This is a genomic window from Streptomyces sp. NPDC001848, from assembly GCF_042891915.1.
Taxonomy (GTDB): domain Bacteria; phylum Actinomycetota; class Actinomycetes; order Streptomycetales; family Streptomycetaceae; genus Streptomyces.
The window spans coordinates 361,558-416,677 of record NZ_JBIATP010000006.1 but is presented as its reverse complement, the minus strand read 5'-3'; the positions used below and the strand labels follow the sequence as shown (position 1 = coordinate 416,677).

The window sequence follows — 55,120 nt, the reverse complement described above, 5'->3', positions numbered from 1 at the left end:
TCCAGCAGGCCGTCGAGAACGCGGCGAACGACCCGACCCGCACGGACGACGCCCTGAACTCCATCGAGAAGAACCTCGACCAGATCGGCGACAGGACGGACAACGTCGACCTCAACAAGGCGGTCGACGACCTGCGCAAGGCGGTCACCAACCTCCGGGGCGCGATCAAGAACGGCGACAAGACCCCCGACGTCGCCCCGGTGACGAACGCGGCGGGCGAACTGACGAAGGTCTGCACGTCGTCCTAGGGCGCCAGGCGGGCGCCGCGGCCACGCACCGCCCACGGATACTGGTCCCATGACCCGCCTGATCCTCGCCACACGCAACGCCGGAAAGATCACCGAACTCCGGGCGATCCTCGCCGAAGCGGGCCTCCCGCACGACCTGGTCGGCGCCGACGCCTACCCCGACATCCCCGACGTCAAGGAAACGGGCGTGACCTTCGCCGAGAACGCCCTGCTCAAGGCCCACGCGCTGGCTCGTGCCACGGGCCTGCCGGCGGTGGCGGACGACTCCGGCCTGTGCGTCGACGTCCTGAACGGCGCACCGGGCATCTTCTCCGCCCGCTGGGTGGGCCGCCACGGCGACGACAAGGCCAACCTCGACCTGCTCCTGGCCCAGCTCGCGGACATCAACGACCCCCACCGCGGCGCCCACTTCGCCTGCGCGGCGGCCCTGGCCCTCCCCGACGGCACGGAACGGGTGGTCGAGGGCCAACTCCGCGGCACCCTGCGCCACGAGCCCACCGGCACGAACGGCTTCGGCTACGACCCGATCCTCCAGCCGGAGGGCGAGACCCGAACCTGCGCGGAACTCACCCCCGAGGAGAAGAACGCGATCAGCCACCGCGGCAAGGCGTTCCGGGCGCTGGTACCGGTGGTTCGGGAACTGCTGGGCTGAGGCCGACTGCACGGAAGGCCCGGTCCCTGGAAAGTGCCGCTCGGACCGGGCCTTCCGTCATGCCATGTCTGTGTGCGGTCGGTGGGACTCGAACCCACACGGGATTTCTCCCACGGGCACCTAAAACCCGCGCGTCTGCCATTTCGCCACGACCGCGACAAAACGGACACTTCGCCTTCCTGTGTCGTTTCGCGTTGCTCAGTGTACGGGTGGGGCCGGATGCTCTGTGCGGCGCCCGACTTTCCGGCGGCACCATGTGGCCGTCAGAGCATGGCAGTTCGGGCACAGACACCTCAGGTTCTCGACACGATTGTCCAGCCAGTCGCCGTTGACGTGGTCGATTTGGAGTGTGATCGGTTGCCCTAGCCACTGGCCTGCATTTCCGCAGGTGGCGCACTGATGGGGAACCCCTAGATCCTGTAAGGCCGCATGCAATCGTGCCCGGTTGGGACGCGCGGATCCGGGTGGGAGGGCCACCAATACCTTTTCCCTCGTAGCCTTGCGCGGGCTTGTCTGCACTGCGCCCCAGGGGCGCCGAGTGAAGTGGCTTGTGTCCAGGCCGAGCTCGGCGACCCTACGGCGGATACGCCTGTGGTTCGTGTCGTTCACCTCTAGTTTCAGGGCGCGTATGAGGTCGGCGTAGCTCGTGGCTTCAGGGACCGCCGCCCGCAGTTCCTGCTCAGGGATCGCGAAGCGAGCGTTGCGGAAATGGGACGTGTCGATGGCCCGCTCTCGGAACATTCGCCCCAGCACGTTGCGTGACCGGCTGTCGTCGGGGACTCCCAGAACCGCGGCAGCGCTGCGCAGGTTGTGGGCGGAGGCGGCCGCGGCCCGCAGTTCCTCGTCGGTGAACGGCAGGTCCAGGTGCGCGCGGTCGATGCCTGGGAAGTGGCTGATGTCGATCCCCGCAGCGGCGATACGGCGTCGGATGTGCGCGAGGGTTCCGGTCGCCGGTGTGGCCCCAAGTTTCAGTGCGACCTCACGCAACGTGGTGGATGACGCCGCCGCTGCGGCGATCGCGGCGTCCGGATACCTGCGCCAGGGGCTGCGCTGCCGGAAGTGGCCGGTGTCGATCCCATGGGCGGCGACTTGCTGCTGCAGTACGCGCCGCTGCCCACCGCTCGGCTTGAGCCCCAGACGGCGCATGAGGTCATTCCAGGTAGGGGACTCGGCGACTGCATTCGCAAGCGTGTTCCGTTGGTACTTGCCCGTCGCGGCCATGCCCCCTCCGTTCTCGACCGCGCGTTCGCGGTCTCGTACGGAGTAACGAATCGTTGATCGGACAGTCACGCGCAGGAACGGCAAAAGGGGCTGGTGACGATCGTCACCAGCCCTCTTCCGGGGTGAACCGCGTTGATCTACAGGTACAGCCCCGTGGAGTCCTGCGTCCCCTCGAAGCGGTCCGCCGCCACCGCGTGCAGGTCGCGTTCGCGCATCAGGACGTACGCGATCCCGCGTACCTCCACCTCGGCCCGGTCCTCCGGGTCGAACAGGACCCGGTCGCCCGGTTCCACGGTCCGTACGTTCTGCCCGACCGCGACGACCTCCGCCCAGGCGAGGCGCCGGCCCACGGCCGCGGTCGCGGGGATGAGGATGCCGCCGCCGGAGCGGCGCTCGCCCTCGCCGGTCTCCTGCCGCACCAGCACGCGGTCGTGCAGCATCCGGATGGGCAACTTGTCGTGGTGGGTCTTCTCGCTCACGCCCTGAACCTACCTGCCTTCGACGGCCTCGCGCGCGCCCGGGTCAGACCCGGCGCCGCCGGGAGCCCAGCGCGAACAGTCCCACGACGCCGACCACGACCAGCGCCACCGGCACGATGCGCTCCAGCCGCGGCGCGCCCTCCTCCGTGACCAGCTGGCCCTTGACCTCGCTGACGACCCGGTTGACGCCCACATAGGCCCGCCCGAGCGTGTGGTCGATGTTGGAGACGACCTTGGCCCTGGCGTCCCCGACGATCGTCTTCGGGTGCACCCGGACGCCGATCTCGTCGAGCGTCTCGGCCAGCGTCTCGCGGCGGCGCCTGATGTCCGCCTCGATCTCGGCCGGAGTCCTGGTGTCCGGTGTGCTCGACGTGTCCGTCACCGCGCTTCCTCCGTGGTCGTGTGCGACGTGTTCCGCGCATTTTCCTGATTCTGTGCTGGACAGTCTGTCAGCTTCGTGCCGAACGCACTCCTCGGCACCCCCGTGGGAGGGTCCGGAAGCAGATTAGGCTCGTCGGGCAGACCCGTGTGTGATCCATGTGATCCGCGTAACCCGCCCCTTGCCCCGTGAGGTACCGATGAGCGAGCGACTCCAGCCCGGCGACACCGCCCCCGCCTTCACCCTGCCGGACGCCGACGGCAACGAGGTCTCCCTGGCCGACCACAAGGGCCGCAAGGTCATCGTGTACTTCTACCCGGCGGCACTCACCCCTGGCTGCACCAAGCAGGCGTGCGACTTCACGGACAACCTCCAGCTGCTGGCGGGCGCCGGCTACGACGTCATCGGCATCTCCCCGGACAAGCCGGAGAAGCTCGTGAAGTTCCGCGAGAAGGAGTCCTTGAAGGTCACCCTCCTCGCCGACCCCGACAAGAAGGTGCTGGAGGCGTACGGCGCCTTCGGTGAGAAGAAGCTGTACGGCAAGACGGTCGTCGGCGTCATCCGCTCCACGGTGATCGTGGACGAGGACGGCAAGGTCGAGCGCGCGCTGTACAACGTGAAGGCGACGGGACACGTGGCGAAGATCATCAAGGATCTGGGTATCTGACGGTCTCCACAGGAACGGCCCGCACCGGTGCGATCCGGTGCGGGCCGTTCGATGCGCCGAGGGTCGGGCGCTAAGGCCTCCGGCCCTGCGGGCCCAGCGCCCCACTGGTCGTCCCGCCGTTCCCGGCGGTGCCTCCGGTTGTCGTCCCGCCGTCGCCGGTGGTGCCACCCGTGCCGGTCGGGCCGCCGGTCGTCGTGCCGCCGTTCCCGGTGGTGCCTCCGGTTGTCGTCCCGCCGTCGCCGGTGGTGCCGCCCGTGCCGGTGGTGCCTCCGGTTGTCGTCCCGCCGTCGCCGGTGGTGCCGCCCGTGCCGGTCGGGCCGCCGGTCGTCGTGCCGCCGTTGCCGGGGGTGCCGCCCGTCTGGCCCTGGGTCTGGCCCTGGTTCTGGCCCGGGGTGCTGGACTGGCCGCCGGTCGCGCCGCCGTTGGACTGGTCGCCCGTGGTGCCGGGCTGCTGGTCCGTCGGGCCGGCGCTCGGGGGCTCCAGCGTCTGGTCCGCGCCCGCCTGGAGCTGCAGGTCGAAGTCCTTCACCGGCTGCCCCTGCAGCGCGTCCTTCGTGAACTGCGCCCAGATCTGCGCGGGCGCGCCGCCGCCGTTGATGCGGGGCAGGCCCATCGCGCCGTAGAGCGACTGGTGCCTGCCGGTGTCCGGGTCCTGGCCCATGACCGCGACCACGGTGGCCAGCTGCGGGGTGTAGCCCGCGAACCAGGCCGCCTGGTCCTCCTCGGCGGTGCCGGTCTTGCCGGCGGCGGGTCGGCCGGCGCCCTGAGCGGCGGTCGCGGTGCCGTTGTCGACGACGCTCTGCAGGACGGACGTGGTGGTGTCCGCCGCCTCGCGGCTGACCGCCTGCTTCGTGGACTGCTGCGGCAGCGGGATGCTCTGCGTGCCGTCGGTGATCTTCTCGACCAGCGTGTACGCGCCGTGCTCGCCATGGTTGGCGAGCGTGGCGTACGCCTGCGTCATGTCGAGGACGCTCGCGGTGGCGGTGCCGAGCGCGATCGACGGGTACGGCTGCAGGTCGGGCGTGTTCGCGGGCACACCCAGGTCGATCGCGGTCTGCTTCACCTTGGACGGGCCGACGTCCACCGCCATCTGCGCGTACACGGCGTTCACGGACTTGTCCGTGGCCTTGCGGACGGTGATCGGGCCGTAGGAGACGTTGTCCTCGTTCTCCGGCGCGTAGGCACCGCCGGACCAGCCCTGTACGGGCCGCTTGTCGGTGCCGTCGTACACCGTGTTCGGGGTGATGGTGACGCCGTCCTGGGTGCGGGAGCCGTTCCCCACCGCCGAGGTGAACACGAACGGCTTGAACGTGGAGCCGACCTGGTAGTCGCGGCGGGTGGCGTTGTTGACGTACTGCTTGGTGTAGTCGATGCCGCCGTACATCGCGAGGACCTTGCCGGTGGCCGGGTCGATGGCGGCGCCGCCCGCGCGGACGTACCGGTCGACCTTGTTGTTCTTCTTGTCGAGCTTGCTCATCACCTGGTCGTCGACGGCCTTGACGAAGGCGTCCTGCTTGGACTTCTCCAGCGTGGTGGTGATGCGGTAGCCGCCGCGGGCCAGGGTGTCCTCGTCGATGATCTTGTTGCTGGTGAGGTAGTCCTTGACCGCCTGGATCAGGTAGCCGCGCTGCCCGGACATGCCGGAGGCGTAGACCTGCTGGCGGGGCGTGGGGAAGGTGACCTTCTTCCGCTCGGCGGCGCTCAGCCAGCCCTTCTTGACCATGCCGTCGAGGACGTAGTTCCAGCGGGCCACGGCCGCGCCCTTGTTCTCGGGATGCGCGATCACGTCGTACTCGCTGGGCGCGTTCAGCAGGGCCGCGATGTAGGCGGCCTGGCCGACGGTGAGGTCCTTGGCGTCCACGCCGTAGTAGGCCTGGGCGGCGGCCTGGATGCCGTAGGCGTTGCGGCCGAAGTAGCTGGTGTTGAGGTAGCCCTCGAGGATGTCGTCCTTGCTCTTCTCGCGGTCCAGCTTGATCGCGATGAAGAACTCCTTCACCTTGCGGGTGACGGTCTGCTCCTGCTCCAGGTAGTAGTTCTTCACGTACTGCTGGGTGATCGTCGAGCCGGACTGCTTGCCCTTGCCGGTGGCGGTGTTCCAGGCCGCGCGGACCATCGCCTTGGGGTCGACGGCGGACTCGGTGTAGAAGTCGCGGTCCTCGGCGGCGAGGGCGGCGTGCTGGGCGGCCTTGGAGATCTGCGCGAGCCTGACGTTCTCCCGGTTGACGGTGCCGTCGCGGCCCAGCTGGCTGCCGTCCGCGTACAGGTAGACGTTGCTCTGCTTGGTGGCCGCCGCGTTCGCCGCCGGGATCTTGACCATGTAGTAGCCGAGGGCGAACAGTCCGACCAGGAGCAGCAGGCCGGCCACGAAGGTGCCGAGCACCGTCTTCCAGGTGGGGATCAGCCGGCGCCATCCCGTGCGCCTCGGCCGCTTCGGGCCGTCGCCGGGGACCGCCGCGACGGGTGCCGTCTGCGGTTCTCTGGACGCCACGACCTGGCTGCTCTTCTGCGGCTGTGGCTCGTCGCTCATCGTGGTGCCGGACTCCCGTTTCGCGTCGTACGTTCCCGTACGTCCTCGTACGCCATCTGCATCCCCTGATGAAGACTGTCGCACCTTGCGTTCCAGTTCCCGGCACGAGGGACGTTCGTACGGGAAAAACGTGTGGTACGCCACTTCGTCCGCGCGCTAGGCTCCGGCGCTTCGCCCGGCACGCGTCGAAGGGAGGACTCCCGTGGGGGCAGGGCGGTTGTACGCCGCTGTCGCCGCCGGTGGTTTCCGGCGGTACGCCACCTACCGGACCGCGACCGCGGCGGGGGTGTTCACCAACACAGTCTTCGGATTGATCTTGGCATACACCTACCTGGCCCTGTGGCACGAACGGCCGCATCTGGGGGGTTACGACGAGGGCCAGGCGCTGACGTACGTGTGGACGGGCCAGGCGTTGCTGATGACCGTCTCGGTGATGGGTGGCGGCTTCGAGGACGAGTTGATCGAACGCATCCGCACCGGAGACATCGCGATCGACCTGTACCGCCCCGCCGACCTGCAGCTGTGGTGGCTGGCCGCGGACCTGGGGCGGGCGCTGTTCCATCTGCTGGGGCGGGGTGTGGTGCCGCTGGCGGTGGGCGCCCTGCTGTTCCCGTTGGCGCTGCCCACCAGCCCGCTGACCTGGCTGGCCTTCCTGGTCGCGGTCGGGTTCGGGGTGGTGGTGAGCTTCGCGATCCGGTTCGTCGTGGCGCTGACCGCGTTCTGGCTGCTGGACGGGGCGGGGGTGGCCAGCGTCTCCTGGCTGACGGCGGTCTTCTGCTCGGGCATGTTGCTGCCGCTGAACGTCTTCCCCGGGGCCCTCGGCGACGTCGTCCGCGTGCTGCCCTGGTCGGCGCTGCTCCAGGCGCCCCTGGACGTGCTGCTCGGCACGGCCGATCCGCTGCCCACGTACGCCTTCCAGGGGGCCTGGGCGGTGGTGCTGCTCGCCGTGGGGCGGCTGGTGCAGTCGGCGGCGACGCGGCGGGTGGTGGTCCAGGGTGGCTGACACCGTGCTCGGAGGCGCGGAGCCGCGCGGCCCGGTGCGCACGCGGGCCCACGGCCCGGTGCGCGAGGGGGTGCGTGCCTACTTCCTGATCACCGCCATGTGGATCCGCTCCACCGTGGCCTACCGCGCCTCCTTCCTGATGACGACGTTCGGCAACTTCGCCGGCACCGCGCTGGACTTCGTCGCGATCATGCTGATGTTCTCGCGGGTCGACCGACTCGGCGGCTACGGCCTGCCCGAGGTGGCCTTCCTGTACGGCCTGTCCACGACCGCCTTCGGCCTCGCCGACCTCGCGATCGGATCCATGGACCGACTGGGGCGGCGGGTGCGTGACGGCACCCTGGACACCCTGCTGGTGCGGCCGGCACCGGTGCTCGCGCAGGTCGCCGCGGACCGCTTCGCCCTGCGCCGCCTCGGCCGGGTCACCCAGGGCGCGCTGGTCCTCGGGTACGCCCTCGCGGTGCTGGACGTCTCATGGACCCCGCTGAGGGTGCTGATGGTGCCGCTGACGCTGCTGAGCGGTGGCGTGATCTTCTGCGCGGTGTTCGTGGCGGGCGGGGCCTTCCAGTTCGTCGCGCAGGACGCCTCCGAGGCACAGAACGCGTTCACCTACGGCGGCACCACACTGCTGCAGTACCCGCCCACCGTGTTCGCGAAGGAACTGGTGCGCGGGGTGACGTTCGTGCTGCCGCTCGCCTTCGTCAACTGGCTGCCCGCGCTGTACGTGCTGGGCCGGCCCTATCCGCTCGACCTGCCGTCCTGGGCCGCCTTCACGCCACCGCTGGTCGCGGTGGGCTGCTGTGCGCTCGCGGGACTGGCGTGGCGGGCGGGACTGCGTTCGTACCGGAGTACGGGGAGCTGAGAGGGGATCATGAGCAGCGGCTTCATCGAACTCGACCGCGTCGAGAAGGTCTTCGACGTGCGCAAGAGGACCGGGTTCCTCAAGAGCGAGCGGCGGCAGGTGCGGGCCGTGGACTCGATCTCCTTCACGGTGGCACGCGGCGAGATGGTCGGTTACATCGGGCCGAACGGCGCCGGGAAGTCCACCACGATCAAGATGCTGACCGGGATCCTGACCCCGAGCGGCGGCCGGCTGCGGGTCGCCGGCATCGACCCCTCCCGGGAGCGGAGCCGGCTCGCGCAGCGCATCGGCGTGGTCTTCGGGCAGCGTACGACCCTGTGGTGGGACCTGCCGCTGGTCGACTCCTACCGGCTGATGCACCGCATGTACCGCATTCCGGACGCCCGTTACCGCGAGAACCTCGACCGCCTGGTCGAACTGCTGGAGCTCGGTGCCCTGTTGGACGTGCCGGTTCGGCAGCTGTCGCTGGGGCAGCGGATGCGCGGCGACATCGCGGCGGCGCTGCTGCACGACCCCGAGGTGCTGTACCTGGACGAGCCGACGATCGGGCTGGACGTCGTCTCCAAGGCGAAGGTGCGGGAGTTCCTGCGGGAGGTGAACGCCGAGCGGGGTACGACGGTGCTGCTGACCACGCACGACCTGCAGGACATCGAGCAGTTGTGCTCCCGGGTGATGGTCATCGACCACGGGCGCCTGATGTACGACGGCCCGCTCACCGGACTGCACGAGGTCGGCGACAGCGAACGCACCTTGGTGGTCGACCTGGAGCGGGAGCTGCCGCCTGTCCAGGCGCCGCCCGCGCGCGTGGTGCGGGTGGAGGGGCCGCGGCAGTGGCTCGCGTTCCCGGCGTCGCAGTCGGCGGCGCCGCTGGTGGCGCGGATCGCGGCGGAGTATCCGCTGGTGGACCTGTCGGTGCGGGAGCCGGACATCGAGGCGGTGATCGCGAAGATGTACGCGGAGAAGTCCGGCGAGAGCGTGGGCGTGGTCCGGGACGCCGCGAACTCATAGGCCTCGTCGTCACATTCCCGTCGTCCGCCCGGAGGTCGGGCCGCGCGGCGTCGATGGGGGTGCCCCCGCGCGAGCTCGTTCGACGTGCGGGAGTCGATGACCGACGACAACGCGGCAGATGTGCGTGCCGGGCGTCGCGCGGCAGGCGGGAAGGTGACGACAGGGCCTAGTCTGACGCCCATGACCGACGCTGTGTCTCACGGGGGAAGCGACGAGCAGCGGCCAGCGCCGCACACCCCCCTCCCGGATCCGGATCTGCGCGCCGCCGACGCCGATCGTGAACGAGTCGCCGAGGTCCTCAGGGACGCCCTCGCGGAGGGCCGTCTCGACATGGAGGAGTTCGAGGAGCGGCTGGAGGCGACGTACAAGGCGCGGACGTACCGTGAACTGGCCCCGATCACCCGGGACCTGCCGGCCGCGGGTGCCACGCCCCCGGCTGTGTCCCTGACCAAGGAACCGGCGCCGAGCGGTGGTTGGGCCGGGCGGATCACCGGTGGCGAGGGGTCGTCCACGTGGGCGGTCGCCGTGATGTCCGGGTTCCAGCGCAAGGGGCGCTGGCGGGTGCCCAAGCGTTTCAACTGCTTCGCCTTCTGGGGCGGCGGTGAGATCGACCTCAGGGAGGCGGACTTCGCGGACCGCGAGGTAGAGATCAACTGCGTCGCGATCATGGGCGGGATGAACGTGATCGTGCCGCCCGGCGTCGAGGTGGTCGTGCGCGGCATCGGCATCATGGGCGGCTTCGACCACCGCGAGGAGGGCGTGCCGGGGGAGCCCGGCGCGCCGCGTGTGGTCGTCACCGGGTTCGCGTTCTGGGGCGGGGTCGGTGTCGAGCGCAAGCTGACCAGGGCCGAGCGGCAGCGGCTGAAGGAGCAGCGGCGCCAGGAGAAGCTGGAGCGCAAGGCCGGTCGCCGGGAACTGGAGAACTCCCCCCGCGAGGGCGTGGAGGGCCTGCTCGACGTCCACAGGGCGATCGAGGAGCACCGCGACTGGATGCGCGAACGCCGCGAGGAGCGGCGGGAGGAGCACCGCGAGCGCCGTGAGGCACGGCGCGAGGAACGCGACCGGCGCCGTCACGGCGGCTGGTGAGCGGGGGCGGCCCCTACAGCTCGGCGGGCGCGGCGCCCTTGAGCGAGGCCAGGTCGAAGACCTCCGCCATCCTCCGGAAGCCCATGTCGCTGGGGTGGAGGTGGTCGCCCGAGTCGTAGCCGGGGCGCAGTCGGCGCGGGTCGTAGGGGTCGCGCAGCGCCCTGTCGAAGTCGACGACCGCGTCGAACACGGTGCCCGAGCGGATCCGTGCGTTGACGGCCTGGCGCACCTGCTCGCGGTCGGCCCGGTAGCCGCGGTGTCCCTCGAACGGCATCAGCGTCGCGCCGACGACCTTCAGGCCGCGGGCGTGGGCGTCGCGGACGAGGGTGCGCAGCCCCGCGGTGATCCGGTCCGGGTCGGCCTGGCCGGGGTTGTGCAGGATGTCGTTGACACCGAGGTCGATGACGACGACCTTGACGTTCGTGCGCTCCAGCACGTCGCGGCCGAAGCGGCTCAGACCGCTCGGGTTGTCGGCCGGGTGGCCCCCACCGCTCACCAGGACCTCGTTGCCGCTGATGCCCTCGTTGACCACGGTGTAGCGGGGCACGTCACCCGATCCGGCCGCCTGGCGCAGCCGCTCGGACAGCACGTCCGTCCAGCGGCGGTCGGCGCCCACGGTGGAGGTGATGCCGTCGGTGATCGAGTCGCCGAGCGCGACGACGGTGCCCGTCGCCTCGTTGCTGAGCAGGTCGAGCGCGGTCAGATAGCGCCAGGAGAGGGTCGGGGTGGTGAAGGGGAGGCCGCTGGTGTCCTCGGTGCGGTCGCCCTGGGCCAGGTAGGAGATCTGGCGCGCGTGCCGGTGGTAGGTGACCGGGCCGGACGGGGTGGGGGAGTAGGTGGTCACCAGCACGTCGGCGTCGCGCGGGACGACGATCTGTACGGCGTCGCTGACCACCTGTCCGCCGGGGGCGATGACGACCGAGAAGGAGCCGTCGAAGGTGAGCCGGCGCATGCTGTCGTCGGCCGCCCGCGCGAGGCTGTCCGCGGCGGCGAGGGCGATCGAGGCGTGCGTGATGCTCAGCGGCTGTGCGCCGTAGAGATTGGACAGTGTGATGCGGGCGCTCGTGCCGCCGACACCGACGTGGACGATGTTGCGTACGGACCTGCCCGCCATTCCGACCGCGCGGGTGCCGGGCTCGGCCCCGGACGGGGAGGCCGCCCAGGCGCCCACCCAGACGCCGGTGGAGGCGGGGGCGGCGTTCGGCGGTGTCGGCCGGCCGGTGGTGAGGGTGCTGTGGTGGCTGCCGTCACCGGCCGCGACGCCGATGTATATGGCGGCCGAGACGGTCAGAACGATCGTCAGGACAGCCGCCAGCAGGGCACAACCGTGTTTCCTGGTCATGCAGTGCGTTGTCTCCTCGGGCGAGCGGAGCCCGAAGCTCCGTTTTGATCATTCCCATGATGCGTCATGGGGCGCGGGAAACCGACGCGACCCTGGGCCGGCCCCTGGGTGAAACCCCTGACGTAACCCTGGAAAGCCCCAGAATCTTCCCCCATCGGACAAGACGTCGGGAACTCCTGGTCCGTCCCAGGAGTCGGTCGGGAAGGGACAATGTCTACGGGGGACGCGGACGGGTGGAGTGGATGGAACGGACGAAGACGGACGACGAGGTGACGGTGCGGCAGCCGGCCCGCCCCGGCGTGGGCGTCGCCGCCGGCCGGGCGATGACCTCCTTCAGCCCTGCCGACGAGGAGAAGCGCCGGGGCGTACGCCGGATGAAGGGCACGGCGACCGGGCTGCTGCTGCTCGTCGCGGTCATCTACGCGCTGGCCCGATGGGCGCAGAACACGGGCGCGGGGCCCTGGGCCGGCTATGTGGCGGCGGCCGCCGAGGCGGGCATGGTCGGCGCGCTCGCCGACTGGTTCGCGGTCACGGCCCTCTTCCGCCACCCGCTGGGCCTGCCGATCCCGCACACGGCGATCATCCCCAACAAGAAGGACCAGCTCGGCGTCTCCCTCGGCGAGTTCGTCGGGGAGAACTTCCTGTCCGAGGAGGTCGTACGGCAGCGGCTGCGCGCCGTCGGCATAGCGAGCCGGCTGGGTGCCTGGCTCGCCGATCCGGAGCACGCCGACCGGGTGACGGCGGAGCTGGCGACGGCGCTGCGCGGTGCCCTGACGGTGCTGCGCGACTCCGACGTCCAGGCGGTGGTCGGCGAGGCCATCACCCGCCGCGCCGACGCCCAGGAGATCGCGCCCGGCCTCGGCAAGCTGCTGGAACGCGTCGTGGCGGACGGCGGCCACAGAAGGATCGTCGACCTGATCTGCGCCCGCGCCCACGACTGGCTCGTCCTGCACGACGACCAGGTGATGGCCGCCGTCCAGGGCGGCGCCCCCGGCTGGACGCCCCGTTTCGTGGACAAGAAGGTCGGCGAGCGGGTCTACAAGGAGCTGCTCCGCTTCGTCACCGAGATGCGGGACTCGCCCACGCACCCGGCGCGCGGCGCCCTCGACCGGTTCCTCGCCGACTTCGCCTCCGACCTGCAGTCCGACACCGACACCCGGGCCCGGGTGGAGCGCCTGAAGGGCGAGGTGCTGGGCCGCGGCGAGGTGCAGGACCTGATCGCCTCCGCCTGGACGGCCGTACGATCCATGATCGTCTCGGCGGCGGAGGACGAGCGCAGCGAGCTGCGGCTCCGGGTCCGGGCGTCGCTGCTGTCGCTGGGCGCCCGCATGGCGACCGAGCCGAAGACACAGGGCAAGGTGAACTCCTGGGTGGAGGGCGCCGCGGTGCACGTCGTGACCACCTACCGCAAGGAGATCACCTCCCTGATCACGGACACGGTCGCGAGCTGGGACGCCGGCCACACCACCCGCAAGATCGAGGCACACATCGGCCGCGACCTGCAGTTCATCCGGATCAACGGCACGGTGGTGGGCTCGCTGGCCGGACTGCTGATCTACACGGTGTCGCGGGCGCTCGGGGCGTAACCCGCACCGGTGCGGGAACCCGGGGCGGGTGCGGCGCCACCCGGCGCCCGTGAGGAGGGAGCCATGTCGACCACCGCGCCACGCCCCGGCACGGTCACCACCGCCATACCCGCCCGTCTGGACCGCCTGCCCTGGTCACGCTGGCACTGGACGATCGTGATCGGCCTCGGCACGGTGTGGATCCTCGACGGCCTGGAGGTCACGGTCGTCGGCAACATCGCCAGCCGTCTGTCGGAGCCCGGCAGCGGTCTCGCCGTCAGCTCGAGCCAGGTCACCGGCGTAGCGGCGGCCTTGTACGTGGCGGGCGCCTGTACCGGCGCCCTGTTCTGGGGCCGGCTGACCGACCGTTTCGGCCGCAAGAAACTGTTCATGATCACTCTCGCGGTCTATCTCGGCGCCACCGCCCTGACCGCGGTGTCCTTCCACGCCTGGTGGTTCTTCCTCTTCCGCTTCCTCACCGGCTTCGGCATCGGCGGTGAGTACGCGGCCATCAACTCCGCGATCGACGAGTTGATCCCGGCGAAGTACCGCGGGCGGGTCGACCTGATCATCAACGGCAGCTTCTGGGTGGGCGCGGTCGGTGGCGCGCTGCTGTCGATCCTCGCCCTGAACACGAGTTTGCTGGCCGCGAACGTCGGCTGGCGCCTGACCTTCGCCCTCGGCGCCGTCCTGGCGCTCGTCATCCTCCTGGTACGGCGGCACGTCCCGGAGAGCCCGCGCTGGCTGCTGATCCACGGCAGGGACCGGGAGGCGGAGGAGATCGTCTCCGCCATCGAGCGGCAGGTGGAGGAGCAGAAGGGCGAGCGGCTGCCCGAGCCGGTGGGCGGCGAGCTGGAGATCCACCAGCGCAGGAGCGTGACCTTCATGGAGATCGCCCGCACGGTCTTCGGCCGGTACCGCAGGCGGGCCGTCCTCGGCTTCTCCCTCTTCATCGGCCAGGCGTTCCTCTACAACGCGATCACCTTCGGTTTCGGCGCGATCCTGACCAAGTTCTTCAACGTGCCGGCCGACCACACCGGCTACTACTTCGCCGTCATCGCCGTCGGCAACTTCTGCGGCCCCCTGCTGCTCGGCCACCTGTTCGACACGGTCGGCCGCCGAGTGATGATCTCCTCGACGTACCTGCTCTCGGGCCTGCTGCTGTTCGGCACGGCCTGGCTGTTCGACCAGGGCTCGCTGGGCGCGGGCACGTTGACGGCCTGCTGGTGCGCGGTGTTGTTCTTCGCCTCCGCGGGCGCCTCCAGCGCCTACCTCACGGTCTCCGAGATCTTCCCGATGGAGACCCGGGCGATGTCCATCGCCTTCTTCTACGCCCTCGGCACCGCGGCCGGCGGCATCAGCGGTCCGCTGCTGTTCGCCGACCTCACCGGCACGGGCAAGGCCGGCGACACGGTCCTGGCCTTCTCGATCGGCGCGGCCCTGATGTGCATGGCCGGCCTGGTCGCGGCGGCGCTGGCGGTACGGGCCGAACGCCGCTCGCTGGAGGACATCGCCCGCCCGCTGACGGCGGTGGCGGTACGGGCCAGGGCGGCCACCAAGGGCGCCCGGCCGTCCCGCCGGACACCCGGCACCGAGGGCCCCACGGCACCCCCGGCGGCGAGCACGCCGTAACGGCACGCGTCAGGCACCGTCCTGTCCCAGGGGGGCTCTGACAATTCCCGCCAGGCGTCGCGGGCCCGGCGGGAATTGTCTGTCGGACATCCCTAGCCGCGGCGGTCGGCCACGGCCCAGGACGCCAGCGCCCCGGCCGCCGCACCCCCGGCCTGCCGCCGCCACTGCTGCGCGGCCGCGGCGCCCGCGACGGCCAGTACGGCCCCGCCCAGCTGCCGCTTCCTGGTCCAGCGGGCGACCCCGTACCCACCGACGAGCCCGCTCGCGGCCACCAGAGCCGTGGGAACCTTCGCCATCGCAGTCTTCCTCCTGGTCATCGTTCCGGCCGTCGTTCCTGGCCGTCGTCCCGGCGAGACGAGGCTAACTCCGTGCGGGGACGCGCCCGGGTGCGGGGTGCGGCCGGGCGCGCCGCGGTCGCACCCGCACCAACTTGAGTCGAAGCTTGTCAACTTTCTGCCTTCGCGCTATATAAGAAGGCGTAAAGGGCATCGCACAGCAGCGCCTCACGAAGGGAGTGACCTGTGATGCTCATGCGCACCGACCCGTTCCGCGAGCTCGACCGGCTCACGCAGCAGGTCTTCGGCTCCACCGCACGCCCCGCCGCGATGCAGATGGACGCCTACCGCTCCGGTGACGAACTCGTCGTCCACTTCGACCTCCCCGGCGTCGACCCCGAGTCGATCGACCTGGACGTCGAACGCCATGTCCTCAACGTCCGCGCCGAGCGCCGCTCCCCGGCCCCCGAAGGCGCCGACATGGTCGTGGTCGAGCGCCCCACCGGAACCTTCACCCGCCAGCTGTTCCTGGGCGACACCCTGGACACGGAGCGCATCGAAGCCTCGTACGACGCCGGTGTCCTCACCCTCCGCATCCCCGTCGCAGAGGAGGCCAAGCCGCGCCGCATCCAGATCACGGGTGGCGACAAGCCCAAGCAGCTCAGCAGCTGACGTCCGCCGACAAGCGCCCGTCCCGTGTCCGGAAACGTCCGCGGGACGGGCGGTGGTAACCGGGTACCCGGGAGGGGACCGGGTGGGGAAGTGAAACGGAGGAGTACCCGCAGGATGAGTACGACCACGACGAGCGCGGCGGCGGCAGGTACGGCGATGACCGGCATGCTCGGCAAGGCGATGACGCGTGCCATCGACACGACGATCACGGTGGACGCACCGGTTCCGGTGGAGGCGACGGCCCGGCCCGACTGGTCCCGGCTGGTCGACGCGGTGCAGGAATCCGGCCAGTACACGACCACCAAGGAGGCGGAACGCATCACCCGTATCGTGCTCTCCGCCCTCGGCGGCCATGTGATCGGCGACGAGCGCGTGGATCTGGCCCACCGCCTCCCCGAGGAAGCGGCGCGCCTGATCGCCTCCCAGATCCCGGTGACCCGGCCGCTGACGGCGCCCGAGTTCGTGGACTCGGTGGCGACCCGGATCGAGGGCGCCACACCGGCGACGGCACGCTGGGACGTCAGTGCGGTCCTCAGCACGCTGCCCGCCCTGGTGGGCGACGAGCTGACGGCTCGTCTGCTCCGCCAACTCCCCTCCGGCTACGCGCTGTTGTTCGGAAAGGCGGAACTGACGCCTGCGGCGTGACACCGCCGCCGCCGCGCGTACGATCGACCCCATGACCGCGGAGCGAGGACCGGCGACCCCCGAGCGACCCGGCTCCTCGCCCCGCGACGGGGGCGGCACCCTCACGACACGGGACGGCACCCGGCTGGCCCACCGCATCCATGACAGCCGCACCCCCTCCGCCGCGCGGAGCACCCCCCTGCTGTTCCTCCACGGCCTGGCAGGCCACCAGGGCGAATGGGACGACGTCCTGCCCCGGTTCCTCGCCGACGGCCACAAGGTGGTGACCTACGACGCCAGGGGCCACGGCGACAGCACGCGCAGCCCCCGGGACATGACGCGGGCGGCGTGCGCAGGGGACGCGGTGGCTCTGATCGACCACCTCTCTCTGGCCCCGGTCACCCTGATCGGTCAGTCCCTGGGCGGCCACACGGCCCTGCTCACGGCGGCGGCGCACCCGGACCTGATCCGCTCCCTCGTCCTGATCGAGGCGGGCCCGGCGCAAGCGGACCCCGGTCTGCCCCAGGGCGTAGGCGCCTGGATGGACAGCCGGCCCGAGCGCTTCGACTCCCGTGCCCACGCCGTGGACTTCTTCGGCCACGAGGCATGGGCGAGGGGCCTGGAGGAGCGGGAGGACGGCTGGTACCCGAAGGTGGAGCGGGACAGGATGATCGCCGCCGTCACGGAGCTCTCCGAGCGGTCGTACTGGCAGGAGTGGGCGCAGGTCCGCTGCCCGACGCTGGTCGTCCGCGGCGAGCGCGGCACGATGCCGGAGTCCGAGCAGACGGGGATGCGCGCCCGCCGCCCCGAAGGGACGACCCTAGAGGTGATCCCGGATGCGGGCCATGACGTACACCTGGACCAGCCGGAACGTCTGCACGCGGCCATCAGCGCGTTCCTGAAGGCTGAGGAGTGAGGCGCGTCACACGCGTTCGACCCGCTCTCATGTCACATCCGCGCCCGTTCCGTCCGTCCTTGCTGCGTAACCGTCACACGGCAGCAACGTATGGGGAGATCACCATGGAAGCGCGTCTCAACCTCTTCGGCAGCTCCGTCGCCACCAAGTTCGGGCGCTACATCAACTCGGCCGGCAAGGTCCTGTCGGACTCGCCCCTCCCGGCCGCGACCCAGGAGCTGGTGAAGATCCGCGCCAGCCAGATCAACGGCTGCGGCTTCTGCACCGACATGCACACCAAGGACGCCGCCCACGCCGGGGAGACCCAGCAGCGCCTCAACCTGATCGCCGCCTGGCGCGAGGCCAAGGTCTTCACCGACGCGGAGCGCGCCGCCCTGGAACTGACCGAGCAGGGCACCCGCATCGCGGACGCGGCCGGCGGCGTCACCGACGAGGCCTGGGCGAACGCGGCCAAGCACTACGACGAGGAGCAGCTCGCGGCCCTGGTGTCCCTGATCGCCCTGATCAACGCCTACAACCGCCTGAACGTCATCGTCCAGCAGCCGGCGGGCGACTACCAGCCGGGCATGTTCGACTGACGCTTGGACGCGGCCCCACGGGAGGGGTGCCTGACGCGAGCCCCCAAGAGGCGGGTGTCACTCGTGTACGACGAGCGGCGCCCGCCCCTCCATGTACGCGGCGATGTGCGCGAAGGTGGCGTCCGGCTGCTCGATGTGCGGCAGATGGCCCGCCTCGGGGACGACTTCGAGCCGGCCGTCGCCGAAGGCCTCGGCGTACGCGGCGCCGTAGGCGGGGCTGACGATGCGGTCGCTCTCGCCCCACAGCAGGAGGGCGGGAACCCGGACACGACCCAACCGGCGCAGCAGCTTGGGATCGTGCATGTAGGGCTCACCGGCCAGGGTGCGCAGGGTGGCCATGTTGGCCTGGCGGACGGCGAGTTGGTCGGACGGGATGCCGGCCGGGTCGACGTGGTGGCGGTCCGGGTCGTGCCAGGAGTGCTCGGCCACGCCGCGGGCGTCGAGGGCGAAGAAGTCGGTGATCGGTTCCGACTCGATGTGCACGCCGACAGCGTCGATCAGGACCAGGCCGCTGATGATCCCGGCGGTGTCCCGCACGGCCATCTCGGCGGCGATCCAGCCCCCGAGCGAGGAGCCGACGACGAGGACGTCGGCCGGCGCGCGGTCGCGCAGAAGGTCCAGGTAGGCCAGGGCCAGGTCGTCGACACCGGTGAGCCACGCGGGCCGGTGGGTGCCGTCCCATCCGGGGTGCACGGGCGTGAGGGTGTGCGCGCCCTCGGAGAGGCGCGCGGCCAGAGCGGCCACCGTGGCCGGGCCTCCGCCGCCGTGCAGGACCAGGACCGGCCTGCCGTGGCCGGCTTCCGACAAGGTGAGGGGCAGGTCGTCGTGGACGATCGTTGTGGTGTTCTTCTGCATGCGACCACAGTAACTAAGCATCTTTATTTAAGCTAGCTTAGTCGCCGACATAGACTTGTTCCATGCACTCCACGCGCGGCGACTTCGGCGACCTTCAAGCCCTCGGCAGGGCGGTCAAGCAAACCCAGTACCGGCAGCACCGGGCGCTCGACAGCGCCCTCGCGGCCGTCGGCACGACGCTCGCCCAGTGGGACGCCCTTCGGGCGATCAGCCGCTCTCCCGGGGCGTCGGCCCGCGAACTCGCCGCGGCGACCTTCCAGACCGAACAGGCCTTCGGCACGCTCGCGACCCGCCTGACCACCCAGGGCCTGATCGAGCGCCGCCCGGGCCGCGGCCGCCGCATCGAGCACCACCTGACCTCCGCCGGCGAACAGGTCCTGGCAAGGGGAGGCAAGGTCGCCGACGAAGTACTCGCCGAATGCTTCGCCGCCCTGCCGGACGCGGACCGGGAGACGCTGCTCGGCCTGCTCCGTCGCCTCAACGGCGAAGAGAACCCGTAGCCACCCAGTGAGGTGTGACCACGCCGAAACCGCTGGGAAAAGCCGTGCCGCCACAGCTGGAATCGCCCCCTTGGGCGCCCTTGACGGGGCCATGGCCGCTGCGCCGCCCCTGTGGCGGAGGCAGCCCCTTCCCACCCCCGCCACAGCCCTTCACACGACCGATCACACCCTCCGCCCACACCGCCTGACCTGGGCATTCGGAGAATGAACCCCTAGGATCGCGGCACAGCGAAGGGGGGCCGGATGGACCGCGACATCCGCACGGTCGACGACGTACTCAAGCTCCTGGACGCCTTGTTCACGCCCGCGGCCGACCGCTGGACGGCCGATGCGGCCTCCTGGTGGGACGGCTTCTACGCCGACCGCTCCAGACCGGTGCCGTTTTTCGTGGCCAAGCCGGACGAAAACCTCGTCTCCTACCTCGAACGCGGCCTGATCACCCCGGGTCGCGCCCTCGACCTGGGCTGCGGCCCCGGCCGCAACGCCCTCCACCTCGCCACCGCCGGTTTCGAGGTGGACGCCGTCGACCTGTCCCCGACGGCCGTCGCCTGGGCCCAGGAGCGCGCCCGGAAGGAGGGGGTGGAGGTCAGGTTCCTCTGCGGCGACGCCTTCGCCCTCGCCGACGCCGAACTCCGGGGCCCGTACGACCTGATCTACGACTCCGGCTGCTTCCACCACCTGCCGCCGCACCGCCGCATCAGCTACCTCGCCCTCCTCCAGCGGGCCCTGGCCCCCGGCGGCCACTTCGCCCTCACCTGCTTCGCGGTCGGCGCGATGGGCTCGGAGCTCGACGACATCGACTTCTACCGTGAGAAGGGCCTCAAGGGCGGCCTGGCCTACACGCCCGACTCCCTACGCCGGATCTTCTCCGACCTGGAACCCGACCTGGAATCCGACCTGGAACCCGACCTCGAATCCGACCTGGAACCCGACCTGGAGGACGACCTGGAACCCGACCTCGAATCCGACCTGGAGGACGACCTGGAACCCGACCTGGAGGACGACCTGGAACCCGACCTGGCATCCGACCTGGAGGAGATCGAACTGCGTCGCATGCACGACGAGCCGCCGGCTTCCCCGCACTTCGGGGAACCCTTCCTCTGGACGGCCCTGTTCCGTCGCAACGGCCGGTCGCGACCGTCACACGACGCCTGAGGCGGCCGGGCGCACCTCGGACATGCTCACCACGGCACCGGCGTCCCGTCCCACGAGAAGAACGCACCCGTGGGACCGTCGTCCGGCAGGAGCGCCAGTCGGACGGCGCCCTCGGCGGCCTCGGCCGGGTCCCCGCCGGAGGCGGCCGCCCGGGGGTTCAGGTCGGTGGCCCGCAGGCCGGGGGCGAGCGCGTTGACCTTGAATCCCTCCTCGGCCAGCGTCTGGGCGTAGAGCACGGTCAGGGCGTTGAGGGCCGCCTTGGACGACCGGTAGGCGCCACCACCACCGTTTCCGGGGGCGAACTGAGGATTCGGACGCGTGCTCCACGTCAACGAGCCGGTGCCGCTGGAGATGTTGACCACACGGGGGTGCGGCGAGCGGCGCAGGGCGGGCAGGAAGGCGTTGGTGACCTGGACGACACCGAACACGTTGGTCTCGTAGATCCGCCGGAACTCCTCGGCGTCGGCTTCCGTGGGCGGGGCGAGCGACGAGCCGATGCCCGCGTTGTTGACCAGGACGTCGAGGCGGTCCACGCGTGCCGCGGCCTCGGCGATGCTGTCGGCGTCCGTCACGTCGAGAACCAGCAGGCCGGCCCCGTCCCCGATCTCCTCGACGGCCCGCTGCCCGCGACCCGTGTCACGCGAGCCCACGTACACGCTGAAGCCCGCCGCGACGAGCAGGCGGGCGATCTGCTTGCCGATCCCCTTGTTGGCACCGGTCACCAGTGCTGTGCGATCGTTCATGACAGCCACGGTCCCCCTGGCCGCCACCGCCGTGCCAGGGACAACCTGTACCAGGCAACAGGAAGGAGCCGGCCATGGCGAGGCAGGAACTGGCCCGCTTCCTCCGGGACAGCCGTACGCGCCTGCGCCCCGACGACATCGGCCTGCCCATGGACACCCCGCGCCGCACCCCGGGCCTGCGCCGCGAAGAAGTGGCTGACCTGGCCCACATGTCGGTCGACTACTACACCCGCCTGGAACAGGCCCGCGGCCCCCGCCCGTCGCCGCGCATCCTGGACGCGCTCGCGCACGCCCTGCGCCTCACACCGGCCGAGCGCAGCCACCTGTTCCGCCTGGCCGGCACCAGCGCACCACCCGGCATCAGCGCCCTGCGGCAGGTACGCCCGCACATCGCCCGGATGCTGCGGCGACTGCCGGAGACCGCCGCGATCGTCACCGACGCGTCGTACGGCGTCATCGCCTGCAACCCGCTCGCACACGCCCTGCTGGGCGACGACCTCGGCGCCGGCACGACGAACCTGGCCCGCCGCCGCTTCCTCGGCCAGGGTCGCATGTACGAGAGCACCAGCGCCGAGCAGTTCGGGCACATCGTGGTGGCACGACTGCGCCGCGCCATGGACCGCTACCCGCACGACGTCGAGCTGGCCGCCCTGCTGACCGAACTGCGCACCGGCAGCGAGGAGTTCCGCCAGATCTGGGAAACCCGCCCGATCCACGCCCCCGGCCACCGCACCAAGGTCATCGACCACCCGGCCGCGGGCAGACTGCGCCTGAACTGCGACGTCCTCCTGGTACCGGAGGACGACCAGGAGGTCGTCCTGATCACGGCGGACCCGGGCTCACCCTCCGCTCGGGGCTTGCGCGCTCTTGCCGCAACGGCGGCCTGACCCGCCGGGGAGCAGTTGCCCGGCGAGGTCGGCGCGTCAACGGCACTTCCGATGGCGGCAGACGGGGCTGCTCGTCGGGGCGTGCTTGGTGGTGGTGGACGTCTTCTTGCCGGTGCTGCCGCCCCGCTTGGCAGGGGGCGCCGTGCGGGAGGGGGAGGGGGACGGAGCGCCGAGTTCGTCAGCGCCGTGGCCGAGCGGGGCCGGCCCGGGGAAGGCGGCGTCGGGCAGGCCGGCCAGGGCGTCGCGCATGTACTGGGTCCAGATCTCGGTGGGGATGTCGCCGCCGAACACCTTCTGCAGGCCGCCCACACCCACCAGTGACTGCAGCTGCGGGTGGTCCGGGTCCTCGCGGAAGAGGACGACGGAGGTGGCGAGTTGCGGGGTGTAGCCGATGAACCAGGCCGAGCGGTAGTCGTCGGTGGTGCCGGTCTTGCCTGCCGCGGTCCTGCCGAGCGCCTGGGCCTTGGTGCCGGTGCCCCGGGTGATGACGCCCCGGAGCACGTCGGTCACGTTGTCGGCGACCGCCGTCGGCAGCGCCCGTACGGGCGTGGGCGCGGTGAAGCCGGCCAGTGCCGAGCCGTCGTGGGTCACCTTCGTCACCGAGTACGGGGTGGCTCGCATCCCTTCGGCCGCGAAGGTGGCGTAGACACCCGCCATCCGGATGGCGCTCGGTGTCGAGGTGCCGATGTAGAAGCCGGCGCTCGGCGCGGCGAGGCTGCCGGAGCGCAGGCCGAGGGATTCCGCCGTCCGCGCCACGTTCCCGTAGCCGACGTCCTCCCCGAGCTGCACGTACGGCGTGTTGACCGACTGCTCCATCGCCTTGCGCAAGGAGATGTAGCCCCAGCGCTGGTCGGTGTCGTTGTGCTGGTGGAGGAGCCCGGTGGGGTCCTTGTCGTCGGCGACGTAGTGGCCCTGCTGGTCCTTGATCTGGATGCCGTCGTCACCGTCGAACTTGCTGGCCGGGGTGATCGGCTCCGCGGGCTTGCCGGGCTGCAGCACGGCTCCGTTCTGCAGTGCGGCGGCGAGGACGATCGGTTTGAAGGTGGAGCCCACCGGGACGCCGGAGGTGTCGGCGTTGTCCGAGTAGTGGGCCCGGTCGAAGCCGTCGCCGCCGTAGACGGCCAGGATCCTGCCGGTCGCGGGATCCACCGAGGCGGCTCCGACCTGGACGTCCCGGTCGACCGACCGGTGGGCGGGGTCGAGACGTTGCTTGCGTACCCTTGCCACGGCCCGGGCCAGTTCCGCCGTCTTCTTCCTGTCGAAGGTGGTGCGGATCTGGTAACCGCCCCGGCTCAGGCTGCTGTCGGTGATGGCCGGGTCATGTGCCTGGACGTACGACCTGGCCAGCTGGACCAGGTACCCGGCCTGCCCCGTGAGCCCCGAACCGGGGGCCCACTTCCTGGGTGCGGGGAAGCCGGCGGCCGCGTACCGGGCCCGCTGCTGCGGTGTCAGCTTGCCGATCGCGACCATCCGGTCGAGCACCCAGGACCAGCGTGACTGCGCCCGCGCCCTGGCCGTGGGGTCGGAGTCGGCGTACTGGAAGAGGCTCGGCTCGTTGACCGCAGCGGCGAGGAACGCCCCCTGGCTCACATCGAGCTTCTCCACCGGGAGGCCGTAGTACGTGCGGGCGGCGGCCTGGATGCCGTTGGCCTGACGGCCGAAGAAGCAGGTGTTCAGATACCCCTGGAGGATCTGCTGCTTGCTCATCACGGCGCCGATCTTGGCGGAGATCAGCAGCTCCCTGAACTTACGCGAGATCGTCTGCGACTGGTCGAGATAGGTGTTCTTGACGAACTGCTGCGTGATCGTCGATCCGGACTGCGTCGAGCCGCCCTCGGCCATGTGGACGACGGCACGGAGGATGCCCTGAGGGTCGATGCCCGGGTCGGTGTAGAAGGACGCGTTCTCCGCGGCGATGAAGTCCCACTGCACGTCCGCGGGGACCTGCGGGAGGGTCACGTTCTGCCGGTTGACGCTGCCGTCGGTTGCCAGGACGGTGCCGTCGGACCAGTAGTAGACGTTGCTCTGCAGCTGCGTCGACGGGTTGGGGTCGGGGATGGTGACCGTGGCGTAGGCGTAACCGACGGCCGCCGCCGTGGCGCCGAAGCAGAGCAGGACGAGCGCCAGCAGTTGGCGCACCGAAGGCAGCCAGCGGCGCGGGCCCGTCCTGCCCCCGCGCGGATAGTCGATCCACCGTTTCCGCTCGGGCGCCGGCTTCCGGGGGCGGCGTGACCCGCCCGTTCCGGGGGTCTGGTGCGGTGCGGCGCGACGGTCCGTGGCGCGGTCACCCGCGGCACGGCTGCCGGCGATGGTGCGCTGCGGCGGTCGGCGTCGGTGTCCGCTCATGTGCTCGGGTCCCTGTCTCTCAGTACCACTGCTCAGTACGACTGCGTTGCTTCATGCGGCGCGGGCTGCCGGAGACCGTCGCAGCCGACACCGCCGTACCGACCCTCGCCGCACGTTCTGCCGTCTTTGTCCGTCATCTGCACGAGGTGTGTCGCCTGTCCTGGCCGGTCCGGCAACTCCGTCGACCGTCTTGAAAGAGCCAACTCTGCCGGAAGTGTTACACCTGGGCCCTCTGGTGCGGCAGTGATGCGGACAAGAGGTGAGCAATCGGACCGGTGGCGGGCCCGGGCAGGCCGCTCCTGGATGGGGGCGGCCGTGGCCGAGTGGGCGTTGCCGGCGTGCGCGACGACGGCGAGCACGACATCGAGGTACCGGCACCCGGGGCGCGCCGGACGCCGGTACCCGTCCACGTCAGGCCGGTGAGGTGACGGCCCGGCCGAGGTGCCGGGCGAAGAACCGCACCGCGCTGTCGGCCTCGAACCTGGGCAGCTCCTTGTGCCTGCCCGTGTTGGCGTGCAGTGTCTTCTCCTTCGAGGCGAAGGCGTCGAACAACGCCAGACCGGACTCGCGCGGGATGTGCTCGTCGTCCCACTGGAGCGCGTACTCGATGGGAACGGTGATCCGCTTCGCCGTCTCGGCCAGGGCATCGGGCCAGTGGAGACCGAAGACCGCCGCGCTGATCCTGGGTTCGACCGCGGTCAACGGCACCCCGATCGCGGTGCCCATGTTCAGGCCGTAGTAACCAACAGGCCCGTCAACGCCGATCTCCGGCAGCTCCTGGAGGGCGTCCAGGGTCGCCTGCCACTCGGGTACGGCGCGCTCCGCCAGGTGTGCGTTGTAGCGGACGACGATCGGGCCTTCCGGCTCGCCCGCCGCCCTCGCCCGATACAACTCGGCGATCTCCTGCTCGTCGTGCGCCGTACGCGGCCGCTCGCCGTGACCGGGCGCGTCGATGCAGGCGACGTGGAAACCACAGCCGTTCACGAGGAGGCGCGCACGGCCCGTCATCGCCGGCCACTTCTTGTGCGTGCCGCCACCGTGCCCCATCAGCACCAGGGGCGCACGATCGGCGCCGGAAGCCGGCGACCAGAGCACGCCGGGGATCTCGCCCATGGTGAAGTCGCGTTCCACGACGCCGTCCGACGACGACTCGGCGGTGAACTGCAGGGAATACATGGGGTGTTGCCTTTCGGGAGTGCCTTGTTGTCGAGGCGCTCCCGGCGACACCTACGTCAGTCGCCGGCCGTGAAGACGAGGGGGAGCACCCACACGGATACAGCCTTCATGGGTCTCACCTCCTCGGTCGGTGTCACGGCTGCACGCAAGCTACCAACTCGAGTGCCATCGCGGCCAACCTATTTCCCGGCGATGTGATCGGAGCCGTCGTCGGGCCTCGAAACAGCGTGCCGAGTCAGCTGGTTGCTCAAAGTCCCCGGGTCAGGCGTGTGAGCGGCTCAGGAATTCTGCGCACGGTCATGCTCTGTCGCACACTGGTGGGTGCTGGTGATTTGCTGCCACCTGCCGGGCCACTGCCGCCGGCCGTCAGCGCCCGATCTGCGCGGCTCACGGCCGCCGCCTGGGGTGCGCGTCCTTGTGTTCGCGGATCTCGACGTTGCAGTCGGAGACCTTTGAGTGGTCCCCAGCTGCCAGGGCTTCGTCTCGCTGCTTGGCCAGCGCAGCGCAAACACCGCAGCCCGGCCCGGGCTTCGGCCACTCGGGCGGCGGCAACAGGTGAACGGCCTTACTCATCGTCGTGTTGCTCATGACCAGCGCACCGCCACCCACGCTCGCCGCAGTTGCCGGCCCTCGGCGCACGGGGCGGTGGCGTACGCGCAACCGAGACACTGGTCGTAGTGGATCACGAGCGCCTTGTACGCCGCGTACGACGGCTTCGCGGCCAAGGCTTCAGCAGCCCGAGCGAGCGCAACGCGCTCCGTCTGTGATCGTTGTTCTGCCGCGGTGGGTGGATGGGCTCTGGAGTGCACGATGTCGACGCTCCTGCAGCGCTGGCCGCACCCCGGGAGGTTTCACCGCCTCGCCGGGGTTCTTGACGACCTCTGACGGTATGAGCGCGGCGTGCACCGACTCCAGCAATGTGCAGAGATGTGCACGCGTCTGTATGCCGTCTTGACCTGCGGTCTCCTTGCCAAGACGGTGGTGCACGAAGATGAACACCAAGCCCGCGGGAGGCGGTCATGCCTTTACAGTTCATCGGGATCGACCCGAACACCGGTGACGGCGAAAGCCCCACGATCTGGGTCGACCAGGAGAGGAACGAACTCGTGCTTCAGGGCTGGAAGCCGAGCCCGGAGCTGGAAGCGGAGTGCGCGGCGTTCGAGGTTCCCGGACACGCCGTAGGCATCCCGGACAACGAAGCGGTGATCAGGATTCCGGCCAGGATGGCCCAGCTGATCAGGGAGGCGTGCGATGCCCTCGAGCGTCCCCACCTGGCCTGAACTGCTCGGCGCTGCGAAGCGGTCAGCCGTCCACCTGGAGATGCGCGACTCCTACGCCGTCGACTACGAGAAGGGCCCCTTCGCCCAGTGGCGCGCGGGCTTCCGCCACGACCCGGCCGACCGTGCGTCGTGGTGGCGACCATGGCTTGACCTGATCCAGGAAACGGTCGGCCGCGGGGTCGTAGTGCGCCGGGCCCGGATCGTCTCGGAGCCGGTCACCGAGTACACCCGCTTCCTGTACGACGGCACGTTCACGAACGTCGCCGCAGGTGAACGGGTGCGCTGGCTGCCACGCCGACGAGCATCGGACATCGCCCTACCAGGCAACGACTTCTGGCTGATCGACGGCCAGTTGATCCGGTGGAACCACTTCACCGGCGAGGGTGCCTCCGCGGGCGGCGAGATCAGCGAGGACCCCGCCGCGGCGAAGCTGTGCGCCGACGCCTTCGAGGCGGTGTGGGCGCGAGCCATACCGCACGAGAACTACAAGATCAGCTAGCGCGAAAGTGACCAGGCCGGTTCATGCCCATCTCCCCGTCCTCCTCGGCGCAGGCCGCCCGCGAAGCAGTCGCTCAGCGCCTGCGGGAACTCCGCGCCGACGCCGGGATCACCGGGCCTGAGCTGGCGGCGCGCTGCGGCTGGAGCCATCCGAAGACCTACCGGATCGAAGGGGCCCGCACGCCGCCCTCCGCGGACGACATCAGGCGCTGGTGCGAGGCGTGCGGCGCCTCTGGCCAGGCGGACGACATCATCGCCCAGTCCCGCAACGCCGAGTCCCTGTACGTGGAATGGCGGCGCAAGGTCCGCACGGGCCTCAAGCAGCTCCAGAACAGCTACGTCCCGTTCTTCAAGTCCACGAAGCTGTTCCGCGTCTACTCACCCACCCTGGTCCCCGGCCTCCTTCAAACCGAGGGCTACGCGATGGGCCTGATGTCCTCGATCACGAGGTTCCGTGACATCCCCAACGACGCGGCGGAAGCCGTCGCCGCGCGTCTCGAGAGGTCCCGGATCATCCATGAGCCGGGCCACCGTTTCTCGATGGTCATCGAAGAGCCCGTGCTCCACTACCAACTGGGCGGCAGCGATGCGATGGCCGCGCAACTCGGCTACCTGCTGACCGCCGGCGCCCTGCCGTCGGTATCGCTGGGCATCATCCCCAGCGCGACCCCGGAGAGGTTCCTGTGGCCGCAGGAACTGTTCCACGTGTACGACGACGCCCTCGTCTCGGTCGAACTACTGTCGGCCCGCGTCCAGGTCACTCAGCCGTCCGAGGTCGCGCTGTACGTAAAGGCGTTCGAGGAGCTGCGCAGCATGGCTGTGTACGGCGCGGAGGCCCGCGCGTTGATCGTGAAGGCCATCGACGCCTTGGGTTGATCCTGAGGCAGTGCTCACGACGGCACGGAGTGGCCTACAGCTCTTGCCGCGATGAAGGCTGGACAGGTAGTGCGGTCTGGCGCACCGCGCCTACAAAGAAGCGCCAGGCCCCGTCCCCGACAGAGATAACAGGGCCCCCTGAGAGTTTGGAGTCTCTTACCAGCATGCCGTCGAGGGCAAGCGCACACTCCACGCACTCGGTCCCGCTGCCGCCGCTGTACGAAGACTTGAACCACTGGTTCGCTATGGCTGCCGTCACGCGATCTCCTGGCTTATACGGTCGACGAGCTCAGCCGAGGACTCCAAGTCGAGGGCCTGGGCGCTGAGATACTCGAACGCCAACCTATAACGCTCCAGTTCCTGCGGCTTCTCCATGAAGAGCCCACCGCCAAGGAGATCCATGTACACGACGTCCAGCTCGGGGCTCTGACCACGCAGGATCGCGAAGCTACCCACCGACGCGGCGTGGGCTCCTGTTGAAAAGGGGAGCACCTGCATCGTCACGTTGGGTCGCTGCGCGACGGCAAGAAGATGCTTGAGCTGTTCCTGCATGACCTGGCCGCCACCCACTCGACGCCGGATCGCTGCCTCATCAATCACACACCAGAGGTGCGGCGGTTCGTCCCTCTCCAAGAGCTCTTGCCGCTTCATGCGGATGTCGACCATGTGCTGTACCTCCCTTTCGGGGCACTGCACTTCGGAGGCGCGGTGTACAGCCTCGGCGTACCTGCGGGTCTGCAAGAGGCCAGGGATGTACATACAGGCGTAGTGGTCCTCGCGCACGACCTCGTCCTCGAGCGTGAGCATGAGGTTCATGGATTCGGGGATGGGATCAGCCAGAGAGCGCCACCAGCCCTGGATCTTCGCTCCCTTTGCCAACTCCACGAGAGCCAAGCGCTCTTCGTCAGACGCGCCGTACACACGGCATAAAGCGTCGACGGCCGGCCACTTCACCGAGCCCTCTTTCGTCTCGTAGCGGCTGAGAGTGGCCTTGGAGATGCCGACGCGCGCGCCTGCCTCCTCCAGGGTCAAGCCTTTCAGCTCGCGGAGGCGGCGCAGGTCAGCGCCTAGCTGACGCCTACGAGTCGTGGGTCCAACTGGCATGGTTCGGCCCTTCATGTCGGTCCAACAGATCGTCCTGGGTGTGCGACCGCAGCGGCAAGGCGGTGTACGCCGGGGGCGTGCAGGATGCTGCTTCGCTCCGATCAGCCCCGGATGAGAGTTTCATTTTGAGAGTCTCAGTGCAACCCTAAGTGTGCGAGTGATCGCGCTCCGCACTTGTTCGGGATGGAGGGGAAGACTCATGCAAGGCGTCACATCTACACAGAAGAAGCCCTGGGAACTGCTCTTTCTGGCAGAGCCAGAAGAAGTCGCTGGTCTGCGTCGTGTCCTGCGGACGCACCTGAGCCTCTGGGGCCTGCACGACGTAGTGGACGCCGCTGAGCTGTGCGTCAGCGAGCTCGTTACCAACGTGATCAAACATGTCGGTCGCGGCACCCCGACCACCTTGGCTGTCTCAGCCAACGACGCTCACGTACGTATCGAGGTACGCGATCCCGACCCGCGCGCCCTACCCACCCTCCTTGACACGGGAGTCGAGGCGGAGAGCGGACGCGGCATGGCGCTGGTCGACGCGCTCGCTGACCGCTGGGGTGTTCAACTCTTCGCTGATCAGAAGGTTACTTGGTGTGAGTTAGCCACCACGCTTACGCGCCCCATCGGTCGCCCCGGGGATCAGCGCGTTACACGAGCCGAAGCTGTGCTCGGCTTCTACGACGAGGTCAGGGAGCCGCCTGCCACTCGTCCGAGCAAGTTGTGCAGAGTCACGGCGGAGGAAGCGGCGATCCAGGTCATCGCCGACCTCCTCCACTGGTTCCAAGCCCATGGCCGAGACGCGGATGAAGCCCTTGACCAGGCCCAGATGCGCTTTGAGGCCCAAGTTGGCGCCTCTGGAGGCGGTGTATAGCCGTCATCCGGCCGCGATGGCCGAGTACGCCCACACATCCGCTGGGATCGGGTGCTTCAGTTGCCACGTAATGGCCATCGGCTTGCTCCCCTTGTGATCGACGTACTCAGCGGGACCAAGCAGCATCCACGGCTGGGCGCCGCCGATGTCAGTGTTCTTGTAGCGGCGCACGAAGAGGAGGACATGGCTGCCTTCCGCGACGTGATGCTGGTAGCGAATTCCAGTGGGCGATGTCTCCGACGTCCGGTTCTGGGATTCCCAGTGGAAGAGGGTCTCACTGAGTGCGTAGTCGTGGTAGCGAGTCTGCGGGGAGAAGTCCTTCTCGTCCTTCTCCAAGGTGATGAGCAGCGCATCTGTCTTGATGGGCTCGCACCACTTGACGCCCTCTCGGAAGTCACCCGGCATGAAGCCACCGATATAGGACTGGCCCAGCGCAGGGAGGATCTCCTCGCGACTGTATGAGGCGTGCACGGTCAGAGGGACACCTTTGGTGCCGCCGATCCCCAAGAGTGGGATGGGGATGTGTTCCGTGTGGGCGAGGTTGTACTCCAGTACCTGTCGCAACTCGCTGCGTACGGCGTGCTGCTTGCGGAGGGATTCAAAGGCGGTGTCGTAGTCCGCGAAGCCCTTGCGGGTGACGCCGCCCAAGGGCCACAGCTGGAAGAAGAGCATGCGGGCATAGGCTTGTTGTTGCTCGTCAAGGGCGCTGTAGGGCGGGGCGTCATCCTCCAGCATCCTCGTGTACGAGGCCACGCGAAGCGGGTCGTCCACGTGGAGGAAGGCGGAAACCCTTTTAAGCAGCGCCGCTTCTCCTTCCGGCGCCTCGTCCTTCAAGAGGCCGGAGCGGCGGAGCAAGCCGGTCCATGAGTTCCCATTGCCTCGGTAGATCTCCTTGAGCTCACGCCCGCTCTCGGAAAGGTAGCGGCTCAACTTCGGTTCGGAGTAGGCGGTGACCTCACGAGCTAGGGCTGCCACGTTGATCCCGATTCGCTCCTTGATGTTGGCTATAATCGTTTTCTTCGCCTTCTCCTCCAGGATGATCTGGCAACCGGAGGGAAGCTGTGGGAAGTCGTGCTCGATGTTGTCCAAGAGCCGCTTGCGCGTGAGGTTGGTGAGAACGCGGAACTGGTTCTCGAAGCGGAACTCCTTGCGGTGTTGGCCGATGAAGTCCAGGACGGTCAAGACTGCCTTGTTCTCGCTGCGGCGCAGTCCGCGGCCGAGTTGTTGCAAGAACACCGTCGCGCTAGACGTGGGGCGTAGCAGAAGCAGCGTGTCCACGTCGGGGATATCGAGGCCCTCGTTGAAGAGGTCGACCGAGAAGATCACCTGGAGTGATCCCGATGCGAGGTCCGCCAGGGCTTGCTTGCGATCATCGGCCGGAGTGTCACCTGCCAGTGCCACGGCGTTTAGGCCGGCGGCCCTGAAGTAGCGTGCCATGAAGTGCGCGTGCGCAACCGAGACGCAAAAGCCCAGTGCCCGCATGGCGCCAGGATCGGCGATCTTCTCTTCTACGGCTTTGATGACTAGGCGCGCTCGCGCGTCGTTACCGGTCAGCACATTGCTCAGAGCAGCTGCATTGTACGCGCCCCGCCTCCACTCGACCGCGCTCAGATCTGTGGTGTCGCTGATACCGAAGTAGTGGAAGGGGCTCAGGAGGTCGTTCTCCAACGCCTCCCAAAGGCGCATCTCGGCGGCGATCCGTCCGTCGAAGAACTCGTCTTGGATGTTCTTGCCATCCATGCGTTCCGGGGTCGCGGTGAGTCCCAGCAACTCTAGCGGCTCAAAATGATCCAGGATCTTGCGATACGTCGGTGACGTCCCGTGGTGGAACTCGTCGATCACAATCACATCGAAGTGCTCCGGAGCAAGCCGGCCCAAGGCGCGCTCATCGAGTGACTGCACGCTGGCGAAGACGTGGGCCCATCGTTCGGGGATCTCCCCACTGTGCAGGGACTCGCCGAAGTTGGCGTCCACCAAGACGTCTTGGTACGTGCGGAGCGACTGCTGCAAGATCTCTTTGCGATGGGCCACGAACAGGAGCCGAAGGTCCCGGCCGTGCTTCTTGCGTAGTTGTTTGTAGTCGAGTGCCGCCATCACCGTCTTGCCGGTGCCGGTCGCAGCCACGAGCAGGTTCCGGTGCCGGTCATGCACCCCACGTTCGACGTCTAGCCGCTCCAGCATGTCGCGTTGGTGTGGATATGGGCGCACCTCGAGGCCGGACAGGGTGATACCGCGGTCCGCTGTGGTGATTGAGGTGGTGCCTCCCGCAATCGCTAGGGCTTCTTGGAGACGCTTCCCGTCGGTCTTCGGGTCATACGCCTCAAAGGATGGGTCGCTCCAGTACGCGTCGAAGGTCGCCTCGAATTTGCGCAGCACGTCGGGCGTAGCAATGGATGAGAGCCGAACGTTCCACTCGAGACCATCCAGCAGTGCAGCCTTGGAGAGGTTGGAGCTGCCGACGTACGCCGTGTCGTAACCGCTCTCGCGCCGGAACAGCCAAGCCTTGGCGTGGAGCCGAGTCGACCGCGTCTCGTAGTTGACCTTCACCTGGGCGTTGAACTCTTCGACCAGCCGGTCCAGGGCGCGCCGCTCGGTCGCCCCGATGTACGTGGTGGTGATGACGCGTATTGGTACGCCCCGCTCCTGGGCGGCCTTCAGGGACTGTTCTATGATCCGCAGCCCGTGCCACTTCACGAAAGCGCACAGCAGGTCGACTCGGTCGGCTGTGGCCAACTCGGCTCGCAACTCGAAACCGAGGCTTGGGTCTTCCGGGGAGTTCGTGAGCAGGGCCGTGTCGGACAGTGGGGTGGCGGGGCGGAGGGCGAAGACGCCTGGAGCTTCTTGCTTGGCCAGCGCAAGGAGTTGGCGAGGTCCGGCGGCTACCAGATCCACCCACTCTCGTGCTCCCTGAAGAGTGCTGATGGATTCCAAGATGTGATTCGCCGCATGAACCCGCTCTTCTGGCGGCAGGCCTTGCAGCACATGCCGTACCGCCTGGGCCACATGTCGTGCTAGCACGTGCGGCACCGACTCTGGCCCAACCGGCTCGCTCACGGGGTGCCACCCAAGCGCGGAGAGCTCCTTCAACTTCTGCTCGAACCGCAGTGTGACGAGCTCCTCGTAGACACCCGCGACAGGGTGCGCCAGGTCTCGCTGTCCAGTCACATCGCCCCCCGATCTTCAGACGTGGAGCCTATGTGTAACAGACGCCACCGACACTCAGGCCAGGGTGGTGCCTCAGAAGCTCCATGCGCTGTAACTGGTCAGTCACGGTTGCCTGTTGACAGAAGTGATCAAGTCCGGCCCACTATGGTCGCGTGAAAATCGAACGAGTCATCGGTCATGTCGCGGGTGTCCCTGTTGGGGCGGTCTTTCGCAGGCGCATAGATGTGATGCGGGCGAAGCTGCATCGCACGAATCAGAAGGGCATCTCCTGGTTAGCGGACGGGGACGGCGTTGAGGTCGGCGACGCCATCGTGCTGAATGGCGGCTACGAGGATGATGAAGATCATTGGGACTGGATACGATATACGGGCGCCTCTCCGGACAAAGACAAGGAAGTGAACACCGGATGGCTTCTTCGTAGCCAGTCATGGACATATAGGGACAATGCTGCGTTGAAGCGTAGCTATGAACGTGGCTATCCCATTCGGGTTATTCGTGGCTACGAAGGGGATGAGAGGTACTCGCTGCCCGATGACTACCGGTACGACGGCCTGTACAAGATCACAGCCATCCGTACGGCCGTCTCCAAGAGGGCTGCTCCGGATGGCTCGGAGATCAAGATCTGCCAGTTTGACCTAGAGCGCCTTCCTGATCATCTTCAGGCGCAGACTCCCCTGGAGCGACAGATTGTCGAGCTGCTTGAAGAGGCTGACGAGCGGGAGACCAGTGAGAAATTCCCGGAGATACGTACTGTCCAGATGCAGCGTCTTGTGAGGGACACCGCGGCTGTCAGGCGCATAAAGCAGCTGTACGACGGTGAGTGCCAGCTGTGTGGCCTGCGGCTACTCGGTCCGGATGGTAGGTCTTACAGCGAGGGTGCCCACATCAAGCCTTTAGGGAAGCCGCACCACGGGCCTGACGTCGAGCCGAACATTCTCTGCCTCTGTCCCAACTGCCACGTTCGACTCGATATTGGGGCCGTCGTCATAGCGGACGACTGGTCGGTCATCGTGCGGGCCAGCGCGTTCGGTGCCGATGTGTTGCCGAAGCTGCGTAGAAAGGGCTGGCACCAAGTGCACCTGGACTACATCCGCTACCACCGTGAGCTGTGGGAGGGATCGGCCGTGCCCAGCCCGACACAGTAGGGCTGGGGCGCACGGCGTGCGGCCACGGGTCACCCAGCCCCGTGGCACCCCTCATAAACCGCCCCCGACCCACACCAACACCCATCCCCCCGCTCCGGCGGCCAAGCCACAGCCCGTCCCCGGGCGGCCAGTGTCGTCGCGTACTGCGGGAGCAGTGAGACATCCCCCGGTGACGTGCCCTCCGACGCCGCGAATGCCTCGTACGACGGGACCGTCCCCGTCACGATGCCCAGGTTCCCCGTACCCGACGCCGAAAGCTCCCTCAGCGACGCCTCTATCGTCGCGAGGTGCTCCCCGTGCGACGGGTACTCCGCGCCCAGCGACGGGTACATCGCCACCAGCTCGGCCAGCTCGCCCGCCGGCCAGTGCAGGATCGCCACCGGGAACGGGCGGGACAGGGCCTCCCGGTAGGCGCCCAGTTCCGCTCGGAGGCGGGTGATCTCCGCCTTCAGTTCCGCCGGGTTGTCCGAGCCCAGGGTCCAGATGCGCTTCGGGTCGTGCAGCTCGTCCAGGGAGATGGAGGAGGAGTGGACCGTGTCCGCCAGGGCGTCCCACTCGTCGTGGGGCGCGCCCAGCATGCGGCGGACGCGGTGGCGGCCGTAGAGGAGGGGGTGGGTGGACTGCGGGGGTTCCGTGGTGTCGCCGACCAGGAGGCGCAGGCCCTCCGTGAACGTCTCCTCCGCCGCCTGGAGCTCGTCGTGCGACTCCAGGGACTCCGCGACGATCACCCAGGGGGCCGGGTGCCGTGGGGCGGCCGTGCGGACTCCTTCGATGATCGCCCGGGCCTCCGCCTCGTGGTCGTACTCCCACAGGTTCGACGCCTTCAGGGCGCGCACCAGGTGGGGGTTCTCCAGTGGCTCACCGGAGGACAGCAGGCGGTCGTACAGCGCGGTCGCGCCGGGGCGGTCGCCGGCCAGCTCCCGGTGGGCCGCGGCCTGCAGCAGCAGGTGTTCCGCGTCCTCGGGATACAGGCCGGCAGTCCGCTCCAGGCGTGCCGCCTCGGCGGTGTGGTCGACGTTCTCGGCAGGCGTGTCGGGGCGCATGGGGGACACCGTACTGCCGACGGCTGACAAAGGTGAGAGATTCGCAGGCCAGGGATGGTAAGGCGTTCCTCCGGCGGTGCTCAGCCGGTGCGGGGCCCGCCCGGCCTCGTCCGCCCGGCCCTTCTCCTCGCCGCCCGCGTCATCACCGCCGGTCCGGCCAGGACGATCGCCGCGCCCACGTACAGCGGGGCCCGGTAGCCGAGTCCCGTGCTGATCGCGACGCCGCCCAGCCAGGCGCGCGCCTGGGGGCCTTGCCCACGCGGGAAGCCAGGGCGCGTGATCAGATGACCACCCCGTCCACCTGCAGCGTCTGCACCGCACCCGCCGCGAACGGCACGCTCAGCGTCTTCCCGCTCAGGTAGGTGTCCGAGTGGGACGCGTACAGGTCGCCGCCACCGCCCGTGACCGTGTTCCAGCGCGGGACCGCGCCGCCCGTGCCGCCCGTCACCGTCGTGAAGCGGGAGAGGTCGAAGGTCAGGGTCTGGGCGGCGGAGGATTTGTTCGCCGCGACGATCACCAGGCGTTTTGCTGAGGTGTCCAGGGCCGCGACCGCGTAGTCGACTCCCGTGTCGAGGATCGTCATGCCGGGGCGGATGTGGCGACTGAACTGTGCCATCACGTAGTACTTCGTCTGCACCGCGCCCGGCTGGAGCGTGCTCGCGTCGTACGCGATCATCGCCCAGCTCGCCGTCGGGTCCATCACCTGCCAGTAGACCCACGCGGTCGGGTGCAGCCAGCGGAAGTCGAGGAGCAGGTTGCTCGCCAGGGTGAGGCCGGTGGCGTCGCCGTCGCCCGTCTCCGAGTTCCACAGGCCCTTGCCGGCCGTCTTCACCACGTCCGTGTAGAGGAGGTCCCTGCGACCGCCGGAGCCCTGGTAGCCGTGGACGTTGACGCGGTTGACGTAGCCCTTCGTCGTCGAGCTGAAGGAGCCCCATGTCGTACGGGCGAGGTCGTAGCTCGTCTCGTCCGACGCCGAGATCCTGGTGCCCGTCAGGCCGCGCTTGTCCAGCTCGCTGCGCAGGTACGGCAGGACGGCGGACTGGACGGTCGCGTCCATGTGGCAGCCCTCCTGGGTGCCGTCGGCCTTCCACCAGCCGGACGACGGCTCGTTGAAGGCCTCGACCGTCGTGAAGCTGACGCCCCAGTTGTTCCTGGCGTAGAGGGCGACGGAGGCGAGGTGGGAGGCGTGCTGGCGGTAGTTCCAGGACTGGAGGTTGTTGCCGCCGTCGGAGGCGCCGGAGGGGTTGTGGTTCAGACACATCCACCACATGGGCGAGTTGGCGAACAGCTCGCTGATCGCGCCGCGTTGGGTGGCCTTGACGAGCATGGCGCGCTGGGTCGCGTCCGCCGTCCACTTCCAGGCCGAGGAGGTCGGGTCCTCGTTGTTCCAGTCCTGCCAGTAGCCCTCGATCTGCTTGAAGGACGGGATGTTGGGGGAGGCGACCATCGATGCGCCGCCCACGCTGTTCCAGCTGCACGCGCCGAGGTTGTAGCGGGCGATGTTCAGGCCGAGGCCGGGGAGCGTCCTGCCGCCGTACGACACCGACTTGGTGGTGAAGAAGATGTCGGCGAAGTCGTCCCGGGCGCCGAAGACGTTCGCCCACCAGGCCAGAGAGGTGCCCCAGCCCTCCCAGCTTCCGTACGTCGTCCCCGGGTTGACCGCGATGGTGGCGTCCGCGTGCGCGGTGCCGGTCGCCAGGGCGCTCCCGAGGAACGTGCCGCCCGCGGCGGCCAGCAGGGTTCTGCGTCGGATCATGGGCCTCTCCGCCTCTCCGTGCCGCTCGAACGCCGGGTCGTCCCTTCGGCGTTGACCGGTTCCGCTGGATGCAACACGAAGGATCGGGTGTGGCGGACGGGGTTGTCGAGAGTTGTGGCGGCCCTTTCTAAAACCGGTAGATGAAGGGGGAGCGGAGGGGGCAGGAGGAGAGGGCGGAGGGGGAGGGAGCGGAGGAGGAGGGGGCGTAGGGCGAGGGGAGTGTCCGGCGCATGAGCCATGAGCCATGAGCCATGAGCCTGGTGACTTGGAGGCGCGTCTTCTATCGTGCGGGCGGTTCCCGGCGGCGCGCCCTCCGGCCGCGCGGCGGGGCTTCCGACGAAGGAGGCGTGCGCATGCGGGTTCTGCGGGCTTCCGTCGTCGTGCACCGCACCCGGCGGCGCCGTGCCCTTCGCCGCCGAGCCCTGTGGGCCGGAGGGGAACTCCTCGTCACCGTCGGCCTGGTGCTTCTGCTGCTCGTCGTGCACGAGGTGTGGTGGACCAACCGGGAGGCCCGGCAGGGGGCCGGGCGGAAGGTGGAGGCGTTGGAACGGGAGTGGGGGACGGCGACGACCCCGGGCACGGGAGCCATTGCGGGCCCGGACGCCGGTGGGAGCGGGGGTGGCTCCCGGGCGCCGGCCTCCTCGCCTGTGGGGCACGAGGGCGGCGGTGGCCGGCAAGTCGGGGGCTTCCGGCAGCCGAGCCCCGCCCGCTCCCGGGCCTACGCCGTCCTCGACATCCCGCGGCTGCACCTCCGCGTCCCCGTCGCCGAGGGCGTGGACAAGGCGGAGGTGCTGAACAAGGGGTACGTCGGCCACTATCCCGGCACCCAGCAGCCGGGCCAGGCCGGGAACTTCGCCGTGGCCGGGCACCGGAACACGCACGGGGAGCCGTTCCGGTACCTCGACCGGCTGCGGATCAAGGACCTCGTCCAGGTGGAGACCGGGGCGGCGATCTACACGTACGCCGTCGACCAGGTCCTGCCGGAGACCTCCGCCCGCGACTCGGGTGTCATACGGCCCGTGCCGCGTTCGGTCGTCAAGCCCGCTTACGGCTACAGCGACCCCGCGTACTACATCACCCTCACCACCTGCACCCCTGAGTACACCTCCCGGTACCGGCTGGTGGTGTGGGGCACGCTCCTGTCCATGCGGCCTCGGTGATTCAACCTGTCCGCGCGACCGGTGGACCTGCCCGCGCGGCCCGGTGGACCTGCCCGCGCGGACAGGTGGTTCAAGAAGCCCTCACGCCCGCTCCCGCAGCACCAGAACGGCGGCCGCGCCCACCAGCGCCAGGCCCGCCGAGACGACCGCCGCGACGTTCGCCCCGTGCGCCAGTGAACCGGGGCCGCCCGATGTGGCCAGGGCGATGGTGAGGGCCACGCCCGCGCAGGAGCCGATGTAGCGGAACGTCTGCTGGGCGCCCGAGCCCATCGCCGCGCGCTCGGCGGGCACCGACTCCACGGCGACCCGGGGGAGCGCCGCGTTCAGCAGGCCGCTGCCCACGCCTCCGATCACCAGCCCCGGCAGTACGCGCGTCCAGGAGCCGGAGCCCACCGCGCCGAGCAGCGTCAGGACGGCAACGGCGTGCAGCGCGAATCCGAGGGCCAGCTGGTGACGGGGCGAGAAGCGGCCCGGCAGCCGCTTCACCTGGAGCGCGACCGCGAAGGACAGCCCGGACCACAGCGCGAACAGCCACGCCGTGGCCATCGGGCTCAGCCCCAGCGTCCGCTGGAGCAGCGTCGGCAGGAAGGTGAACAGGCCGATCACCGCCAGGCCCGTGAACAGGCCGCCCGCCGCGGAGCCGAGGAAGCGCGGGCGGCGCAGCAGGGTCAGGTCGATCATCGGGGTGCGGGTGCGGTGTTCTATCAGGGCGAAGGCCGCGATCAGGACCACGGCCGCCGCCAGCAGCAGCGCCACCGGTGTGCGCAGCCAGCCGTCCCGGCCCAGCGTGAGCGCCGCCACCAGGGAGACGAGGGCCAGGCTGAAGACCAGGGCGCCCGCCAGGTCGGGCCGTCCGCCCCGCGGCGCGCGGGACTCCGTCAGCACCCGGGCGGACAGGGCCGCGACGATCAGTGCCGCGGCGCCCAGGACCCCGTAGGCCGGCCGCCAGCCGGGCAGCGCCCCGGCGACCAGCGGTCCCACCGCGATGCCGCCGCTGACGAACGCGCCCCACACGCCGGTCGCGTGCAGCCTGCCGCGCGGGGTCGGGTAGGCGTGCACCAGCAGGCCGAGGCTGCTGGCGAGGAGTGCCGCGCTCGCGGCGCCCTGCGCGATCCGGGCCAGCGTGAACAGCCATGTCGAGGTCGCGAAGGCGCCGAGCACGGTGGTGATGCCGAGGGCGACCGTGCCGGCCACGAAGATCCGGCGGCGCCCGTGGTCGTCGGCGAGGCTGCCGGCCACCAGGAGCAGCGCGGCGAGGCCGAGCGGGGTGCCGTTGAGCAGCCAGGCCTGGGCGGAGAGCGGGGTGTGCAGGGCGGCGACCGTGGCGGGAAGTGTGACCGCCGGCGCGGTGTACGTCATCAGTGCCACGGCGGTGGCCGCGCTGGTCAGGGCAAGTGTGGCGGCCGCCCGTGGGGTCTCGTGGGCGGCGGGGGTGGTGTGGGTTCCCGCAGTCGGTGCGGTGCGTTCCAGCTGTGGCATGGCCTGCCCTTCCGAGGCGGGGTCGGATCGTAAGGTTCGGTCATTGAACCCTCGGTCTGTCAAAGACGCTAGCAGGGTCGGTTCGGTCATTGAATCAATATGGGGCAAAGTCGATTCGGTGAATGAACCATGCGTGTCGGAAAGTCGCTACAGTGAGCTCATGGCTCTCGGCAAGGACTACGCGACGCAGGAGTGCTCCATCGCCCGCGCGCTGGAGATCGTCGGCGAGCGCTGGACGCTGCTCGTCGTGCGCGACGCGCTCTACGGCGTACGGCGCTACAACGACTTCCTGGTCCACCTCGGCATCCCGCGCGCCGTCCTCGCGGCCCGTCTCCAGACCCTGACCGCCGAGGGCATCCTCGAGAAGCGCCGCTACCAGGACTCCCCGCCGCGCGACGAGTACGTCCCGACCGACCGCGGCATCGCCCTGTGGCCCACCCTGCGGGCGCTCGGCCGGTGGGGGCGTGAGCACTGCTCGGAGGAGCAGTTGCGCGTCTTCCGGCACGCGACCTGCGGCACGGACAGGGAACTGGGCCCCTACGGCGAGTGCCCCGCCTGTGGAACCGTCGTGCCCGCCGAGGACGTTGAGATGCTGCCGGGACCCGGACTCGACCCCGACCCGGCCGATCCGGTCAGCCGGGCACTGCTGAAGCCGAAGAGGATGTTGCAGCCGCTCGAGATCGAGCCTGTATAACGGCAACCTGCAGCAACTGCAGCAACTGCGACGACTGCGATGACTGCGACAACCACAGTGAGGGCAAGCGAGTTGGGGGAGGAGTGCGAATGATCCGGACCTGGGCGCAGCTGCGTCCCGCCGCCGCACTGCTGCTCCTGCTCCTCGAGGTCGCCCTCCTCGACACCGGCAGCCTCCCCACCGCCGTCGCCGTCGCCGCGACCGCCGCCGTCGGTTCCGCCCTCGCCGTCTGCGCGCTGATCGCCGCCCGCAGCGTGCCCGCCGTGCCGCCGACCCGGGTGCGGACGGCGATACGGGACCGGCAGCACCGTACGGCGTTCCTGCCGCAGCGGGACCCCGACGCCCCGGGCCGTACGCGACCACGGGCACCGGGGCGTGCCCTTCCGGCGACCACCGCGTAGGGCACGTCCTCGTCGTACGGCCACGGCGTCATACGGCGAGGCCGTACGGCCATGTCCGCCGTAGGCCCGTGACCCCGCGCGGGTCGTCATGCCGACACCCACACCACCCCGGCACGACGAGACCCCGGAGGGCTCAGCCATGTCCGCGTTCATGTCCCTGTTTGCCGGCCTGGTCGAACGGCTGGCCGACCTGCTCCAGCCGTTCTTCCACGCCTCCGCGGCGGCGGCCGCGATCGTCCTGTTCACCGCGCTCGTACGACTCCTCGTCCACCCCCTCTCCCGCGCCGCCGCGCGTGGACAGCAGGCCCGCGCCCGGCTGCAGCCGCGGATCGCCGAGCTGAAGAAGAAGCACGCGAAGGATCCCGAGAAGTTCCAGAAGGCGGTGCTGGCCCTGCACGCGGAGGAGAAGGTCTCCCCGCTGTCCGGCCTGCTGCCGGCCCTCCTCCAACTGCCCGCCTTCTTCCTCCTCTACCACCTGTTCTCGAGCACGAGGATCGGCGGCGAGGGCAACCACCTGCTCGCCCACGCGCTGTTCGCCGCGCCGCTCGGCGACCGGTGGGCCGACGCGCTCGGCCACGGCGGGCCGCTCGGGCCTGCCGGGCTCGTCTACCTGGGACTGTTCGCGCTCGTCGCGGGCGTCGCCGCCTTCAACTACCGGCGTACGAAGCGGACGATGGCCGAAAGCCCGGTTCAGGCAGGCGACGGCGAACAGGTCCCCGGGCTCGGCGCGGTCACCAAGGCCATGCCGTTCCTGTCCTTCTTCACCCTCGTCACCGTGGCGGTGGTGCCGCTGGCCGCAGCGCTGTACGTGGTCACCAGTACGACGTGGAGCGCGGTGGAGCGGGCGGTGCTCCACCGCTGAGCGCGCCGGGGCCGGATCAGGCCGGGGCCGGGGTCGTCGGCGGTCCAGTCCGTGAACGGGGTATTGCGGACTGACCGCACGACCTTGGAGGATCGACCAGTCCTCCGATGGCTGCGGCTCCGGCCGCACCCGGCCGCACCTGGGCGCACTTGGCCGAACCCTTCGGCGGACTGTCCGCGAACTAGGGAGACTGTGACCATGAAGCTGCTGCGAGTCGGTACGGCGGGGTCGGAGCGGCCCGCGCTGCTCGACGCCCAGGGAACCCTGCGGGACCTGTCCGGTCTCGTCCCGGACATCGACGGGCCGCTGCTCGCCGACGACGCCGCGCTCGGCCGGATGCGTGCCGCGGCCGAGAGCGGTGAGCTGCCCGCGCTGGACCCCACCGGGCTGCGCATCGGACCGCCGCTCGCCCGGATCGGCAAGATCGTCTGCATCGGGCTGAACTACCACGACCACGCCCGCGAGACCGGTGCCGAGCCGCCCGCCGAGCCGGTGATCTTCTTCAAGGCGGCGGACACGGTGGTCGGCCCCAACGACACGGTGCTCGTGCCGCGCGGGTCCACCAAGACCGACTGGGAGGTGGAACTCGCGGTCGTCATCGGGCGTACGGCCCGGTACCTGGAGTCCCGGGAGGAGGCGCTCGCGCATGTCGCCGGGTACGCCGTCGCGCACGACGTCTCCGAGCGCGAGTTCCAGCTCGAGCACGGGGGGACCTGGGACAAGGGGAAGAACTGCGAGACGTTCAATCCGCTCGGCCCCTGGCTCGTGACGGCCGATGAGGTGGCCGACCCGCAGAACCTGTCCCTCAAGCTGTGGGTCAACGGGGAACTGAAGCAGGACGGGACCACTGCCGAGCAGATCTTCCCGGTCGCCGAAGTCGTGCGGTATGTCAGTCGGTTCATGACGCTGTACCCCGGTGACGTCATCAACACGGGGACGCCGGCGGGGGTTGCGCTGGGGCTGCCCGAGCCGAAGCCGTTCCTTCGGGCCGGGGATGTGGTGGAGCTGGAGATCGACGGACTGGGGCGGCAGCGGCAGGAGTTGAAGGACGCCTGAGGGGTGGGAACTGCGCGAGGTCGGCGGCTCCAAGGCCGTAGCCGGTTGCTCGCGCAGTTCGCCGCGCCCCTTCAGGGGCGCGGCAACCCCTGGTTCTTGAACCTCTCCAACGCTTCGACCACCAACCGGTGGTCCTCCACCTGCGGCAGCCCCGACACCACCACCGTGCCGATCACCCCGGCCCCCTCCACCCTGACCGGGAACGCGCCTCCGTGGGCCGCGTAGACGTCGGGGTCCAGGCGGGACGACTCCTCGAACGTCGTGCCCTTGGCGCGAAAGCGTGAGCCGACCAGCAGGGACGAGCAGCCGTAGCGTTCGACCACGCGGCGCTTGCGGTCGATCCAGGCGTCGTTGTCCGGGGTCGAACCGGGCAGCGCCGCGTGGAAGAGCTGCTGGCCACCGCGCCGGATGTCGATGGCCACCGGGGCCTTGCGCGCCCGCGCCAGCTCCACCAGCAGCGTGCCCAGCCGCCACGCGTCGTCGTAGGTGAAGTGAGACAGCGTCAGGCGGTGCTCCTGCTCCTCGAGTTCGGGGACATCGGGGATTTCGGGGGCCGTGGCAGTCACAGCTTCACCTCCACGCCCTCGTGGGCCGAGCGTCGCGCGGCCTCCAGGACGTCCAGGGCCTCGGCCGCCTCCAGGGCCGTCACCGGGTTCGGGCCGTCCTCGCGCAGAGCCGCGGCGACCGCCTTGTAGTACGCCGGGTAGTCGCCGGGGACGGTCGGCACGGCGTCGCCGCCGCCGGTCAGCGGGGAGTCCCCGGCGCCGATACGGCCCCACAGGGATTCGGGCTCCTGCCCCCACTCCGGGCCGGGGCGCAGCCCCTCGCGCAGGGCTGCCTCCTGGGGGTCCAGGCCGTACTTGACGTACCCGGCCCGCGAGCCCAGCACCCGGAAGCGGGGGCCCAGCTGGGCCGCCGTCGCCGAGACGTACAGGTGGGAGCGGACACCGCTGGTGTGCGTGAGCGCGATGAACGTGTCGTCGTCCGCCTCCGCGCCCGGGCGGCGGACGTCGGACTCGGCGTACACCGAGGTGACCGGGCCGAAGAGGACCAGTGCCTGGTCGACGACATGGCTGCCCAGGTCGTACAGCAGACCTCCGATCTCTGCCGGGTCCCCGGATTCGCGCCAGCCGCCCTTGGGCTTCGGTCGCCAGCGCTCGAAGCGGGACTCGAAGCGCCAGACGTCGCCCAGCTCGCCCTCGGCCAGCAGCTTGCGCAGGGTCAGGAAGTCGTTGTCCCAGCGGCGGTTCTGGAAGACCGAGAGCAGCAGGCCCCGCTCCTCGGCCAGGGTCGCCAGCCCGCGCGCCTCGGCAGCCGTGCCCGCGACCGGCTTGTCGACCACGACCGGCAGGCCGGCCTCCAGGGCGGCGGTGGCGATCGGGACGTGCGTCTTGTTCGGCGAGGCGACGACGATCAGGTCGAGTTCGCCGGCGCGCGGCCACAGCTCGTCGGCGGTGGCGGCGAGCCGCACGTCCGGGAACTCGGTGCGGACCTGCTGCTGCCGCTCCGGGTTGGAGGTGACGACCGTGTCGAGGACCAGGCCCTCGGTGGCGGCGATCAGCGGGGCGTGGAAGACGGAGCCGGCGAGGCCGTAGCCGACCAGGCCCACGCGGAGGGGGGTGTCAGTGCCAGGGGCTGTGCCAGTCATGCGCCCCACTTTCGCAACACTGTTGCCAAAGTGCAAGCGCCGGGGACAATGGGGGCGTGAACAGGACGTACGCGAGACCGGGCGAAGGCGGCAGGCAGGGCGGAGGGACCGTGGCGAGCGGCGTGAACCTGCTGGCCCTGCGCAGCCACAACACGGCTCTGGTGCTGGATCTGCTGCGAGCGGCCGGGGAGCCCGGGATCAGCCGGCTGGAGCTCGCGGAGCGGACCGGGCTCACTCCGCAGGCCGTCAGCAAGATCACCGCCCGGTTGCGGACGGACGGACTCGTGGCGGAGGCGGGCCGCCGTGCCTCCACCGGCGGCAAGCCACGTACGGTGCTGCGGCTGGTGCCGGGCGCCGGGCACGCCGTGGGGCTGCATCTGGACCGGGACGAGCTGCGGGCGGTGCTGTGCGACCTCACCGGTGCGGTGGTCGCGGAGCGGCGGGTTCCGCTGGACCTGGGCGCGGGGGCGGAGGCCGTCGTCGAGGGGGCGGCCCGCGAGGTCCAGGGACTGGTGGGCGAGGTGGCCGTACTCGGCGTCGGGGCAGCTCTGCCCGGCCCGCTCGACCACCGGCACGGTGTGCTGCACCGGGTCACCGGGTTCCCCGAGTGGGACGGGTTCCCGTTGCGGGAGGCGCTGGCCCGGCGGCTGGCGGTGCCCGTCGTCGTCGACAAGGACACCAACGCCGCCGCGCTCGGGCTCGCGCTCGGCGGTGCGGCCGAGACGACGGATGCGTCGTTCGCCTATCTGCACCTCGGGACCGGGCTCGGCGCCGGGCTGGTGCTCGGCGGCGCCGTGCACCGGGGCGCGCGGACCGGGGCGGGGGAGTTCGGCCACCAGGTGATCCAGCTCGACGGGCCGCCGTGCGGGTGTGGGAACCGGGGCTGCCTGGAGGCGCTCTGCCTCGCCGCCGTCGCGCGCGGCGACGTGCCCGAGGCGGCACGCGTCCTCGGCGTGGGCGCCGCCAACCTGGCCGGGCTGCTCGACATCGACCTGGTGCTGCTCGGCGGCCGTACCGTCGCCGCGCACCCGGACTCCTTCGTCCGGGGAGTGGGCGCCGTCCTCGACGCACGCGCCCGGCGCGAGGGCTCGACCGCTGCCGTACCGGTGGCCCTGGCTCCCGGCGGGGCGCGCGGCGTGGCGGAGGGCGCGGCCCAGTTGCTGCTCGCGCCGTTGTTCGGTCGGGCGGAGGGGTGACCCGGGCTACCGCCCTGCCGCAGGCGCGGCGACTGTGCCTGCCGTGGGCCCGGCGACCGTGCCCCGCCGCGGGCGTGGTGACTGCGCTGATCGGGGGGACTTGGGCGGGCCGGTCGGGCTCGGAGGGCGTGGCGCGCCCTGGGGTGACTCCTCCTGTCCGGTCATATCTTCATGCGACAGTCTCGACGGACCCCACTGCCCCGGCAGCCCCAGCAGCTTCGCAAGGCCCGATGGCCTCGCAAGCCGCGACAGCCGTACCTGCCCTGGCGGGCCTGTCCGCTTCGGCGGGCCGGGACCGGCCCTTGGCGAGCCGGGACCGGAAAGAATCCCCGGCATGGCGCCCGCCGGCCCCTGCGGGCCAGGCGGGCCGACCCGACCCGCCTGGCCCTTAGCGCTGCCCTCCGCGCCCCGCTGGCCTTTCGTGCTCCGCTGGCCTTTCGTGCTCCGCTGGCCTTTCGTGCTCCGCTGGCCTTTCGTGCTCCGCTGGCCTTCCGTGCTCCGCTGGTCCTCCGCGCCCCGCTGGCCCTGCTCCTGCCCTGCGCCCTCGTCGCCGCCGTCCTCCTCCAGGCACCCGCAGCCGCGCTCCCGGCCGACACGAAGCCCAGCTGCGCCGGGCGGGACCAGCACACCTTCCCCCTCACCGCCCGCATCCGCGGCGGACCCAGGCGCTACGCGGCCGGTGGCGCCGCCCACACCTGGTACATCGACCTGAAGAACACCTCCGCGCAGCCCTGCGGCAACATCCACCCGGTCCTCGTCCTCGTCGACACGCACCGCGCGCTGACGGCCGCCCAGGCCAAGCTGGAGTTCTTCGACGGCGACCATCCGCACCCCGTCACCTTCGAACGCACCGACGAGCAGGAACTGGTCGGTCCCTTCGACGACGGCTTCCCCGGCTTCACCCTGGCCCCGGGCCAGACCCTCAGCGTGAAGGTGCGGCTCGCGCTCGCCTCCGGTACCCCGCAGGACGACGTCGTGGCGACCGCCGCGATCGTGCGGCGGCGCGGCGACGACGGCGACTGGGTCGGTCAGTCGAACGACTACCGGTTCACGATCGAGGCTGGTGCCCGGACCAACACGGAATCCGGCTCCCGGTCGCCCGCCCCCCGCCGCAGTCAGGCCGCCGAGGCGCTCGCCGACACCGGCCCCCAGGCGCCGCGCGGCCTCGGCACGATGGCCGGCGGACTGCTCCTGACGGCGGGCGGCCTCCTCGCCGCGGGCCTGCCCCTGCTGCTGTACCGGTGGCACCGCCGGGCCCGCGCGCGGTACTCCGTGCCCGGGGGGAAGCGAACCGACCGGCCCTGATTACGCTGGGGCCCCGGGCGCACCGTCTTCCGGCGTCCCCGGAGTCCCCGGTTCCCCTTGCGTACGGCAGGAGATCGCACATGGCAGAGCGCAAGCCCATCGAGTCATGGCTCACCGACATGGACGGCGTGCTCATCCACGAAGGTGTTCCGATCCCCGGCGCCGACGCCTTTCTGAAGAAGCTGCGCGAGTCCGGCAAGCCCTTCCTCGTGCTCACCAACAACTCGATCTACACCCCGCGCGACCTGCACGCCAGGCTGCGTCGCATGGGTCTGGACGTGCCGTTGGAGAACATCTGGACCTCGGCCCTGGCCACCGCCAAGTTCCTGGACGACCAGCGGCCCGGCGGCACCGCGTACGTCATCGGCGAGGCCGGGCTGACGACGGCGCTGCACGACATCGGCTACATCCTGACCGACCACGAGCCCGACTACGTGGTCCTCGGCGAGACCCGCACCTACTCCTTCGAGGCGATGACCAGGGCGGTCCGGCTGATCAAGAACGGCGCCCGGTTCATCTGCACCAACCCCGACGAGACCGGCCCCTCCACCGAGGGCCCGCTGCCCGCCACCGGCGCGGTCGCGGCGCTGATCACCAAGGCGACCGGCAAGAAGCCGTACTTCGCGGGCAAACCGAACCCGCTGATGATGCGGACCGGGCTGAACACGCTCGGGGCTCACTCCGAGACCAGCGCGATGATCGGCGACCGGATGGACACCGACGTGCTGGCCGGCATGGAGGCAGGCATGCAGACGTTCCTGGTGCTCACCGGGCTGACCACGCCCGAGGACATCGACCGCTACCCCTTCCGCCCTTCCCACGTGGTGAACTCGATCGCGGACCTCGTCGACCGGGTCTGACCCTGCGCGCGGGGTGCGGCGCCGGGAACTCGATCGCGGACCCGGCGGCCGTCCGCACCCCGCCCGCACGGTGCGGTGAGCAGCCCGTACGGCGCAGGACCCGCCCCTCGTACGGAGTAGTCGAGGGTCCCGTCCGGATGCGCCGGAGTGCCCGTCGGGGGAGTCTCCTGGTATCGGGAGGTTCACGATGGGTTCACTGCGGCTCACCCTCTGTGCGGGCGCCGTCGTCGCGGGAGTCCTCACGTCCGCGGCGTACGCCGCGGACGCGCAGGGCATCGTCCTGACCCCCGCGTTCCCCGCGCCCGGCAGCGACGTGCGGCTGGCCGTACGGGGCTGCCCCGGCACGACCGGCACCGCGGTGTCGGACGCGTTCGTGGCTCAGGTACGGCTGGTCGGAGGCGACGGCACGCTGTCCGGCGACACCAGGGTCCGCTCGGCGCTGTCGCCGGGCCGGTACCAGGTGACGGTCGGCTGCGACGGCCGGGAGATCAGCGACACGCTCACCGTGGCCGGCCCGACGGCGTCCGCGCCGTACAGCGCCACGCAGTCCACTCCCATCGCGCCGTACAGCCCCACGCCGTACACCACCACCGGTACGGCGTCCGCCGCCCCCGCGAACTCGCCGCCCGGCCCCGCTGCCCTCTCCAGTCCCTCCTCCCCGTCCTCCGTCTCCTCCCTGTCCTCTCCGTCGTCGGCGTCCTCGCCGGTCGCGCCGGTGCACGCGGGCGGCGGTGGTACGGCGGATGCCTCCTCCGACGACCCCCGGGTCCCTGGGCCCGGTCTGCGGCAGGCGGTGATCGGGCTGATCCTCGCGGGTGTCGCCGGAGTCGTGGTCGTCGCGCGCGGCGCCCGCCGGGACCGTGGCACGGAGTGAGCGATGTCCGGGCACGAACGTTCCTGCGGTACCGGGCGCCTGCTGATGGGCGTCGCCTGGGTGGTCCTGCTGCTCGGGCTGTGGATGTGGGGCCGCGAGGTCACCGACGTACGACAAGGGATCTCCGCACCGACGACCGGTGACATGGCCGCCGTCGGCCGCCCCCCGACGGCGCAGCTACCGCCTGCCGCACGGCCGCTGAGGCAAGCCCTGCCGCTGCGCGTCGACATCCCCGACCTGGGCGTGCAGGCACCGGTGGTGGCGCGCGGCCTGGACGCGCGGGGTGCCGTCGACCCGCCCCCGTTCGACGAGCCCGGGGTGGTCGCGTGGTACCAGGGCGGGGTGACCCCGGGGGCCGCCGGGACGGCGCTGTTCGTCGGGCACGTCGACACCCGGAGCAAGCCCGCCGTCTTCTACCGGATCGGCAGCCTCCGGCCGGGCGCCACGGTGCGGGTGGTACGCGACGACGGCAGGGTCGCCGAGTTCACCGTCGAGGACGTCGAGGTGCTCTCCCGTGACCACTTCGACGCCCGGCAGGCGTACGGGCAGCGTGAGCCGGGCCGGGCCGAGCTGCGGCTGATCACCTGCGGCGGCACCTACGACAGGGCGAGCGACACGTACTCGGCCAACGTGGCCGTGTCGGCGTACCTGACGAGCGGCTCACCATGACCCGGTGGGTATGTCACGATTGGGGCGTAAGGCGGTACAGCCAAGGGGGAGTTGGATGTACGGGACGAGGGGTGCGGGGGCACGCGTGGCCACGGCGGCCGCGGTGGGAGCCGCGTTACTGCTGGCCGGGTGTTCATCGTCCGGAGGCGGGGGCGAGGAGGAGAAGGGCGGCTCGGGCGGCAGGGTCACCCAGCAGCCCAAGGCGTCGGACCCGTTCTGGGTCAACCCGGACGGGAACGCGGCACGGCAGGTCACCGCGTACGAGAAGGCCGGGAGGCGGGCCGAGGCGGACCGGATCAGGAAGATCGCCGAGCAGCCGACGGGGGAGTGGATCGGCCCGGAGAACCCGGAGGCGGAGGCCCGGGGCTTCACCGAGGCCGCCGAGAAGGCGGACCGGACCGCCCTCCTGGTCCTCTACAACATCCCGCACCGCGACTGCGGCCAGTTCTCGCAGGGCGGCGCGGCCGACGGCAACGCCTACCGGGCGTGGATCGACGGTGTGGCCCGGGGCATCGGGGACCGGCACACCACGGTGGTCCTGGAGCCCGACGCGGTGCTGCACATGGTGGACGGGTGCACGCCGGACCAGTTCCACGAGGAGCGCTACGACCTGCTCAAAGGCGCGATCACCACGCTGAAGGCGCTGCCGAACACCAAGGTCTACCTGGACGCCGGCAACGCCGGCTGGCAGCACCCGGACGAGATCTTCGAGCCGCTGCAGCAGGCGGGCGTCGACCGGGCGGACGGCTTCGCGGTCAACGTCTCCAACTTCTACTCGACCAAGGACTCGATCGCCTACGGCAAGCAGTTGTCGGCGAAGGTCGGCGGCAAGCACTTCGTGATCGACACCAGCCGCAACGGCAACGGCCCCTACACGGACGGAGACCCGCAGCAGCGCTGGTGCAACCCGCCGGGCCGGGCCCTGGGCGAGGCGCCGACGACGAAGACGGCGGACCCGCTGGTGGACGCCTATCTGTGGGTGAAACGCCCGGGAGAGTCGGACGGCACCTGCAAGGGCGGCCCGAAGGCCGGGCAGTGGTGGGCGGAATACGCGCTGAAACTCGCCGAGGCCGGCAACTAGCGCCGCGACAGGCGACGTTTGCCCGTCAATGAGCGGCGTCCGGTGCGGCGAGTGGGGGTCCCCCTGCGCGAAGAGCTTGGGGGAGCGTGCCGGGCGTCGCGACGGGGCGCCCCCTGTCGCGGCACTGGCGTCCGTCACGACAGGGGGCGCCCCCCGATGGCGGAGGGCGCCCCCATGTGCGTACGAGCTACGGGCGCCCCCGAGGGCCCACGAGCTACGGCACCTTGACCCACTGGGCCACCGACGGCGTCCCCTGGTCGTCGTCGACGAACAGCATGTACCAGCCGGGAAGAACGAGGTTCCTGTTCTTCGGCATGGTCACGGTGATCCTGTCCCCGGACGTCTTGAAGTCAAGGGCGATCGACCGCTGGTCCACGTCCGTGACGTGCGTCGACGCACTCGGCCGGATCAGCCGCACCTTCCGGATCGACGACGCGTGCTGCGAGGTGAACGTCCCCGAGGCGCCCGGTGCGATGGTCTGCGGCCCGCCCGACAGCGACGGCCGGGAATCCCGGTACAGGTACGGCGGCGTGTATATCTCGATGCGTTGCTCGAACTTTCCCGGCCTGGTGTTCGCCTTGTCGCCGTACAGCGAGTCCGACCCGAAGAACATCACGCGCCCGTCGGGCAGCAGGATCGAGCCCGAGTGGTAGTTGCGGCCCACCAGCGGGTCGGCGACCCGCTGGAAGGCGTTGCGGTCCGGGTGGTAGAGCCGCGCCTGGAGGATGTTGGAGTCGCTGCGGCCGCGGTAGTCCTCCGAGCCGCCCGAGACGAGCACCGTGTCGTCGGGCAGGACCGAGGACTGCGGGTAGCGGGTTCCCTTCTCCAGGGACGGGCCGTCGACGAACCTCGGGTTCTTGTCCTTGAGGTCGATCAGCCGGGTCTTCCTGCTGGACAGCTTGGACTCGCCGACGCCGCCGCCGCCGATCACCATGTACTTCTCGTTCTGCGCGGGCGGCAGCAGTACCGTGCCGGACGTCTCCATCATGTTCGGGTCACTGAGCCCGGGCAGCTTGGTGAACTTGTTGGTGTCGACGTCCCAGACACCCGGGTCGCGGCCCACGTTGTCCGGACCGTAGCCCGCGTTCGAACCCGAGTAGAAGATCTCGCCGTTCTGCATCAGGAACAGCTCGGGGTAGGTCGGGAACTGACGGATCTTCGAGGTGTACGTCCACTTCTTCGTGTTCGGGTCGAAAACCTCGTTCTTGCCGGGGACCAGCTGACCGATGTCGTCGAGCCCGGAGACGCTGAGGATCTTCCCGTCGCTCAGCGTGGTGAGCGTCGGGTACCAGCGGGCCTCGTTCATCGGGTCGACCTTGATGTACTTCTCAGCGACCGGGTCGAACTCGTAGGCGTCCCGGATGCCCTGGAAGTCCTTCTTGTCGAGGGCGAGCTTCTGCGCGATGCCGTAGGTGTTGCGCGCGTCGACGCCGGTCAGGCCCTGGATGCGGTAGTTGTCCTGGGTGCCGGTCTCGTACTTCGCGCCGCTCTTCTCCGCCTCGACGTAGATACGGCCGAGACCGGGGTCGTTGCGCAGGAACCTTCCCGTCTTCTTGTCGAAGACCTTCGTCGCGCGCGGTACGAGCACCGGGTCCTTGGACACGAAGGTCCTGCCGTTCTCCCTGCCCGTGAATCTCGTGCCCGCGGGGAGGGTGATCGGCTTGTCCGGGTTCTCGTTGTGGACGATCATCAGGCCGCCGGCCTTGGTGACGTCGCCCTTCAGCTTCTCGTACCGCTTGGTGCCGCCCGCGATCAGGATCTTGCCGTCCGCGAGCTGGGTGTGGCCCGTGCAGAACAGGTCGTTCGGTGTGGGCACCTTCTTGATGGTGCCCTTGACGGGGTCCCAGATCCGGGTGTCGAACTGCTTCTTGTCGAAGTTCTCCTGGTTGTTGCCCGACCCGGCGATCATCAGCACCTTGCCGGTGTGCAGCAGCACGGCGTGGATGGTGTCCTGGCGGTACTCCTTCGGGAACTCGACGATCTGCCAGTGCCCGTTCTCCGCCTTGTACTCCGGCTTGTTGATGACGTAGTCGTGGTACTGCGCCGTCCCGAAGCGGTACAGCCACGGTCCGTTCATGCCACCCAGCGCGAGGACCACCACCGTGCCGATCGCCAGCCGTCGAGCGCGACGGCGGCCGGCCTGGTCATTCATTTCTTGCGTCCCCCAAGAGCGATCTGCATGGTCTGGTCGTCATGTCCGGCCAGGGCGGGCCGCTGCCCCGGTGTGTGCGGCCCGGTGGGCTGGTGCGGTATCACCGCGGTGTCCTGCGGCTCGTCCGCGGCGGCCGGCTTCTTCTTCGCCTGCCGCAGGGTCCAGCGCCAGGCGACGATCGGTGAGGCCGTGATCAGCAGGGCCAGCGAGGCCCAGGTGATCATCGCGGGGTGGGAGTGGCCGAGGAGGAGGCCGGCGACGATCGAGCCGCCGAAAACCAGGATGAAGAACAGGTGGATCCGGAACGTCCCGAACAGCGTGTCGGGGCTGGCCGAATCGCCCTTGGGCGTCACCACGAACCTGCTCTTGCGGCGCAGCACCGCGTCCATGAGCGAGCGGGCGTAGACCGGCGCGGACAGCGCCGACATCACCATGCCCGCCACACCGCCGGAGCCCTCCGGCTCGTGCGGGGAGACGTTGTGCCGGCGGTTCCAGATGTACAGGCCGATCTGGAGGGCCGACGCGTTGCCGTACAGCATCAGCCACACGGTCGGGTCGATGTTCACCCCCGATGCGCCGAGGCCCAGGAACAGGGCGCAGCTCAGCGCCGCCAGGATCCAGTTGAGGGCCGACATCGGGTAGAAGATGATCATCATGGTGTAGTTGAAGAGCCTGCCGGGCGGCAGTGAGAAGAAGCCCTTCCAGTACTGCTTGAGGATCGTCTCGTAGGTGCCCCGCGACCAGCGCAGCTGCTGGGTGAAGAAGTCCGTCCAGGCCGCCGGGCCTTCGCCGACCGCGAGCACGTCCGGGGTGTAGACGGACTTCCACTTCTTCCCGGTGGCCGGGTTCCGGTGGCGGTGCATCTCGAACCCCGTCGCCATGTCCTCGGTGATCGAGTCGTACAGACCGCCGATCTGCTGCAGCGCGCTGATGCGTACGGCGTTGGAGGTGCCGACGAACATGGGCGCGCCGTAGCGGTTGCCGGCGCGCTGGATCAGCGCGTGGAAGAGGAACTGCTGGGACTCGGCGGCCTTGGTGACGAACGCGTCGTAGTTGCCGTAGACCTGGGGGCCGATGACGAAGCCGACGTCCGGGTCGCGGAAGTAACCGAGCATCCGCTCCAGGTAGTTGGGCAGCGGCACGTGGTCGGTGTCGACGGAGGCGAAGTAGTCGTACTCGCCGCCGTGCGCCTCGAGCCAGGCGTTGTAGTTGCCGTGCTTGGTCTTGGCGCGGTGCGGGCCCTTGGGCCGGTTCCACTTCTCGACGCCCTTGCGGGTGAAGTGGTGCACGCCCAGGCGCTCGCAGACCTGCTTCACCTCCTCATCGTCGCCCTCGTCGAGGAGCCAGACATGCAGAAGGCCCCGGTGGCGCAGCCGGACGGCGGCTTCCAGGGTCTTCGTCACCATCGACAGTGGTTCCTTGCCGGGCACGTAGGTGGTGAGGAACGCGACTCTGGTGCCGGTCTCGGGCACCACCGGGACCGGGTCGCGGGCGACCAGGGTGGCGTGCGCGTTCGACAGGACGTTCATGCACCGGAAGAACTCGATCAGGCCGATCGAGACGAGCATCACGATGTCGAGGGCCGGCAGGAAGTCGTAGGCGGGATAGTCGCGTTCGGTCCAGTGTTCGGGCTGCAGCAGCCAGGCGAGCAGGATCAGCGACAGCAGCGGCGCCGCGCCCAGCATGAGGGCGGCGCGTATGCGGTGCGGTTCCTGGGACAGCAGTGAGCGGTACTGGACCTTGTACGGCTTGGTCGGGTCCGGTTCGGTGAGCGGACCCGCCAGTCGGCTGTAGTGCTCGTAGTCGTATCTGGGCAGCGTCCGTTTGATCCGGTGGATGGTGCCGGTATGGCCCGTTCGGTGCGACACCACCCTGAGCCGGGTGGTCTCAGACGAGTCGAAGTCCTGCCGGGCGCCCGTCGGCGTCGACGTCATGAGTCATCCCCCCGCACGCACATGTGCGTGTGTGTTTTTGCTGGCTTTCGCCCGCTTTGGGTCCCCCTTGACCTTGGCGGACGTATCAGTGACTGGTCGGCGTCACCGGGTCATCTCCACCATATCGACACGGTTACGCGACCTTCCGGTTGCAGGACGCCCCCCTCGGCATCCCTTTCTGCGGGGCCCCCATCCCCGCGCCTGGCAACCGGGCCCTACCCCCAACTGCCGTGCCACGGCAGTCCCTTGCAGCCCAGGGTTCTACGGCGTCCGGCTTGATCGCAAGATGCGAAACGCGGTGTTTACCGGTCATACCGGCTCAATGAGTCGTTTCTTGGTTCCTTCTGGTGCGGTTGCGATCACCTTTGTACGGATGTTGAGGAAGTGGTTCCTTACGGCGCCACCGGCTTCCCTCTTCTGGGAATGCATCCGCGCCGGACGGCGCGACCGCCGGCGGACCTGACGGGAGCGCGGTACGCGCTGGACGGCGGCTGACGGTGCCCCCGGGGGGGCGTATACGCCCGACAGCGGGATGGCGCACCGGCCTGGTGGGGGGCCGTGCGGGCCGGGCGGCGCCTGCGGCCGACCGGGGTGGGGGTGTGGGTGGCGAGGCCCCCCACAT

53 protein-coding genes and 1 tRNA gene (1 of these 54 cut by a window edge) are annotated in these 55,120 nt (G+C 69.9%); 32 read left to right on the top strand and 22 right to left on the bottom strand.

Annotated features, from left to right (window positions below; genetic code table 11):
• Positions 1 to 248, top strand: the 3' portion of a protein-coding gene (locus ACFYZJ_RS15355; protein WP_388567514.1) for a hypothetical protein. 154 nt of this gene lie to the left of the window's left edge; the window shows 248 of its 402 coding nt (coding positions 155–402); the start codon falls outside the window, past its left edge; its stop codon occupies positions 246 to 248.
• Positions 249 to 297: 49 nt separating this feature from the next.
• On the top strand, positions 298 to 900 hold the full coding sequence (gene rdgB / locus ACFYZJ_RS15350) for an RdgB/HAM1 family non-canonical purine NTP pyrophosphatase (RefSeq protein ID WP_388567512.1): 603 nt from the start codon (positions 298 to 300) through the stop codon (positions 898 to 900).
• 73 nt (positions 901 to 973) lie between these two features.
• Here rdgB and ACFYZJ_RS15345 read toward each other — a convergent pair.
• From ACFYZJ_RS15345 to ACFYZJ_RS15330, 4 genes are all read right to left on the bottom strand, one after another.
• A tRNA-Leu gene (locus ACFYZJ_RS15345) sits at positions 974 to 1,056 on the bottom strand.
• Between the two features lie 42 nt (positions 1,057 to 1,098).
• A complete protein-coding gene (locus ACFYZJ_RS15340; RefSeq protein WP_388567510.1) occupies positions 1,099 to 2,121 on the bottom strand; it encodes an HNH endonuclease signature motif containing protein in 1,023 nt (340 codons plus the stop codon).
• Between the two features lie 137 nt (positions 2,122 to 2,258).
• Positions 2,259 to 2,600: a GroES family chaperonin gene (locus ACFYZJ_RS15335; protein ID WP_388567507.1), complete on the bottom strand. Its 342-nt coding sequence runs from the start codon at positions 2,598 to 2,600 to the stop codon at positions 2,259 to 2,261.
• 43 nt (positions 2,601 to 2,643) lie between these two features.
• On the bottom strand, positions 2,644 to 2,982 hold the full coding sequence (locus tag ACFYZJ_RS15330) for a DUF3618 domain-containing protein (protein ID WP_388567506.1): 339 nt from the start codon (positions 2,980 to 2,982) through the stop codon (positions 2,644 to 2,646).
• Between the two features lie 196 nt (positions 2,983 to 3,178).
• Here ACFYZJ_RS15330 and bcp point away from each other — a divergent pair, with 196 nt between their 5' ends.
• Positions 3,179 to 3,646, top strand: coding sequence for a thioredoxin-dependent thiol peroxidase (gene bcp, locus ACFYZJ_RS15325; protein WP_388567504.1), 468 nt, complete (start codon positions 3,179 to 3,181; stop codon positions 3,644 to 3,646).
• Positions 3,647 to 3,716: 70 nt separating this feature from the next.
• Here bcp and ACFYZJ_RS15320 read toward each other — a convergent pair whose 3' ends face one another.
• Positions 3,717 to 6,173 carry a transglycosylase domain-containing protein gene (locus tag ACFYZJ_RS15320; RefSeq protein WP_388567501.1) on the bottom strand — a complete coding sequence of 819 codons (2,457 nt, stop codon included), beginning with the start codon at positions 6,171 to 6,173 and terminating at the stop codon, positions 3,717 to 3,719.
• Positions 6,174 to 6,375: 202 nt separating this feature from the next.
• Between ACFYZJ_RS15320 and ACFYZJ_RS15315 the strand changes: the two genes are divergently transcribed.
• From ACFYZJ_RS15315 to ACFYZJ_RS15300, 4 genes are all read left to right on the top strand, one after another.
• The gene (locus tag ACFYZJ_RS15315) at positions 6,376 to 7,176 is read left to right on the top strand and encodes an ABC transporter permease (RefSeq protein WP_388567498.1); all 801 of its coding nucleotides are present in this window, start codon (positions 6,376 to 6,378) and stop codon (positions 7,174 to 7,176) included.
• A complete protein-coding gene (locus tag ACFYZJ_RS15310; protein WP_388567496.1) occupies positions 7,169 to 8,038 on the top strand; it encodes an ABC transporter permease in 870 nt (289 codons plus the stop codon). Before ACFYZJ_RS15315 ends, ACFYZJ_RS15310 begins: the two co-directional genes overlap by 8 nt.
• Positions 8,039 to 8,047: 9 nt before the next feature.
• The gene (locus ACFYZJ_RS15305) at positions 8,048 to 9,046 is read left to right on the top strand and encodes an ATP-binding cassette domain-containing protein (protein WP_388567494.1); all 999 of its coding nucleotides are present in this window, start codon (positions 8,048 to 8,050) and stop codon (positions 9,044 to 9,046) included.
• A gap of 180 nt (positions 9,047 to 9,226) precedes the next feature.
• Positions 9,227 to 10,132: a DUF1707 domain-containing protein gene (locus tag ACFYZJ_RS15300; protein WP_388567493.1), complete on the top strand. Its 906-nt coding sequence runs from the start codon at positions 9,227 to 9,229 to the stop codon at positions 10,130 to 10,132.
• 13 nt (positions 10,133 to 10,145) lie between these two features.
• On the opposite strand, the gene ACFYZJ_RS15295 is transcribed toward ACFYZJ_RS15300, so the two are convergent.
• Positions 10,146 to 11,474, bottom strand: a complete 1,329-nt coding sequence (locus ACFYZJ_RS15295; protein ID WP_388567491.1) for an SGNH/GDSL hydrolase family protein — start codon at positions 11,472 to 11,474, stop codon at positions 10,146 to 10,148.
• 242 nt (positions 11,475 to 11,716) lie between these two features.
• Here ACFYZJ_RS15295 and ACFYZJ_RS15290 point away from each other — a divergent pair, with 242 nt between their 5' ends.
• Both ACFYZJ_RS15290 and ACFYZJ_RS15285 read left to right on the top strand, forming a co-directional pair.
• The gene (locus ACFYZJ_RS15290; protein ID WP_388567489.1) at positions 11,717 to 13,060 is read left to right on the top strand and encodes a DUF445 domain-containing protein; all 1,344 of its coding nucleotides are present in this window, start codon (positions 11,717 to 11,719) and stop codon (positions 13,058 to 13,060) included.
• Positions 13,061 to 13,123: 63 nt separating this feature from the next.
• Positions 13,124 to 14,671: an MFS transporter gene (locus ACFYZJ_RS15285; RefSeq protein WP_388567486.1), complete on the top strand. Its 1,548-nt coding sequence runs from the start codon at positions 13,124 to 13,126 to the stop codon at positions 14,669 to 14,671.
• A gap of 92 nt (positions 14,672 to 14,763) precedes the next feature.
• Here the strand turns inward: ACFYZJ_RS15285 and ACFYZJ_RS15280 are convergent, their stop codons facing one another.
• On the bottom strand, positions 14,764 to 14,967 hold the full coding sequence (locus ACFYZJ_RS15280) for a hypothetical protein (RefSeq protein WP_388567483.1): 204 nt from the start codon (positions 14,965 to 14,967) through the stop codon (positions 14,764 to 14,766).
• A 228-nt stretch (positions 14,968 to 15,195) separates the two neighbouring features.
• On the opposite strand from ACFYZJ_RS15280, the gene ACFYZJ_RS15275 reads away from it, so the two are divergent.
• From ACFYZJ_RS15275 to ACFYZJ_RS15260, 4 genes are all read left to right on the top strand, one after another.
• The gene (locus tag ACFYZJ_RS15275; RefSeq protein ID WP_388567480.1) at positions 15,196 to 15,618 is read left to right on the top strand and encodes an Hsp20/alpha crystallin family protein; all 423 of its coding nucleotides are present in this window, start codon (positions 15,196 to 15,198) and stop codon (positions 15,616 to 15,618) included.
• A 114-nt stretch (positions 15,619 to 15,732) separates the two neighbouring features.
• Entirely contained in the window at positions 15,733 to 16,263 is a 531-nt protein-coding gene (locus ACFYZJ_RS15270) for a DUF2267 domain-containing protein (protein ID WP_388567477.1), read from the top strand.
• Positions 16,264 to 16,294: 31 nt separating this feature from the next.
• Positions 16,295 to 17,158, top strand: coding sequence for an alpha/beta fold hydrolase (locus ACFYZJ_RS15265; protein WP_388567474.1), 864 nt, complete (start codon positions 16,295 to 16,297; stop codon positions 17,156 to 17,158).
• A gap of 104 nt (positions 17,159 to 17,262) precedes the next feature.
• Positions 17,263 to 17,736, top strand: a complete 474-nt coding sequence (locus ACFYZJ_RS15260; RefSeq protein ID WP_388567473.1) for a carboxymuconolactone decarboxylase family protein — start codon at positions 17,263 to 17,265, stop codon at positions 17,734 to 17,736.
• 57 nt (positions 17,737 to 17,793) lie between these two features.
• On the opposite strand, the gene ACFYZJ_RS15255 is transcribed toward ACFYZJ_RS15260, so the two are convergent.
• Entirely contained in the window at positions 17,794 to 18,591 is a 798-nt protein-coding gene (locus ACFYZJ_RS15255; protein WP_388567470.1) for an alpha/beta fold hydrolase, read from the bottom strand.
• Positions 18,592 to 18,653: 62 nt separating this feature from the next.
• On the opposite strand from ACFYZJ_RS15255, the gene ACFYZJ_RS15250 reads away from it, so the two are divergent.
• Together ACFYZJ_RS15250 and ACFYZJ_RS15245 are read left to right on the top strand one after the other, a co-directional pair.
• Positions 18,654 to 19,091, top strand: a complete 438-nt coding sequence (locus ACFYZJ_RS15250; RefSeq protein ID WP_388567468.1) for a MarR family winged helix-turn-helix transcriptional regulator — start codon at positions 18,654 to 18,656, stop codon at positions 19,089 to 19,091.
• Between the two features lie 243 nt (positions 19,092 to 19,334).
• Positions 19,335 to 20,246, top strand: a complete 912-nt coding sequence (locus tag ACFYZJ_RS15245; RefSeq protein WP_388567466.1) for a class I SAM-dependent methyltransferase — start codon at positions 19,335 to 19,337, stop codon at positions 20,244 to 20,246.
• Positions 20,247 to 20,272: 26 nt separating this feature from the next.
• On the opposite strand, the gene ACFYZJ_RS15240 is transcribed toward ACFYZJ_RS15245, so the two are convergent.
• The gene (locus ACFYZJ_RS15240; RefSeq protein WP_388567464.1) at positions 20,273 to 20,989 is read right to left on the bottom strand and encodes an SDR family oxidoreductase; all 717 of its coding nucleotides are present in this window, start codon (positions 20,987 to 20,989) and stop codon (positions 20,273 to 20,275) included.
• Between the two features lie 74 nt (positions 20,990 to 21,063).
• Here ACFYZJ_RS15240 and ACFYZJ_RS15235 point away from each other — a divergent pair, with 74 nt between their 5' ends.
• Positions 21,064 to 21,876 (top strand): helix-turn-helix transcriptional regulator, encoded by an 813-nt coding sequence (locus tag ACFYZJ_RS15235; RefSeq protein WP_388567461.1) that lies wholly within the window; start codon positions 21,064 to 21,066, stop codon positions 21,874 to 21,876.
• Positions 21,877 to 21,912: 36 nt separating this feature from the next.
• Here the strand turns inward: ACFYZJ_RS15235 and ACFYZJ_RS15230 are convergent, their stop codons facing one another.
• From ACFYZJ_RS15230 to ACFYZJ_RS15220, 3 genes are all read right to left on the bottom strand, one after another.
• Positions 21,913 to 24,222: a transglycosylase domain-containing protein gene (locus tag ACFYZJ_RS15230; protein ID WP_388567459.1), complete on the bottom strand. Its 2,310-nt coding sequence runs from the start codon at positions 24,220 to 24,222 to the stop codon at positions 21,913 to 21,915.
• Between the two features lie 411 nt (positions 24,223 to 24,633).
• A complete protein-coding gene (locus ACFYZJ_RS15225) occupies positions 24,634 to 25,398 on the bottom strand; it encodes an alpha/beta hydrolase family protein (protein WP_388567457.1) in 765 nt (254 codons plus the stop codon).
• Between the two features lie 584 nt (positions 25,399 to 25,982).
• Positions 25,983 to 26,123, bottom strand: a complete 141-nt coding sequence (locus tag ACFYZJ_RS15220; RefSeq protein WP_388567455.1) for a hypothetical protein — start codon at positions 26,121 to 26,123, stop codon at positions 25,983 to 25,985.
• 294 nt (positions 26,124 to 26,417) lie between these two features.
• On the opposite strand from ACFYZJ_RS15220, the gene ACFYZJ_RS15215 reads away from it, so the two are divergent.
• Genes ACFYZJ_RS15215 through ACFYZJ_RS15205 form a run of 3 tightly spaced genes read left to right on the top strand, consistent with a single transcriptional unit; the run spans position 26,418 to position 28,052 of the window.
• Positions 26,418 to 26,678: a hypothetical protein gene (locus ACFYZJ_RS15215; RefSeq protein WP_388567453.1), complete on the top strand. Its 261-nt coding sequence runs from the start codon at positions 26,418 to 26,420 to the stop codon at positions 26,676 to 26,678.
• The gene (locus ACFYZJ_RS15210; protein ID WP_388567451.1) at positions 26,650 to 27,177 is read left to right on the top strand and encodes a DUF6879 family protein; all 528 of its coding nucleotides are present in this window, start codon (positions 26,650 to 26,652) and stop codon (positions 27,175 to 27,177) included. The genes ACFYZJ_RS15215 and ACFYZJ_RS15210 overlap by 29 nt, the downstream gene beginning before the upstream one ends.
• Positions 27,178 to 27,200: 23 nt before the next feature.
• The gene (locus ACFYZJ_RS15205) at positions 27,201 to 28,052 is read left to right on the top strand and encodes a helix-turn-helix domain-containing protein (RefSeq protein ID WP_388567449.1); all 852 of its coding nucleotides are present in this window, start codon (positions 27,201 to 27,203) and stop codon (positions 28,050 to 28,052) included.
• Between the two features lie 34 nt (positions 28,053 to 28,086).
• On the opposite strand, the gene ACFYZJ_RS15200 is transcribed toward ACFYZJ_RS15205, so the two are convergent.
• Positions 28,087 to 28,311, bottom strand: a complete 225-nt coding sequence (locus ACFYZJ_RS15200; protein WP_388567447.1) for a DUF397 domain-containing protein — start codon at positions 28,309 to 28,311, stop codon at positions 28,087 to 28,089.
• A complete protein-coding gene (locus ACFYZJ_RS15195) occupies positions 28,308 to 29,156 on the bottom strand; it encodes a helix-turn-helix domain-containing protein (RefSeq protein ID WP_388567650.1) in 849 nt (282 codons plus the stop codon). Before ACFYZJ_RS15195 ends, ACFYZJ_RS15200 begins: the two co-directional genes overlap by 4 nt.
• 199 nt (positions 29,157 to 29,355) lie before the next feature.
• Between ACFYZJ_RS15195 and ACFYZJ_RS15190 the strand changes: the two genes are divergently transcribed.
• Positions 29,356 to 30,018 carry an ATP-binding protein gene (locus ACFYZJ_RS15190; protein ID WP_388567444.1) on the top strand — a complete coding sequence of 221 codons (663 nt, stop codon included), beginning with the start codon at positions 29,356 to 29,358 and terminating at the stop codon, positions 30,016 to 30,018.
• 3 nt (positions 30,019 to 30,021) lie between these two features.
• Here the strand turns inward: ACFYZJ_RS15190 and ACFYZJ_RS15185 are convergent, their stop codons facing one another.
• Positions 30,022 to 33,183, bottom strand: coding sequence for a DUF3427 domain-containing protein (locus tag ACFYZJ_RS15185; protein WP_388567443.1), 3,162 nt, complete (start codon positions 33,181 to 33,183; stop codon positions 30,022 to 30,024).
• Positions 33,184 to 33,335: 152 nt separating this feature from the next.
• On the opposite strand from ACFYZJ_RS15185, the gene ACFYZJ_RS15180 reads away from it, so the two are divergent.
• A complete protein-coding gene (locus ACFYZJ_RS15180) occupies positions 33,336 to 34,328 on the top strand; it encodes a YDG/SRA domain-containing protein (protein ID WP_388567440.1) in 993 nt (330 codons plus the stop codon).
• A 29-nt stretch (positions 34,329 to 34,357) separates the two neighbouring features.
• Here ACFYZJ_RS15180 and ACFYZJ_RS15175 read toward each other — a convergent pair whose 3' ends face one another.
• The gene (locus ACFYZJ_RS15175) at positions 34,358 to 35,371 is read right to left on the bottom strand and encodes a hypothetical protein (protein ID WP_388567438.1); all 1,014 of its coding nucleotides are present in this window, start codon (positions 35,369 to 35,371) and stop codon (positions 34,358 to 34,360) included.
• A 280-nt stretch (positions 35,372 to 35,651) separates the two neighbouring features.
• On the bottom strand, positions 35,652 to 37,127 hold the full coding sequence (locus ACFYZJ_RS15170; protein ID WP_388567435.1) for a beta-1,6-galactanase: 1,476 nt from the start codon (positions 37,125 to 37,127) through the stop codon (positions 35,652 to 35,654).
• Between the two features lie 353 nt (positions 37,128 to 37,480).
• On the opposite strand from ACFYZJ_RS15170, the gene ACFYZJ_RS15165 reads away from it, so the two are divergent.
• On the top strand, positions 37,481 to 38,287 hold the full coding sequence (locus tag ACFYZJ_RS15165; protein ID WP_388567432.1) for a class E sortase: 807 nt from the start codon (positions 37,481 to 37,483) through the stop codon (positions 38,285 to 38,287).
• Positions 38,288 to 38,368: 81 nt separating this feature from the next.
• On the opposite strand, the gene ACFYZJ_RS15160 is transcribed toward ACFYZJ_RS15165, so the two are convergent.
• Positions 38,369 to 39,766 (bottom strand): MFS transporter, encoded by a 1,398-nt coding sequence (locus ACFYZJ_RS15160; RefSeq protein ID WP_388567430.1) that lies wholly within the window; start codon positions 39,764 to 39,766, stop codon positions 38,369 to 38,371.
• A gap of 160 nt (positions 39,767 to 39,926) precedes the next feature.
• On the opposite strand from ACFYZJ_RS15160, the gene ACFYZJ_RS15155 reads away from it, so the two are divergent.
• From ACFYZJ_RS15155 to ACFYZJ_RS15140, 4 genes are all read left to right on the top strand, one after another.
• Entirely contained in the window at positions 39,927 to 40,460 is a 534-nt protein-coding gene (locus tag ACFYZJ_RS15155; RefSeq protein ID WP_388567427.1) for a winged helix-turn-helix transcriptional regulator, read from the top strand.
• An 89-nt stretch (positions 40,461 to 40,549) separates the two neighbouring features.
• Positions 40,550 to 40,861: a DUF6412 domain-containing protein gene (locus ACFYZJ_RS15150; RefSeq protein WP_388567425.1), complete on the top strand. Its 312-nt coding sequence runs from the start codon at positions 40,550 to 40,552 to the stop codon at positions 40,859 to 40,861.
• 151 nt (positions 40,862 to 41,012) lie between these two features.
• Positions 41,013 to 41,723, top strand: coding sequence for a membrane protein insertase YidC (yidC, locus tag ACFYZJ_RS15145; RefSeq protein ID WP_388567422.1), 711 nt, complete (start codon positions 41,013 to 41,015; stop codon positions 41,721 to 41,723).
• A 198-nt stretch (positions 41,724 to 41,921) separates the two neighbouring features.
• A complete protein-coding gene (locus ACFYZJ_RS15140; RefSeq protein ID WP_388567419.1) occupies positions 41,922 to 42,779 on the top strand; it encodes a fumarylacetoacetate hydrolase family protein in 858 nt (285 codons plus the stop codon).
• A 71-nt stretch (positions 42,780 to 42,850) separates the two neighbouring features.
• On the opposite strand, the gene ACFYZJ_RS15135 is transcribed toward ACFYZJ_RS15140, so the two are convergent.
• A complete protein-coding gene (locus ACFYZJ_RS15135; protein WP_388567416.1) occupies positions 42,851 to 43,345 on the bottom strand; it encodes a heme-degrading domain-containing protein in 495 nt (164 codons plus the stop codon).
• Complete coding sequence (locus ACFYZJ_RS15130) at positions 43,342 to 44,427, bottom strand: Gfo/Idh/MocA family oxidoreductase (RefSeq protein ID WP_388567414.1); 1,086 nt, start codon at positions 44,425 to 44,427, stop codon at positions 43,342 to 43,344. Before ACFYZJ_RS15130 ends, ACFYZJ_RS15135 begins: the two co-directional genes overlap by 4 nt.
• A 56-nt stretch (positions 44,428 to 44,483) precedes the next feature.
• On the opposite strand from ACFYZJ_RS15130, the gene ACFYZJ_RS15125 reads away from it, so the two are divergent.
• From ACFYZJ_RS15125 to ACFYZJ_RS15100, 6 genes are all read left to right on the top strand, one after another.
• Positions 44,484 to 45,623 (top strand): ROK family protein, encoded by a 1,140-nt coding sequence (locus ACFYZJ_RS15125; RefSeq protein ID WP_388567411.1) that lies wholly within the window; start codon positions 44,484 to 44,486, stop codon positions 45,621 to 45,623.
• A gap of 171 nt (positions 45,624 to 45,794) precedes the next feature.
• On the top strand, positions 45,795 to 46,928 hold the full coding sequence (locus ACFYZJ_RS15120; protein ID WP_388567408.1) for a hypothetical protein: 1,134 nt from the start codon (positions 45,795 to 45,797) through the stop codon (positions 46,926 to 46,928).
• A gap of 80 nt (positions 46,929 to 47,008) precedes the next feature.
• Positions 47,009 to 47,788 (top strand): HAD-IIA family hydrolase, encoded by a 780-nt coding sequence (locus tag ACFYZJ_RS15115; RefSeq protein WP_388567406.1) that lies wholly within the window; start codon positions 47,009 to 47,011, stop codon positions 47,786 to 47,788.
• A gap of 187 nt (positions 47,789 to 47,975) precedes the next feature.
• Positions 47,976 to 48,662 carry a hypothetical protein gene (locus tag ACFYZJ_RS15110; protein WP_388567403.1) on the top strand — a complete coding sequence of 229 codons (687 nt, stop codon included), beginning with the start codon at positions 47,976 to 47,978 and terminating at the stop codon, positions 48,660 to 48,662.
• 3 nt (positions 48,663 to 48,665) lie between these two features.
• Entirely contained in the window at positions 48,666 to 49,331 is a 666-nt protein-coding gene (locus tag ACFYZJ_RS15105) for a class F sortase (RefSeq protein WP_388567400.1), read from the top strand.
• Between the two features lie 55 nt (positions 49,332 to 49,386).
• Positions 49,387 to 50,412 carry a glycoside hydrolase family 6 protein gene (locus ACFYZJ_RS15100; RefSeq protein ID WP_388567397.1) on the top strand — a complete coding sequence of 342 codons (1,026 nt, stop codon included), beginning with the start codon at positions 49,387 to 49,389 and terminating at the stop codon, positions 50,410 to 50,412.
• A 214-nt stretch (positions 50,413 to 50,626) separates the two neighbouring features.
• On the opposite strand, the gene ACFYZJ_RS15095 is transcribed toward ACFYZJ_RS15100, so the two are convergent.
• Together ACFYZJ_RS15095 and ACFYZJ_RS15090 are read right to left on the bottom strand one after the other, a co-directional pair.
• On the bottom strand, positions 50,627 to 52,564 hold the full coding sequence (locus ACFYZJ_RS15095; RefSeq protein WP_388567394.1) for a galactose oxidase-like domain-containing protein: 1,938 nt from the start codon (positions 52,562 to 52,564) through the stop codon (positions 50,627 to 50,629).
• Positions 52,561 to 54,498, bottom strand: a complete 1,938-nt coding sequence (locus tag ACFYZJ_RS15090; RefSeq protein ID WP_388567391.1) for a glycosyltransferase family 2 protein — start codon at positions 54,496 to 54,498, stop codon at positions 52,561 to 52,563. Before ACFYZJ_RS15090 ends, ACFYZJ_RS15095 begins: the two co-directional genes overlap by 4 nt.
• Between the last annotated feature and the right edge of the window lie 622 nt (positions 54,499 to 55,120).

Coding starts and splice junctions, on each gene's coding strand:
- rdgB (WP_388567512.1), top strand. CDS start 298: ATGACCCGCCTGATCCTCGCCACACGCAACGCCGGAAAGATCACCGAA.
- ACFYZJ_RS15340 (WP_388567510.1), bottom strand. CDS start 2,121: ATGGCCGCGACGGGCAAGTACCAACGGAACACGCTTGCGAATGCAGTC.
- bcp (WP_388567504.1), top strand. CDS start 3,179: ATGAGCGAGCGACTCCAGCCCGGCGACACCGCCCCCGCCTTCACCCTG.
- ACFYZJ_RS15320 (WP_388567501.1), bottom strand. CDS start 6,173: ATGAGCGACGAGCCACAGCCGCAGAAGAGCAGCCAGGTCGTGGCGTCC.
- ACFYZJ_RS15305 (WP_388567494.1), top strand. CDS start 8,048: ATGAGCAGCGGCTTCATCGAACTCGACCGCGTCGAGAAGGTCTTCGAC.
- ACFYZJ_RS15300 (WP_388567493.1), top strand. CDS start 9,227: ATGACCGACGCTGTGTCTCACGGGGGAAGCGACGAGCAGCGGCCAGCG.
- ACFYZJ_RS15295 (WP_388567491.1), bottom strand. CDS start 11,474: ATGACCAGGAAACACGGTTGTGCCCTGCTGGCGGCTGTCCTGACGATC.
- ACFYZJ_RS15290 (WP_388567489.1), top strand. CDS start 11,717: ATGGAACGGACGAAGACGGACGACGAGGTGACGGTGCGGCAGCCGGCC.
- ACFYZJ_RS15285 (WP_388567486.1), top strand. CDS start 13,124: ATGTCGACCACCGCGCCACGCCCCGGCACGGTCACCACCGCCATACCC.
- ACFYZJ_RS15280 (WP_388567483.1), bottom strand. CDS start 14,967: ATGGCGAAGGTTCCCACGGCTCTGGTGGCCGCGAGCGGGCTCGTCGGT.
- ACFYZJ_RS15275 (WP_388567480.1), top strand. CDS start 15,196: ATGCTCATGCGCACCGACCCGTTCCGCGAGCTCGACCGGCTCACGCAG.
- ACFYZJ_RS15270 (WP_388567477.1), top strand. CDS start 15,733: ATGAGTACGACCACGACGAGCGCGGCGGCGGCAGGTACGGCGATGACC.
- ACFYZJ_RS15265 (WP_388567474.1), top strand. CDS start 16,295: ATGACCGCGGAGCGAGGACCGGCGACCCCCGAGCGACCCGGCTCCTCG.
- ACFYZJ_RS15260 (WP_388567473.1), top strand. CDS start 17,263: ATGGAAGCGCGTCTCAACCTCTTCGGCAGCTCCGTCGCCACCAAGTTC.
- ACFYZJ_RS15255 (WP_388567470.1), bottom strand. CDS start 18,591: ATGCAGAAGAACACCACAACGATCGTCCACGACGACCTGCCCCTCACC.
- ACFYZJ_RS15250 (WP_388567468.1), top strand. CDS start 18,654: ATGCACTCCACGCGCGGCGACTTCGGCGACCTTCAAGCCCTCGGCAGG.
- ACFYZJ_RS15245 (WP_388567466.1), top strand. CDS start 19,335: ATGGACCGCGACATCCGCACGGTCGACGACGTACTCAAGCTCCTGGAC.
- ACFYZJ_RS15240 (WP_388567464.1), bottom strand. CDS start 20,989: ATGAACGATCGCACAGCACTGGTGACCGGTGCCAACAAGGGGATCGGC.
- ACFYZJ_RS15235 (WP_388567461.1), top strand. CDS start 21,064: ATGGCGAGGCAGGAACTGGCCCGCTTCCTCCGGGACAGCCGTACGCGC.
- ACFYZJ_RS15230 (WP_388567459.1), bottom strand. CDS start 24,222: ATGAGCGGACACCGACGCCGACCGCCGCAGCGCACCATCGCCGGCAGC.
- ACFYZJ_RS15225 (WP_388567457.1), bottom strand. CDS start 25,398: ATGTATTCCCTGCAGTTCACCGCCGAGTCGTCGTCGGACGGCGTCGTG.
- ACFYZJ_RS15215 (WP_388567453.1), top strand. CDS start 26,418: ATGCCTTTACAGTTCATCGGGATCGACCCGAACACCGGTGACGGCGAA.
- ACFYZJ_RS15210 (WP_388567451.1), top strand. CDS start 26,650: ATGCCCTCGAGCGTCCCCACCTGGCCTGAACTGCTCGGCGCTGCGAAG.
- ACFYZJ_RS15205 (WP_388567449.1), top strand. CDS start 27,201: ATGCCCATCTCCCCGTCCTCCTCGGCGCAGGCCGCCCGCGAAGCAGTC.
- ACFYZJ_RS15195 (WP_388567650.1), bottom strand. CDS start 29,156: ATGCCAGTTGGACCCACGACTCGTAGGCGTCAGCTAGGCGCTGACCTG.
- ACFYZJ_RS15190 (WP_388567444.1), top strand. CDS start 29,356: ATGCAAGGCGTCACATCTACACAGAAGAAGCCCTGGGAACTGCTCTTT.
- ACFYZJ_RS15175 (WP_388567438.1), bottom strand. CDS start 35,371: ATGCGCCCCGACACGCCTGCCGAGAACGTCGACCACACCGCCGAGGCG.
- ACFYZJ_RS15170 (WP_388567435.1), bottom strand. CDS start 37,127: ATGATCCGACGCAGAACCCTGCTGGCCGCCGCGGGCGGCACGTTCCTC.
- ACFYZJ_RS15165 (WP_388567432.1), top strand. CDS start 37,481: ATGCGGGTTCTGCGGGCTTCCGTCGTCGTGCACCGCACCCGGCGGCGC.
- ACFYZJ_RS15160 (WP_388567430.1), bottom strand. CDS start 39,766: ATGCCACAGCTGGAACGCACCGCACCGACTGCGGGAACCCACACCACC.
- ACFYZJ_RS15155 (WP_388567427.1), top strand. CDS start 39,927: ATGGCTCTCGGCAAGGACTACGCGACGCAGGAGTGCTCCATCGCCCGC.
- ACFYZJ_RS15150 (WP_388567425.1), top strand. CDS start 40,550: ATGATCCGGACCTGGGCGCAGCTGCGTCCCGCCGCCGCACTGCTGCTC.
- yidC (WP_388567422.1), top strand. CDS start 41,013: ATGTCCCTGTTTGCCGGCCTGGTCGAACGGCTGGCCGACCTGCTCCAG.
- ACFYZJ_RS15140 (WP_388567419.1), top strand. CDS start 41,922: ATGAAGCTGCTGCGAGTCGGTACGGCGGGGTCGGAGCGGCCCGCGCTG.
- ACFYZJ_RS15130 (WP_388567414.1), bottom strand. CDS start 44,427: ATGACTGGCACAGCCCCTGGCACTGACACCCCCCTCCGCGTGGGCCTG.
- ACFYZJ_RS15120 (WP_388567408.1), top strand. CDS start 45,795: ATGCGACAGTCTCGACGGACCCCACTGCCCCGGCAGCCCCAGCAGCTT.
- ACFYZJ_RS15115 (WP_388567406.1), top strand. CDS start 47,009: ATGGCAGAGCGCAAGCCCATCGAGTCATGGCTCACCGACATGGACGGC.
- ACFYZJ_RS15110 (WP_388567403.1), top strand. CDS start 47,976: ATGGGTTCACTGCGGCTCACCCTCTGTGCGGGCGCCGTCGTCGCGGGA.
- ACFYZJ_RS15105 (WP_388567400.1), top strand. CDS start 48,666: ATGTCCGGGCACGAACGTTCCTGCGGTACCGGGCGCCTGCTGATGGGC.
- ACFYZJ_RS15100 (WP_388567397.1), top strand. CDS start 49,387: ATGTACGGGACGAGGGGTGCGGGGGCACGCGTGGCCACGGCGGCCGCG.
- ACFYZJ_RS15095 (WP_388567394.1), bottom strand. CDS start 52,564: ATGAATGACCAGGCCGGCCGCCGTCGCGCTCGACGGCTGGCGATCGGC.
- ACFYZJ_RS15090 (WP_388567391.1), bottom strand. CDS start 54,498: ATGACGTCGACGCCGACGGGCGCCCGGCAGGACTTCGACTCGTCTGAG.